Origin of the sequence: Pseudomonas sp. B14(2022) (genome assembly GCF_012030485.1) — a bacterium.
GTDB lineage: Bacteria > Pseudomonadota > Gammaproteobacteria > Pseudomonadales > Pseudomonadaceae > Aquipseudomonas.
Genome location: NZ_JAAUVM010000004.1, coordinates 222,925 through 280,595 on the forward strand (window position 1 = coordinate 222,925; position 57,671 = coordinate 280,595).

The following is a 57,671-nucleotide window of genomic DNA, read 5'->3' on the forward strand; positions in this document are numbered from 1 at the left end:
TCCAGATAGTTGCTGTTGGTGAACCATTCCAAGCCATGGGTGGCATCGAAGCCGATGTGCGGCATGATTTTGTCTTTGGCCATGAAACGCAGGCCTGCGCCCTGAAGGTAATGCGTGGCAAACCCGTGCTTGTGCAACTGTGCCGGCAGGCATGCGCGGTTGCGTTCGTTCTGGGTTAGCATCTCGACGCCCTTGGGGGTGCCGTTGTCGAGCTTGTCGTAATCACCGCAGAGCATTGCGTACAGGCCACGAATGGTTTGATGGCTGTGCAGTACATAGTCCGGCGTATTCATGCCGCGCTCTGCCCAACGACTGAGGTTGGGCATGAGGTTTTCTTGATAGCTGCTGTGCAGGGCTTGGCGGTTGACGCCGAGGTAAGCGCCGGGAATACCTTCCAGCGCGATGATCAACACATTGCGCGCACGCCCTGGTGCCGCGAGCAATTTCTGTCCGTCCAAATCGAGTTGAGTGAGCCCCGCCATTTGCGGTGGGGCATCGACAACATCACCTTCCAACCACTCTTCTGCGCTTGCCTGAACATCGCCAACGCTCGCGGCCATCAACTGATGCGGGAGGTTGAACAAGCGCCACTGGTCTTCCTCTGAGGGGTACAGGTGCTGAGCGCCCCAATGGGCGATCAATAGCAGTAGCGGTGCTCCCCACGCGCTTCGCGGCAAGCCCGGTGCGGCAGTGGAGCGCCCCGGATACTGCGTGATCAGCCAAATCACCAGTCCAAGAAACAGAGTGGCTGCTAGCCAAGGCTGGGCGAAACCACCACCGGTAGAGTTTTCCAAAAACTGAGGGTCGATCAGGTAGTGCAGGTCTGAGGAGTTTGGAAGCCTACCGACCGCGCTGACCAGCTCAGCAGTCGCCAGTGTCATAAGTCCCCATGCCAGCAGCACTGGAAGTGCTAACCACCAAGGACGGCGATGCAGGAGTACGATGAGCAGGCTCGCAATTCCCACATCCGAAAGGTAGCCGAGTGGATTCGACCAGCCCAGTGCCGCACGCATGGACACAGGCACGATCAGAACCAATCCGATCAAAGTGATAAGGCGTGCATAGGGTTGTCGTAACCAGCGACGGATAATGTTCACAGAGTCCTTCCAGACATTAAATCTTCATACAAGTGTGCTGGATGGTATCAAGCGATGGGAAGGCTGAGCGGGTTATTCGAAAAGGGCAGGGCACGGGGTATGGAGCCGATGGGCGGCATGTATATTGTTTCGCATGCCAATAGGTTCTGGTCTAAAACCCCATTCCAGAGCACTGAACAAAAAACATTGATGCCAGGTTATGGTCTTGTACATTAACTGTTTCAGGCTGTTTAACGCCGCCGTTTTCGTGTAGGCCAGATGTTAATCTATTACCTTTTAAGTGATCCCAAGGACGTTGATGACCAAGCATCAAGCTAAAGCCGAAACCCCTCGAGCGGCCGCGATTCTGGCTCGCTTTCTGTCATCGGAATCCGCTGGCGGTCTCGTGTTGATGGGGGCTGCTCTGGCCGCTCTGATTGTTGCTAACTCGCCCCTATCCCAGAATTACTTTGCAGCCTTGCACAGTGTTTGGATGGGCATGTCTGTAGAGCATTGGGTGAATGATGGCCTGATGGCGATCTTCTTCCTGATGGTCGGGCTCGAAATCAAACGAGAAGTGCTGGCTGGTGGGCTTTCCACTTGGGGGCAACGCGCCTTACCTGGATTTGGGGCTTTGGGCGGCATGGTGGTTCCTGCGCTGATCTACATCGCAATCAACTGGGGTAATCCTGAGACCCTGGGGGGGTGGGCGATCCCGGCCGCTACTGACATCGCATTCGCCTTAGGTGTTTTGTCGTTGCTGGGTAAGCGAGTCCCGACTTCGCTGAAAGTGTTTCTGGCTGCCTTAGCGATCATTGACGATCTGGGCGCGGTGGTGATCATCGCCTTTTTCTACACCTCGGGCCTTTCCATGCCGATGTTGCTGGCCTCGCTTGCTACCCTGGTCATTCTGATCGCAATGAATCGATTGGGCGTAAGGCGATTGTTCCCGTATCTCCTGGTCGGTGGTGTGCTGTGGTTCTTCGTGCTGCAATCGGGTGTACATGCCACGCTGGCGGGTGTCGCTGTGGCGCTGTGCATCCCCATGGGCAAGCCAGAAGAGGAAGCCCGATCTCCGCTGCTTTTCCTGGAAGAGAAGCTGCACATGTGGGTAGCGTTCGCAGTGGTGCCGATTTTTGGTTTTGCCAACGCGGGTGTTTCATTGGCCGGTATTTCGATGGAGAACCTGGTCGATCCGGTTCCGCTGGGTGTAGCTCTGGGGCTTTTGGTGGGCAAGCAGGTCGGTATTTTCCTATTGGCTGCTCTGGCCATTCGTATGGGCCTGGCCAAGCTCCCGGAAGGGAGTACCTGGGTTCAACTCTATGGCGTAGCACTGTTGTGCGGCATTGGTTTCACTATGAGCCTATTCATTGGCAATCTGGCGTTCGCCGGATCAGCTCTTTTGATTGATGAAGTCAAAGTCGGTGTATTGATCGGATCGATTCTGGCAGCGTTCGGCGGCGTTATAGTCCTTCGCCGCAGCAGCGTCCTAACGAGTGCTGCCGTAGCCAAATAATCTCTCTTGATATGACCACAGTATTTCTCGAAGCCTAGAAATACTGTGGTTTAGAAGCCTGCGTCGAAAAGCGATTCAGGCCTACAGCGAGAAATGGACGTTGAAATCAAGCTCCGTGCATTGCTCGGAGAGTACATCCCGATTAGGCGCCATTGCAGCGACTGAACGATAACCCCAAAATTATTAGGCTAACTCAGCTTCCCACTCAAGGCGTTGGTTTCGACTACAGTAGAAAGACTCTGCATTAAGCCATAACAAGACGGAGAGTTTTCCATGCGAGTAAACAAACGCTTTAGCCTCTTTGCGGCCACCGCTGCGTTGACAGTCTCGTGCGCAGCTAACGCCGCACCTGTGTTCATAAATATCCTTACAGGTGGTACTAGCGGGGTTTATTACCCCATTGGGGTTGGGCTGTCACAGATATACAGCGATGGGATACCGGGGGCGAAGACTTCTGTCCAAGCGACAAAAGCCTCGGTGGAAAATCTCAACCTTTTACAAGCTGATCGTGGGGAGCTCGCTCTGGCGCTTGGGGACTCTGTGGCGGATGCAAAAAACGGTGTGGAAGATGCAGGGTTCAAGGCCCCGCTGACAAAGTTGCGAGCAATTGCAGGAGCCTATCCGAACTACATTCAAATTGTTGCGAACAAAGAGTCCGGCATCAAAACCTTGGCGGATCTGAAAGGGAAAACCATCTCCGTCGGCGCCCCCAAGTCCGGTACCGAGCTGAACGCGCGTGCGATCTTTAAAGCGGCGGGATTGACGTACGAAGACATGAGCAAAGTCCAATACCTACCCTTTGCGGAGTCGGTCGAGCTGATCAAAAACCGTCAGTTAGATGCCACGCTTCAGTCCTCGGGGTTAGGAATGGCGGCCATCCGCGACCTTTCCTCAACCATGTCATTGAACTACGTCTCCATCCCTCCTGATGTGGTTTCGAAAATCGGCAATGCCGCGTATCAGCCTGCACAAATTCCAGCCAATACCTATGACGGACAGCCTGAGTCAGTGCCTACGGTGGCGATCACCAATATTTTGGTGACGCGCGAGAATGTCTCGGATGACGTTGCCTACCAGATGACCAAGCTGATGTTCGAAAACCTCACTCGTTTAGGTAATTCTCACTCAGCCGCCAAGGACATCAAGTTGCAAAATGCTACCAAGAATCTGCCCATTCCACTTCACCCCGGCGCCGAGCGCTACTACAAGGAAGCTGGAGCGCTGTAATCCAAAAATGCGCCACGGGGATGGTCGCTAGAGCGATAGAGCGGTTCGTACCCTTCTATGTAGTTTTGATGCAGGTACCCAATGAGCGAAGATCATCATGGCATAGCCGCCAACCCACGCGACTGGCCTAAGACGCTGTTCTACGTGGCGTTGTTGTTTTCAGTTTTCCAGATTATCACCGCTGCGTTTGCGCCTGTTTCCAGCCAGGTGCTGCGCGCGGTGCACGTTGGTTTCCTGCTGTGGGTGGTGTTTCTGAGTTACCCGGCGTATGGCAGAACACGACCTTGGCAGCCGTTGGCCTGGATATTGAGTCTCGCCGGGATTACCACTGCCTTGTATCAATGGTTCTTCGAGGCGGATTTGATCCAGCGTTCGGGTGACCTGACATCTGCAGACATGGTCGTTGGGCTGGTATTGATCGCATTGGTGTTTGAGGCGGCTCGTCGGGTGATGGGTATCGCATTGCCCGTCATCTGTGGACTGTTTTTGGCATACGGTTTATTGGGTGAATACCTGCCAGGCGACCTGGCACATCGAGGCTACGGATTTGATCAAATCGTCAACCAGCTGTCATTCGGCACCGAGGGGCTCTACGGCACACCAACCTACGTTTCCGCTACCTATATTTTCCTGTTCATTTTGTTCGGTTCCTTTCTCGAACAGGCGGGAATGATCAAATTGTTTACTGACTTCGCCATGGGATTGTTTGGCCACAAACTCGGAGGACCGGCAAAAGTATCGGTCGCGTCATCGGCTTTGATGGGGACGATCACAGGCTCAGGCATTGCAAACGTTGTCACGACCGGACAGTTCACGATTCCATTGATGAAGCGCTTCGGCTACAAGGCAGCATTTGCTGGCGGCGTAGAGGCAACTTCGAGCATGGGCAGCCAACTGATGCCGCCTGTGATGGGGGCTGTCGCTTTCATTATGGCGGAAACAATTAATGTCCCGTTTGTAGAGATCGCCAAAGCTGCGTTAATTCCAGCCATCCTGTATTTCGGTTCGGTGTTCTGGATGGTTCACCTTGAGGCAAAACGCTCCGACCTTAAAGGGCTACCCAAAGACCAATGTCCCAGCGCATGGGGGGCTGTAAAGGAAAGCTGGTATTTGCTGATTCCGCTTTTTGTCCTGGTCTACCTGCTGTTTTCCGGACGTACCCCACTGTTCTCCGGGATGGTGGGTCTGGCGCTGACAGCCATCGTTATTCTCGGTTCGGCAATCATTCTTCGAGTGTCCAGTTTCGCGTTGCGATGTGCTTTTTGGATCGCTCTGGGTGTCCTCTGCGTCGGTTTTTTCCAGTTGGGTATCAGCGTGATCTTTGCGGTGATCGCCACGTTAGTGGTCATCTGTTGGTTTATTCAGGGAGGCCGAGAAACCCTGAGTATTTGCCTGCATGCGTTGGTCGAAGGTGCTCGTCATGCTGTGCCGGTCGGGATTGCTTGCGCGCTAGTGGGAATCATCATCGGTGTAGTGTCATTGACGGGCATAGCCTCGACCTTCGCCGGTTACATACTGGCCATCGGCAGGGATAACTTGTTGTTGTCACTCATACTGACGATGGTTACCTGCCTGGTCTTGGGTATGGGTATCCCGACGATTCCCAACTACATCATCACCAGTTCGATTGCAGCACCCGCTTTGCTTGAGTTGGGTGTGCCGCTGATCGTGTCGCACATGTTCGTTTTCTATTTCGGAATTCTTGCAGACCTTACCCCTCCGGTTGCCTTGGCATGCTTTGCCGCAGCGCCCATTGCCAAGGAAACAGGATTCAAGATCAGTTTGTGGGCGGTTCGTATTGCACTGGCAGGCTTCGTCATTCCGTTCATGGCGGTCTACAACCCTGCGCTAATGTTGCAAGGCGACAATTTGTGGATGACTGCCTATATGTTAGTCAAGACGATGTTGGCCGTTGGCCTTTGGGGAATGGCGTCCACAGGTTATCTGCAACAGAAGATGCCGGTTTGGGAGCGTTTATTGTGTTTCGCGGCAGGTGCTTTGTTGGTCGTTGCGCTGCCGTTGACCGACGAAATCGGTTTTGTGCTGGGTGTGTTGCTGATCCTTCAGCATGTCTGGCGGTCTCGCCGTGGCGGACTGGCCAGAGCATGATCGGCTTGTGCCTGGGTTTGGCGGGGGTCGCCTGGGCCCAACTCCCAATCTCAAGCTTTACACTGGCTTGGAATCACACAATCGAAAAAATTCGTTGGGAAGAAGACTACCGTGTCTCGGAGCAAGGGCTCGTTCTTATGGAGGCAAGGGTCAAAGGAAATGGCGCGGGTATGGAAATTCCCGCAGAGGCGAGATTGGAAAAAGGCAGCTGGCACTATCAGCGCCACCTACCACCCATGCAGCCGCTGAACCTGGGACGTACTCCGGAAGCAGGTGACTACCAGTTGTGCTTTGATCAGCATTGTCACGAGATGAGTGAGTGGCTGGGGCCACCTGTCAGCAATCCGTCCTCGGTGGAGCTATGGAGTTGCGTGACGGACTCAGAACAACACTAAGTGGCCGGGGTAGCGCAAACGTGAAAGTCCTGTCCGGATACGAACGTCCAGTACCCGGACAGGCAGGTATCAGCTCATGCCCAGCCAGTTTGGCAAAGCCAGGGAGATCCAAGGCACGTAGGTAATCAGAATCAGGAACAGGAGCAGTATCATCAGCCAGGGCATGGCTGCTCTGATGGTTGCAGGCAGCGTCATACCTGTCACAGCAGAGGTCACGAACAGGTTCAGACCCACGGGTGGAGTGATCAAGCCGATTTCCAGATTCACCACCATAATGATGCCAAGGTGAATGGGATCGATACCCAGCTTCATGGCGATGGGAAACAGTATCGGTGCCAGGATCAGGATGATTGCCGAGGGCTCCATAAAGGCCCCTGCAATCAACAGCACAATGTTCACCACAAGCAGGAACATCACCGGTGTCAGCCCCGCTTCAATCACCCACGCGGTGATCTGTTGCGGTAGCTGTTCAGTGGTCAAAACGTGCGCGAAGAGCATGGCGTTGGCAATAATGAACATCAGCATGATGCTCAGCTTGGCCGAGTCCAGCAGGACCTTTGGCGTTTCGCGGAACGTTAAGTCTTTGTAGACGAACAAGGCAATGAAGGCCGAGTATACGGCCGCCACCGCCGCCGCTTCGGTCGGGGTAAACATCCCGGAGTAGATACCTCCCAGGATGATGAACATCAGCAGTAGACCCCAGATCGCCTTGCGTGCCGTGCTAAGCCATTCACGGAACGTCGCGCGCGGCATGGCGGGCAGCTTTTTCTTCACGGCGACGATGTAGATCGCCACCATCAACGCCAGCCCCAGAAGCAGGCCTGGTAACACGCCAGCCATAAACAGTTTGCCGACTGACGTTTCGGTCGCGGCTGCGTAGACCACCATCACGATCGAGGGTGGAATCAGGATACCCAAGGTCCCGGCGTTACAGACGATCCCCGCACCGAAGGCTTGCGGATAACCGGAGCGGACCATGCCGGCAATGGCAATTGAACCCACCGCCGCCACAGTGGCTGGGCTCGATCCGGAAAGGGCAGCGAACAACATGCACGCCAATACGGCAGCGATAGCCAGACCTCCACGTATATGGCCGACACAGGCATTGGCAAAGTCAATCAGCCGCCGAGCGACGCCACCGGTGGTCATGAAGGCACCCGCGAGCAGAAAGAACGGGATGGCCAGCAGCGTGTAGTGCTCCGACGTCTCGAACAGTTTAATCGCCAGAGAGCGCACAGAGTCGGGACTGAAGAAAACGATGGTCAACGAGCCCGCCAACCCCAGGGATATGGCAATGGGAACGCCGATGAACATCAGCACGAACAGCATCACAAACAGGAAGGCAATGGTCATGACTTGTCATCCTCGTGTTCGGTCAGTTTCAACGCGTCTGCGGTTTCATCCGCCAGGCCCAGGCCGGTCTGCCTGTTTTGCAGGATACGCACGAGAATTTCAGCGAATCGGATGAAGACCAAGGCAAAACCTACGGGGACGATCAAGCCGATGTGCCATTGCATGATCCCGTACTGGCCCAAGTCTTCGGCACCTATCTGGGCAATCATCAGGGTCTGGATCCAGCCGAAACTGGCGATGCTGAGCAGTCCGGCATACGTCAGGCAGCAAAGACAAGCAATGATGCCAATGACCCGTTGCACCGGTTTGCTCGCCAGCTTGACCAGAGCGTCAACGCCGATATGACCAGCGGTTCGGACGCCGTACGACAACCCGAAAAAAATCAGCCAGCCAAACAAAGCCTTGGTCAGTGAGGTGCTCCAGGTCATGGCTTGTGCCATACCCATGACGCCGTCGCCGATGGCGAACAGCGATTCCCTGGCGCTTTCCCAGCTCTCGGCGAGGCGGTAGAACAGGGTGTAGAGGTTGTTGAGGACAACGTAGACGAATGTGACCAACGTCATTGCGGCCAAAAGGAAGACGATGAAACCTTCCTCGAAGTGTTCCCAGATGCGCCGAAGGGCATTCATGGATGGCATCTCCTGTAGCGAATGACAGGCAGGTGCTGCCAGGAGGGCAACACCTGTCGTCCACCGATCATTGGGCCTGGTTGGCAGCTTCAGCGGCAGTGATCAGCTCGGCGCCGATATCGCCTTCGAACTTCTTCCACACCGGTTTCATCGCTACACGCCATTGGTCGCGCTGCTCAGGCGTCAGGATGATGATCTCGGTGGTTTTGGCCGCGATGATGCTCTGCTTGGCGTTCTGATTCAGTTGCTCGGCCTCTTTGTTCACATGCGCGGTGACTTCGACGAGGATCTTGTCCAGTTCGCCACGAAGCTCCGGCGATAAACCGCTCCAGAATTTGGTGTTGGTGATCAGCATGTAGTCCAGTACACCGTGGTTGGATTCGGTGATGTACTTCTGTACTTCATGCATTTTCTGGCTGTAGATGTTCGAGTAAGGATTCTCCGCGCCGTTGACGACACCGGTCTGCAAGCCCTGATAAACCTCGGCGAAGCTCATCTTGCGCGGATTGGCGCGTATGACCTTGAACTGCTCCTCGAGCACGGCAGAGGCCTGTACCCGGAACTTCTGGCCACGGGCATCACCCGGCACTCGTAGCGCTTTGTTCGCGGACAGTTGTTTCATCCCGTTGTGCCAATAGGCCAGTCCTGTGATGTTTTTGTCTTCCATGGACTTGAGCAGTGCCTGGCCCTGCGGGCTCAGTTGGAAGCGGTCAACAGCGGTGATGTCATCAAACAGGAAAGGCAGGTCGAACAGTTGAACGGTCTTGGTGTAGTGCTCGAACTTGGCCAGCGACGGTGCAATCATCTGTACGTCCCCGAGCAGTAAGGCCTCCATCTCTTTGCCATCGCCAAACAATGAAGAGTTGGGATAGACCTCGACCTTGACCTTGCCGGGCAAGCGTTCTTCCACCAGTTTCTTGAACATCAGGGCGCCCTGACCTTTGGGAGTCTGCTCTGCAACGACGTGGGAGAATTTTATAATCACCGGATCTGCAGCCATGGCCATGCTCATGGTGCCAAGTGCAAGGGTGCATGCGACTGCTTTCCACATAGGTTTGAACATTGGGGGTTTCCTCTTGTTTTAGTTTTCCGTGCAATTCCATGCTCTGGAAAGCATGTGCACAGCGGACAAGAGCAAGTCTAGGCAGAAAACTGCCGTTTGGAGGGTGATGACCGAATGTAGTTTAAAATCTTGTATGTAATGGGTGAGCTTCTGCGGAAACACACTCTTACAATTTAATGCTTGGGACGATTGCGCCAAGGATTAACGGAGAGTGACTTAAGAGTTATCGACATATTTTTCCCTGGTGAACCAGAGTTGCCGGTGCTGATGCCGTTTTGATTCAGCCTACCGGAAGCAGTTGACCTACCTGAATACATGGTAATCGATGGTCTTATGCGTGTCCTACAGACCGCCCAAGTTCATCTGAAGTCAGCAGCCTGGGTAAAAATGACATCAGCCCCGCAGCCGGTTGGAATAATGGTGTTTTTTTCCGCTCATTGATCCACTTCTCCCTTGATGGCCAAAACGCTGCAGGGCACCTTATACAAAACATGCTCCGTGGTACTGCCGATCAGCTTGTCTACCCCTTTATGATGAGTGTTTCCCATTACGAAGACATCCGCTCGAGTGTGAGTGGCAAACTCGGCCATCGCTTTGGTTGGCGGCCCTGCTATGAAGTGTTGCCGCTCAGGTGGCACGCCGTGGCGCCCAGCCAAGGCAATGAAGCACTTTTCAAGTGACCGGCGCACGTCGTTGCTGAAGCCTGGCATCGTCACGGCACCAGCACCTGCATCAGAGAAATGTGTGTGTGTCAGTTCATAGGCATACAGCATGTGCAATTCAGCATCACATTGCGTCGCCAATTCGTTCGCCGCCTGAATGACGCTGTCGTTGATTCCGCTGATCTGACCCTCTGGATGCGATGGGTCAACCGCTGCCACAATCACCCGAGGAAGCGGACACCTGACTTCGCTGACCAGATGTACGGGGGCGGACATTCGCGCAACAACTGCCAATCCAAAGGCGTGACGAATACGCGTTTGAGCGCTGATTCATGATGTACGTCCTTGATAATCAGGTCCGGCTGCATTTCAGCCACACGCCCAAGGATCTCTTGCAGCGGGTCACGGGTCAATGCAACTTCGGTGGTCACATTGATGCCCTTCCTGCGCATGAGTTCGGCCTCATCCTTCAACCACTGCAGGTTCTCCTGCCGGCAACTCTCACGAAGCTGTTCACTGTTGCTCATTAACCGCATAAGGTCGAAGTCTTCGATGAACACCGCGATATGCAGCGCTGCGCCTGTAGCGTCGGCCAGTGCGATTGCCCGCTCCATCGCCGGCGAGTGACGCATGGTTGGGCCTGCGACCAGAAAGAGTCGTTGATAGGTTTGGCAGTTGGCAAGCATTCGAATGGTCTGCAGATCTTTCCATCTCGATCGAGCATTAAACGAGGCTGCTGGAGCCGTGCGCATCGCCTCTTGCGTTGTCTTCGTTACTTCGTAAAAAACGAACTATTCGCATCGAATAAACGATTTTTATTGATGTGATCGGCTCATTAGCATGATTCCTCAAGTCTATTGCTGCATCACGAGGAGACCTTAGATGACCGCAATCAGCGTTGGCGAACCCTGGATGTGGGCCGCCTTCATCGTGTTCGTCCTTGCCATGCTGGCGCTCGATCTGTTCGTCTTCGGCGGGCGCAAGGCGCATCGTGTTTCGGCGCGCGAAGCGCTGGCCTGGGTCACCGCCTGGATGAGTTTGGCGCTGGTCTTCGCCCTCCTGCTGTGGTGGTATTTGCGCAGCACGTTCGGTGCCGAAGTGGCCCAGCGCACCACGCTCGAATTCCTGACGGGCTACCTGATCGAGCAGTCGCTGTCGATCGACAACATGTTCGTTTTCGTGATGATCTTCGGCTACTTCGCCGTGCCGCCAGAGTTGCAGCGCCGCGTCCTGCTTTACGGCGTGCTCGGTGCGATCATCATGCGCGCCGGTATGATTTTCGCCGGTGTCTGGCTGGTGCAGGAGTTTGCCTGGCTACTCTATGTCTTTGGTGGTTTCCTCGTAATCACCGGCATCAAGATGCTGATTTTCGCCAACCAGCAGCCAGACCTCGAAAAGAACCCTTTGCTGCGCTGGCTGCGCAGGCATCTTCGCATCACCGACGGCTTTCACGGCGAGCGTTTCTTTGTGCGCCAGAACGGCCTGCGCTGGGCGACGCCGATGTTCCTGGTGCTGGTACTGATCGAGGCCAGCGACCTGGTATTCGCTGTTGACAGCATCCCGGCTATCTTCGCCGTTACCACCGACCCCTTCATCGTGTTCACTTCCAACATCTTCGCCATCATGGGCCTGCGGGCACTGTATTTCCTGCTTGCGGACATGGCCGACCGCTTCCACTTGCTCAAGTATGGCCTGGCCATCGTGCTGATGTTCATCGGCGGCAAGATGCTGATCGCGCCGTGGTGGCACGTGCCGATCCAATGGTCGCTGACCACAGTCGGCGGCATCATCTTGATTTCGGTCCTGTTGAGCCTGACTTTGACGAAGAGCAAAACACGGGTTACGGGAGAGCAGTGATGAATCAGAGATGTTCGGGATATCCAACCGTTCGACTGTCGCACGTTTATAGGCATGAGAACCTGGCTGTTTGCTCACGAGGTCAAGCTCACGCATCAAGCTGCGCACTTTGAACCGACCGGTTGCTCACCATCGTCACGCATCAACGAGATAATGCTACGGCTGCCGGCAGCACAGCGACTTTGTGAAAACAACTCGCTCACCCGACTGCACAACCGAAGCCGCTCGACATCAGGCAATCGGCTCATGGACGCTCAGCTGATTGATCAGCGCGTACGCTCGTGATCTTCCGACATCAAGAGCGCGGTAGCCTTTTTTAATATGGATTTCTCTCGCTCAAGGCGAGCGATCCGAGCTTCCAACTCCTGAATTTTTTGCTGTTCCGGGGTTAGCGCTTTGCTTTGCGGGGTGACGCCTTGGCGTTCCTTCTGAACCTGCTCAACCCAGCGGCGTAGCGCTGACTCGCCGACGCCGAGTGAACGACTGGCTTCGATGTAGCTGTAGTTTTGCTTAAGCACGAGGCCGGCAGCTGCGCGTTTGAATTCAGCAGAAAAGGAACGGCGCTGTTTGGTCATCTGACACCTCGATCTGGCGAGCATTCTCGCCTAAATGGGTGTCCGGTTTCATTAGACCACTACAGTCTGACCCACGACAGCCACTTGCTCATGCAGGGCTGTCGGCCGTCATCCGGGGGTGAGCCGGTAGCAACTCCATAACCTCACAGAAAAGCTTGCGTTGCGCCCAGTCATTCCGATCTCCAATCACGTACAAGCGGCGCTTGGCGCGGGTGACAGCGACGTTGAGCAGATTAGGCTTGGAAACGGCCCATTCGCGAGCGCCACCGTTTTCACTGCTTCCGCCCAGGACGAGGATGATCACTGCTGCTTCCTTTCCTTGCATGGTGTGAATCGTGCCGCGTACGATCTTGTCGTGTAATCGATCCTTGAGTTGGTTACGCACGTCCTGAAAGGGTGTGATAACGGCGATGCTATCCAGCGGCACACCGTCGCCATCAAGCATGGCCAACAGCCGTTCTAGCACCTTGCCTTCACTGTCGACCCAATTGCCAGAAGAACGGCCACTCGCGTGCACCCAGCCGGTGGGTAGGCGGGCCGGCGTTTCCTTGACGGGCGAAGGCGCGAGGGTGCCATAGACCATGGCTCCGTCGTAGGCGATGCGATTAGCAAGGTCGAACATCGGTTTGTCACAGCGACGGTGCACCACCAATGGCAGGCCGACCCAGCATTTCTTGCCTTTAGGGCCCGCCATACGACCCCAAGGAGTGGCTTGGTCGGCCAAGGTCTGAGCAGACTGGCGATTGGGCAACCAGTGAGCGTCGACTTGATAGCGGTTGCGCATGTGTTCGAGTACGGCATCGGATACGGTAACGATCGGCTCCAATTGTAGCGGATCACCAACCAGCACAGCCCTGCGAGCACGCCACAGGGCACCCACCGCAGCCTGTGGGGTAGCTTGACCGGCTTCATCCACCAACAACCAGCCAATTTCCCCGCAGCCAAGGCTGCCGAAAGAGCGGGCGAACGAGGCGAAGGTACTGCTAAGCACTGGCACTACCATGAACAGTGATGCCCATGCCGAACGCACCACGGCTGGGGACACTCCGCGGTATCGACTGCCGGTGAGCGTACTAGTGATGAAGTCCAGGTTTGCGCGCAAGCGCGAGGCTTCGATCTGGAAGAACACGCGGTGCAACTTGAGTGCCTCGATGAATACCTTTGCCCGGGCCTGGCGCGAGCCTTCGATTATCCAAGGTTCGAGCAGCTCTATATCGCTGCCTCTACCGATCCGGCCTTGTTCGAGCCAGACCTGCAGGTGCTTGGCCCCGCCAGCCTGCGCAATGTTGCGAGCCTTTTCGATCTGCAGGGAGGCGTGGAGTACGGCTTCGTTGATCTCCTGTTCATCCTTAGCCAATTGTCGATTGAGTTCAGTGAGCTGGCCGACGAGTCGTTGCACTTGACGTTGAACACTGTCGAAGGCGTCCTTGGCCAAGGCGTGGGCGCTATCGAGCAGGCGTTGCCGGGCTGCCCACGTGCGATGAGCCCCCCAGAGGCTGAATAGGTTGGCGAGAAACCCCGGTTTTTTTGCCAGGTGTGCTTCAAGGACCTGAAGCTCGCGTTGCAGTTGCTCGCGGGCGGACGTGAGCTGCCGTCTTTCCAGCTTGGCTTGTTCGTCATTAAGACTGCTGCGTAGGGTCAGACGGATTTGGCGCTCCTGTTCCTTCTGATGTACTCGGGCCTTGGCGCTGATCACTGCCTGAATCCGTTCGAGAATGTCGCTGGCTTGAGCGCGTAACGCTTGTTCGGCGCTCTTGGCGTCCTGGTATTGCTTGACGGCGGCGCGCCAGAGCATGTTTTTATCGGTGGACGAGAGCGACTTCATGTATGCGGCTTGCTCGGCCAGCCATTCGCGCATGCCTTTGGGGGCTGGCTGATCGTCCGTGCTGTTCGCTACGGACGCCTCGGGCGTTGGATCGCCGTCGTACATATCCTCGCCCAAGTCGCTGTTGTCGAGAGATGTTGGTTGGGAGGGCGCGGATTCGTCTCTAGTCTTCGTCGCGTTGGGCGGACGCTTGCCATAAAAGAAGCGGTCGACGAACTGAGTGCGCTTGGCTTTGCTACCCAGTGCCGAAGAGATCATTGCCCATGCTGGCTTGCCGCTGGTGAGCTCGCCCAGTTCACTGAAGTACTCGGCATCTGGCAGCCAGGACGGGTCAACTTTATCCAGTTGGGGCAACTCGAGCGTTACGTTCTCCACGGCGCCATTATTGGAGGAGGCTACCACCATCTCGAAGCCAAACAGGCGTGGATTGAGTTGATAGGCAAAGCGCTCACGTCCGCCATCGTTGGCGGATTCGCGACCGTCCTGGATGAAGGCATCCGAGGCCCTGCCCAGCGAGGCCAACACGTCGGCTCGTTGGGTCACCACCGCCGCAATCAGGTCCCGGAGCAGGGTGGTCTTCCCGGTACCCGGCGGACCGTTGACGCCCATGATGCCGGTGCCGTTGCTGAGGGTCTGGAGCAGGCTGTTGACTGCCAGTTGTTGGGAGTGCACCAACCCCAAATGCCGTTCGGCAGGCCAGCAGCCTGCTGCATAACGCGAGGGCGCAAGGCGGTCGATCAGCGCCAGATCTGCTTCGGGTTTGTCGAGATGCAGGCGCTGGGTTGAGTCGTGGTGGCTCAGGTAACGGGCTAAAGGCTCGCTTGTTTCGCCACGTGCCAGGGCATCGGCCATGTCGGCCAGATCGCTCAGTAGGAAGCTGTTGAGCGGGTCGTCTTCCTGTTCGGGCTTGTTGGGGTTAATCGGTGCTGAACGGAAACGGTGTACGCGCGACTCGTCTGCGAAAAAATCATCGAGCCCCAGGGCCTGACGAATATAGTTTGTCAGGCGCGAAAGGTCGGTCGCCAAGACTACGCCACCGAGTAGACTTTTAGTCTGTTCGCGAAGAAAGTCCTGGGTCTCCTCGAAGCCGCGTGTCCAATCTTTCTGGTTGATGGCGCAGCCGACGAACCATGCCTCGCTGGATAACACCAGGCTGTCGACCAGCATCATTCCCTGATCGTTGAACTTGAGCGCGTACAAGGCGGAGAGCCTATGCTGTGGCTCCTTGTAGCCTTTGTCGGCTCCGTAAAGCGCTTCCAACTGGCGAGAAACGTCTACGTTGCTGTAGAGGTGCGCGTAGAGCGTGTGGCTCCATACGCGCTTGTTGGGCAGGCGCTGCCGGCTCAGTAGGTTGGCTGGCATCCAAGGCAGAATTTGGGCCGAGGTGGGGATGTCTTGGAAAAACGGCTGGTAGTCGCTGTCGCGCTTTTTCAGCTTTGGGACTGCCTGAGGTTGCAGCAGCTCGACGGAGTGCCAGTAGCGAACGATATTTTGCGAATTCATTTACTACGTCCTTGAAAGCGCTGGGGCTTGGATTCCTGACAGGGAAGGATATCAGGCATGCCGCATCGTTTCCTGGCGCCGGGGTGCGGAAGCGATGCTGATCGTGGGCCGGGTCACTTACCTGAGGGATACCAGGTGGCGTAGTTGTGGGTGTAATCCTATTCCAGATCGATGACTTCTTCGCGGATGCCGGATAATACATCCGGTTCTCGGCCCAAAGCTGGGCTCAATTCGCGCTCTGCTAGCTCTTGGACCACGTAGGCCATGCCTTGCCATTTGTGGCGCCAGGCCAGCAGCTGTGGCCGCGTCTCAATGACAGTCGCGAGAAAGCCGTGGGCAGTAATGTCGTACTCTGGCCATGAAGTTCTATTACAAGCTATCCGGGTCCCTGAAGAACATCTGTCCTAAGGGGCAGATGATTAAGATATTGTTTTATATGATGTTTTTTAAACTTGGTACGTTCGTGTCATAACGGCCAAACAATGATATTTTGCTAAGTTCTCATTATAGATGTGTCTAGATGCGTCCGAGGCGCTGAAATCAGAAAACTGAACTAACGTACCAACGATTACTTGACTCTGCCCCATGGGACACCTCGTATGCTTTTTTCAAGCGCACACTCTGGCGCGCTGCCAACAAGGAGTTCCTGTGAAAGGTTTATGTCTGGTGACGGGGGCCAACGGCCATCTGGGCAATACCTTGGTGCGAGCGTTGCTCGGCCAGGGCTATCGGGTTCGAGCCGGCGTTCGTGATATCCATAACCACGCACCCTTTGCCGGGCTGGACTGCGAGTTGGTGTATGCCGAGTTAATGGACAGTGCGGCCTTGGACAAGGCGTTGGAGGGCGTGGAGGTACTGTTTCAAGTGGCGGCCGTGTTCAAGCACTGGGCGCGCAACCCGCAGGCCGAGATTGTCGAGCCGAATATCCAGGGCACACGGCGTGTGCTGCAAGCCGCTTCACGGGCGAGTGTGCAGCGTGTGGTCTACGTCAGTTCGGTGGCCGCCGTCGGTCATGATGGTACGGCGCTGGATGAGGCGCACTGGAATACGGAAAGCGAAAACGCCTACTACAAATCGAAGATTCTCTCCGAGCAGGCAGCCTGGCAGTGCGCTGAGGCGTTGGGGTTGAGCATGGTATCGGTATTGCCTTCGGCCATGGTTGGCCCCAATGCCGGCTACCTCACGGATACCATGGGCTTCCTTCAATCGGTTCGGCGGCGGCAGATGCCCTTTGATCCGGGGTTTCGTTTCAACTTCGTCGATGTTCGTGATGTGGCCGACGGGATGATACTCGCCGCCGAAAAGGGCCGGCCGGGGCAGCGCTATATCCTGGCCAATGAGCGTTCGTCGCCGCTCAGCGATTTGATCGCGGCCGCCAACACCCAGGCGCCTGGGTATCGCCAGCCTGTCTCAGCGCCACGCTGGCTACTGCTGGGCGTGGCCTGGCTGCAGGAACGCTGGGCGCAATTAATGGGCATACCCGCCCAGTTGCTCTTGAGCCAGGTGCGCCTGTTTCACAACGTGGCGCAGGAATACAACATTACCAAGGCGAAAAACGAATTGGGTTTCAACCCACGGCCGCCTGAAGTGGCCTTGAGGCAAGCGTTTGCTTATCTGCACAGACAGGCGCATCAACCTTATTAAGACCCGCCACAGGGCGAGGCGCAAACATTGAGTTCATCTCGCTTTTGAGTTCAATCAAGTGAAGATCAAGCGCCTGCAGTTCGGCGATCCTGTCCTGGACTTGCCGGCGCTTGTCGTCGACGGCCTGGTTGGCCAACGCTAGCGGAAAGGACTTCAACTTGTTTTTTGCGGCAATCAGCGGGTTCATCTCGGCCAGCTTGAACCCGGCCACCTGCGCCTTGCGTATGAGGTGGACGATTTCCAAGTGGTGAGCATTGTAGAGGCGATAGCGCCCCTCACGCTCCGGCTCGTTGATCAGGCCCATTTGCTCGTACAGTCGAATGGCTTTTGGGGTGCAGCCGGTCAGTTCGGCGAGTCGTCCAATGAACATCTGTCAATTCCTTATGTGAGACATCAAATACTCTAGCGTTGTTTGATCGCCAGAGCTGCAAAAGCCGTTACATGAAAATCGAAAAATGTCGAGATTGGGCTCAGTAGCGAATCATCACTGACTTCAGCTCGGCGTAGTCATCAATGAATGCGCTGCCGAACTCCCGGCCTATTCCTGAGGATTTGTTGCCGCCAAATGGCACCGCCGAGTCCAGCATCGTGTGCATGTTAACCCACACCGTGCTGGCTTCGATGGCAGGCACCATGCACAGGGCTTTGCTCAAGTCGTTTGTCCAGAGGCTGGCGCTCAAGCCGTAGGGTTCATCAAAGCCAGCAGTTTTTCTTCGCTGTCGGACGGTAAGAGCGTGGCGATGGGCCCGAAGGTTTCCTCGTTGAGCAGGGTGTCGCAGACACTGTTGGCGAGGATGATCGTCGGCTCGACGTTACAGCCTGGGCGGTCGATCAGGTTGCCTCCGTGAATGATGGTGTTGTTTTCGGCGCGGGTCTTGGCGAAAAACTCGCCGAGTTTGAGTTGATGCTGGCGGTAGTTGACCGGGCCAAATTTAGTGCGCTCATCCAGGGGCGAGCCGATATTCAGCGTGCTCAGGCGCTGGGCCAGTTTGTCCATGACCGCTTCGATCTGTGAACGATGCACGAAGAAGCGTTCGGCTGCGGCGCAGATTGGCCCGGAGTGCAAAAAGCCCGCTTCGATGATGCCGTTGACGGCCTTGTCCAGGTCCACATCGCGCATGAACCCGGCCGAGTTTTCCCCAGCCGCTGGTGCTTCACTCGGACAACGGCGCACCAATGAAATCGGTGACGTTACTGACAAAGATGTACGACCTGGGCATCACGCCATCGAGAGGAAGACCTCGGGTAAGCAACGACAATCCCGGAAAACGAGTCTGTACGGAGGTGGTGTTGTTCGCTCGTCGATTCCAGTGTCCACCGTTCCGCTGAAAGCTTCAGGCCGGTCTATCGAATCGCAGAGTGTCCGGTCGGAGCTATCCTCATCAATAGCCCACTTGGCCTTAGGCTGGGGGCATCCTTTTCAGACCATCCAAAGTATGCCCTCAGATATGCCCCCAATGTAGCAATCGTCTGGAAGTGAATGGATCTCCGTGGCCTATGAAAAGCCAGAAATGCTCAGCTAAACAGCCTGCCCGACAACGCCTAAAGACTCTCAGGGTCGCCGAAGAACATTTTGACTGGGCTCTAGGAAGGCGTTTTTCGGTCGATAATGCTGTTATTTTTTCCTACTTTTGCCCCCAATCGCATCGAGTGTGCGAGTGATCTTGAACGGCGACCTGCGACTGGCTCCAGTATGGTAGTAGCGGGTATTCGGTGCGCCTTCGCGTTCTTTTGGCAGGCACGCTAAAGCGGTGCTCCCTAGCAACGCAATAAGCGTGAGCGGGAATCTTTTTGATCAGAAGCATCCCGGTATTTATGCTCGCGTCTCAGTCAATCTTGGTTGTTTCGTGAAATATTTCTGCATAAAGCCGAGCGACGGTCGGTGTGAGGTTGTGTACTGAAGGAATCAGAAAACTTGAGTGGGGGGCGAGTCGTTTTGCGTAGATAACTTCGTACACCCTGCGCACGACTCCTGGCTCTGTTTCCTCTTGGTCTAAGCCAGGCATTATTCCTACGGCTTTGTAACCCGCATGCTCCAATGCTTGTTGCATATACGGAGCGCTGGTTGTCGCCATACCATAGATCAAGCCCGCGCCCATGGACCTTCCCATTTTTTCTCCGAGGTCTTGGGCAGCTACGGCCAGTTTGGTTTGTCTATGATGTTTGGCTACCGCGCCCACTCGCCCGAAGATGACATCAGCGTCGTCAATTTTTTCCCACGTTGCTATAGCGACGATTTCATGGTTCTGGCGGACCACGATAGCGAACATTCCCCGCTCCAGATCGTCTTCGAGCACCACGTTGTCTTCATAAAATCGCTGGTTCAGAAAAGGGCTCCCTAACCCCACCCTAATGGAGGGGAACCACGTCTGGAAAAAAATTATCGCTGCATTGATCTCCTCGCGTTTCAGGTAATCCCATGTGTAGCCAGAGGGTAAAACAGTGAAACTGCGAATTTGATCGATCGTTGGCCATCTCATGCGGTTCTGCTCGTCTTGATTGTCTAATTGCCTTGCAGGAATCGGTCGGAGGAAGGGGCTTATTCAGTCGCTCTCTATCGAATTGTTTGCGATCTATCAGCAACTCCCGGGCGTCTATTGGGGGAGGCCGCGGGTTAGCCGGTGGTGTGTTCAGTCCTGAGGACAGCGCCCTTGCAGAATCTTGGGTCATGCCCGGCCGCAAATTGTCTGTGACGGTCGACCACTTCACCGATGACAAACTGCATCAGCTTCTGGACGAAGGCCGTATCGAGGTTGGCCTCCTGGGCGAGGGCTGTCAGACGTTCGTATTGATGCTGCTCTCTCTTCTTGTCCACCGCAGGCAATTGATGTCGGGCTTTGAGCAAGCCGACCTCATCAGTACAGCGGAACCGTTCAGCAAGCATGTGGATGAGTGCAGCGTCGATATTGTCGATGGTTTGTCTGATTGCCGAGAGTTGACGCGTGATGTCGGAATTTTCCATGGATAACCTCGTGGCAGTTGTTCTAAGGGGCTTGTCTGTAACCTTCCTTGGTCCTTTCATGATTGGACGGAGAACCTGAGCAGGCGCTTTACGCGGGATCGGGCATGTTCAACGATTTCTCCAACCACTGCGTGACTACCTTGAAAGCCGAGTCTGAATTGCGTTCATAGATCAATCCGTGGCCATTGCCGTGAATACCCAGTGCCGGTAGATCAAGGTGGTGAATGTTGGCACCGGCATTTCGCAGGAAAGGGACAATGCTGGAGGCGTAAGAAGCAAATGCAGATGTCTCACCTGTCACCAGCGCTACCGGAACGCCCTGCAATCCGGGAATTTTCAGGGTTGAAGGTTCTGCTGTGCGGACTTGCTCCGCCGTTGCGCGAGGCGGATCAAAGGTTAAAGGGGCGGCGGTCAGTCCCCATTCGAGGCTGCCTATACCCGGCGTATGGCCAAACACCGGCCCCATAGGCTCCACTGCCACAATCCCTGCGATCAGGTCGGGTCGACGATCGGCGACCAACCAGCCACTCGGCCCGGAAGCGGAATGCGTAACGATGATGGCCTTACCGATTCTGTCGAGCAGTTCGGCCAGTCGATCCGCGTCTAGGGTCTGCGATGCCGCAAGGTCGGCCGGCATGGGGCCGTAAGCTGCAATGAAGGCGTCAAAAGCCGCTTCATCGTCCAGCTCAAACGGCCACTGTGTTTCTCCTCCTCCTTCTGGAAAGTAGACTTCGCGGGCGCGCTCATAGGAAAACGCGGGTCCCATCGGCCCCATGATGTCGGGATGATAGGGCGATCGTCCGTGACCCGGTCGGTCGACGCGAAAGACTACAAAGCCCGCTTCGAGGAACCGCTGTGCCCATCCCGGACGACCATCGGGGGTATCCAGCCATTCAGTGCCTTGCAGCGTGCCACCGTGCACCAGCACCACGGGATAGGGTTGAGTGATGTGCTCGGGGGATTCCCAGGCTACGTACATCGGACCTTTCTGAAAGTTTTTACCGTTCTGGGTAACGCGGGCTCCCGTCCCCCAGAAGTTGCCACGCCGCGTACGTTTTATCGGTGCGCTTCGCCAGGGTTGCTGGGCATGATCGGTTGATTGGGTAACTGTCTGCGCAGCGAAAACCGACCAGTCCTTGTGTCCATCTCCTCGGGCTACTGCGGATGTCATTTTCGATCGCACGGCATCGGCTGCCGGCAGTTCCAGGTCCTTGAGACGGCCCGCATCAATAGCCAGATTTATATCCTTGAGGCCAAGAGACAGTTTGAAACCCGGTTCAAAGCTGCTGTTGACGATGTTCTGCCCATACCGGTGATAACTAGGGCAGGCGAACAGGGTCTGGGTCATGAGGTTGACGAAAATAGAAGGGCTCAGTCCGTGACGTTGAACGAGTCCGGTTGCTTCGCCCAGCGACTGGATGGCTTGGGTGATCATCATGTTGCCGGCGATTTTCGCGATACACGCGTGTTCAGGCTGATCGCCCAGATACCAGGTGTTTTTCCCGAGCAGGTCAAACAGCGGTTGAACCGTCGAGACCGCTTGCTGCGATCCGGCCGCCAGGATATTCAACTCGCCGTTCGCGGCTACGGCGGGCACGCCGAAAACCGGCGCCGCGACCAGTGCCATGCCGATCGCATCATGCATGCCCTGCAACTCGACCATGAGCGAAGGCGACAAAGTCGACATCACGACATGCACGCAGGTCTTATCTGCATTTTCCAGAGCCGCGCTGGACAGCAGCACTTCCCTGACGGCGGCATCATCGGCCAGCAGGCTGATGACGACCTCTTGCTCAAAGGCCGAGGTCGGCGATTCGAGAATACTTACGCCTTCAAGATCCATGATCGCCGCGTGACTACGGTTCCATGCCGAGACGTGATGGCCTGCCCGGACGAGCAGTGGAATGATTGCTCTGCCCATGCTTCCCACACCGATAAAACCTATCTTCATTTGCAGTCCCCGGTTGGTATTCGACGAAGGAGAATGCGGACAAGTATGTCCGGCGTGGGATTGCTACGGCAGTGCCATTGCTGCACTCTCACTGTTCATTTTTGTACGGGGTAGAGCATGGACTGGAGTGATGTGCGGGTCTTTCTCGCGATTGCCCGCAGCGGGTCATTGGGCGCTGCCGCCAAGCTGTTGGGCGTAAGCCATCCGACCGTGGGGCGGCGCTTGCAGGTGCTTGAGCAGTCCAGTGGCCAGCCCATTTTTCTTCGTACCGCCCAAGGTCTGGTACTGACCGACAGCGGCGAAAAGCTACTCAGCCTGGCGCAAGAAATGGAGCAAAGTGCATTGGCAATCGAAAGGCGCCTTGCGGGGGACAGCGCACAGCCCGAAGGCGTGTTGCGCATTTCTTGCGCTGACTGGTTCGCCTGTTATGTGCTCGCCCCGGTCCTGAACGAACTGGGACGACGTTATCCGCTGATCGTGCCCGAGGTCATCGCCGGGCATCGATTGTTTGACTTGGCTCGCCGCGACGCCGACATCGCGTTTCGAATCGTTCCTTTCACCGAACCCGATATTGTTCACCGCAAGCTGACTACCCTGAGCTATGGGTTGTATGCCGCCGTCGGATCTGCTGACCCCGAGCCACAGGGCGACGGGCTTGGTTTGATCACCATGAGTGTTGCCCAGTCTCATTATCCCGATGTGCAGTGGCTGCAGCAGCGTTACCCTCTGGCCCGTACCGTGTTCACCAGTAGCAGCCGCACAGTCCAGGCGCAAATGTGCGCGCAAGGGCAGGGCGTCGCCGTATTGCCCCGCGCCCTGGGTGACCAGTTAACGGCGCTGCGGCTGATTGATCCGCATGAACCGCCCCCGGGCCGCGACATATGGATGGGTTACCACCAGGACATGCGCCAGATGGACAGCCTTCGTGCTCTTGCCGACCTTGCTTCCATCATGGTCGGCAATCAGGCAGCCGGTTGACTCACTCTGCTGCGCGCATGGTCGCTGTTTGCAACTCTGCAGCAGGTTGGCGCGCCAGGGTAAGACTTAGTCCCGCGCCTACCGCCAGGCACGCCGCAATGCAGAGTATGGAGACGGTGAAGGCGTGGGTGATGGCAGCCGCGTCCGTATCCGTGCCGAGAAGGGTGTAGAAAATGCCGCCTATTATTGCGACGCTCAGTGATGTGCTGATTTGCAGGGTGGAGCTGGTAATGCCCGCAATCATGCCGGAGTACGCGGGCGCCACACGTCCTGTGATCATGCGCATCAATGTCGGAAGGGCCAATCCTTGTCCGAAACCGATCAGAAAGAGAATGATGGCAAGGGGCAGCGCCGCGGGACTGACGGTCATTGGCGTCTTTGCTACGAGCCTGGCCATTAGCACAAACCCCAGCACTTCCAGCCCCATTCCGAAGGGGTTCACGTAATCCCCGAGAAAACGCCGGAACTGATGGGTGGCGAGCGGTCCCAGCAGAAATCCCGCGCCGAAAGGAAGAAAGACCAGACCTGCACTGAGTGGGCTCGTATGCAATGCTCCCTGTAAATAAATGGAAAACAGCAGGAAAAACACGCCGATCGCGTAAAAGGTCAGGGCGACGAGCAACGCCCGGCCCAGCCCAGGCGCGCGCAGTGCGGCAGGATTAAGCAACGGTGCGCCTTGCGCTTGATGCAAACGGGCTTCGTAGTGCCAGAACAGCCAGGCCAGCAGCGGCACCGCCGCCAGCGACAGCCAGGCCCACAAAGGCCAGCCCGCTTCACGCCCCTCGATCAGTGGAACGATCAGAGCCCCAAGCGTCACCATGGACAATAGCGTTCCGCCCAGATCCAGCTTGCTGGTCTGTTTCGCGCGGGTTTCCTTGACCACGGGAATGGCAATCAGAACGACCAGCAACGCAATCGGTAAATTCACCAGAAATATCGCCCGCCACCCTAAGTTCATCAGGTTGAGCGATATCAATATCCCGCCAAGTGCCTGGCCGATGACGGACGCCAGGCCAAAGACCGCGCCATAAAGGCTCAGTGCCAAGGGCTTTTCGGACTCGGGGAATATAGCCTGCACAGAGGCGAGTGCCTGGGGCGCCATGACCGCTGCCGTCACGCCTTGCAGCGAACGTCCGGCAATCAACACCCAGGATGACTCGGAAACACCGCAGATCAGTGAGGCGACGGCAAAGCCAATCAGGCCAACGAAGAACATTCTCATGCGGCCAAAGATGTCTCCAAGCCGTCCACCGGTGATCAGTGTCACGGCATAAAGCGCCGCATATGAAGAGATGATCAGCTGTTCGGCAGAGGAGGCTGTGCCCAGCGAATCCTGAATTGAGGGCAGCGCTACGTTGACGATGAAAAAATCCAGCGGTGGTAAAAACGCACCGACCAACAAGATGGCGAACATCAACCAGCGCCGCGGTTCCGGGGGGGCGATTTTTGTCTGAGGCATAAGATCTCCTTCCTGAAACCCTTCGGTTCCAGAATATTCTCGATTGCGGGTCATGTTCTGAATCAACTGGTTCCAATCTAAGCGATCAGGCCTTCGCTTACGCCTCACATAATTGAACGGCCAATGTTCATTTATGGCAGTGCCGCTCAGCGCCTGACTCCTCTCAAAATGGCCGCATTGTGGTTCCAGTCGATCCACACAACCAAGGCTGAGGAGTCAGATATGTCAGGTAAATTCGCTAATCAGGTTGCAGTCGTCACCGGCGCATCCACCGGGATCGGGTTTGCGATTGCGCAGGGTTTGATTGCCGAGGGAGCCAAGCGTGTTTACATCACTGGGCGTTCTGCAGCCACGCTGGAGGCGGCGGTGGCCAAGCTTGGCGATAGAGCGGTCGCGGTCATTTCCGATGTCGCCCGCCAGGCTGATCTCGATAAGCTCAAGGCAATAATCGAAGCCCGCAACGATCAGTTGAACTCTGTGTTCGCCAATGCGGGTATTTGTGAAAAAAATCCGCTGGGCGAGACCACCGAGGCGGCTTATTTCAACATGTTCGACATCAACGTGAAGGGCGTTTTTTTTACCGTCCAGACGTTGATGCCGTTGTTGAAAAATGGCGCTTCGATCGTGTTGACGGCATCTATTTGCTCCAGCAATGGGATGGAAGGGTTGAGTCTCTACAACGCTTCCAAGGCTGCAGTGCGGTCCTTCGCAAGGACTTGGGCCAACGAACTCAAAGATCGCAAGATTCGAGCGAATGTTCTGAGCCCTGGCTTCACTCGCACCCCTCTGATGGATAACGGCTTGAAGATGAGCGAAAGCGACATTGTCGCGCTGCGCCAACATGTCGAGCAGATCACTCCGCTGGGGTATATGGCCCAGCCTGAAGAAATCGCCTCCTCAGCGCTGTTCCTTGCATCCGCCGATGCGAAATATGTCAACGGTGTGGAGCTGATGGTCGATGGCGGCCTGTCGCAGATCTGAGCACTTGCTCAACCGTAGTGCAGCCCTCGCAGAGGGTTGCTTTGTCGCTTTTGCGAAGCCTCAGCAGGAAACCTCCTCATGAACATTGAAGAATTGACCACCCGACTGGACGCCCTGGAAAGTCGCGCCGCCATCGAGTCGCTGATCAGCGCCTACGCCAATGCCTTCGACCGCATCGACGTGTCGCTCCTGAGCGGTATCTGGCACGAGGAATCGACACTGGATTTACCAGGTTTCGGCAATGCCCAAAGTCGTGATGAAATCCTCGCGATGGCGCAAAACAGCTGGCGCCAGATGCCACATATGCACCACTGGATGGCCAACCCGTTGATCGAAATCAAAGGTGACAGCGCGATGGGTACGGTGGCTGCGGATTGCCTGTTCCATGACATTGAAAAAGGCCCGGTTCAAGTCAGCGGGCTGTACTACGACAGGTTTGAACGTCGGGACGGAAAATGGGCGTTCCTGTCACGTCGTTTTGAACTGCACTTCCTGACACCGTTAAATGATTGGGTACCCATAGCCGGCGAAGAAACGTATGCGCCGATCGAGCATCGGAGCCTGAGCAAGCCCTCAGAAAGTTGACCTGCTCGCATGACTTTCAGTGAGGGCAGCGAACGACAAGTGCTGCCCGTTGATATCGTTCAAGCTCCAGGGAATGACAGCGAAAAACGGATAATCCCAGGCTTTGGCTGTTCGACACGCACGTGACCTCCATGCAGTTGCATGATTGCCACGACGATGGCGAGGCCAAGGCCGTAGGAGTCGGAGTTCTGCTGGCGAGACGCATCGCCGCGGTAAAAACGGTCGAAGAGTTTGCCCAGGGTTTCGTCGCTCAGTACAGGACCTTGGTTCTCCACTTCAATCCGCGCACCGCTGTGGGAGTCCGTCACCCGCATCACAATCTCGGTGCCCTCGTAGGCGTAGCGAATCGCGTTCGCCACCAGGTTGCTCAAGGCTCTGCGCAGCAGCAATGGATCCGCGAGCACGTTGCCATCGCCTGTTATCTGGAAGCTCATTCGCCGCTCTTCAGCCAAGCCTTCAAAATATTCAGCAATGCGCTGAGATTCGTCATGCAACGATAGTTGTTGGCGCTCCACCACCGCTTGCGCTTCATCGGCGCGCGCAAGGAACAGAATGCTTTCGACGATGCGCGAGATCCGTTCGAGCTCTTCAAGGTTTGAAGCGATCAGTGCCTGATAGTCGTCCTCGCTGCGCCGCTGGCGAAGGGCGACCTGACAATGCCCCATAAGCGACCCCACCGGCGTGCGGATTTCATGGGCAAGGTCAGCGGAAAATTGCGTCAATCGCTGATAACCCTGGGCAAGGCGATCAAGCATTGCGTTATAGGCGTCACTCAGCTGTTGCAGTTCAACCGGCGTATCGGCGCTGTCCATGCGGCTGTGGAGACGCTCGGGTGTGATGGCTGCCGCATGGGCGGCCATTTCGCGCAACGGACGCAGCCCTCGGCGCAGTACCAGGTAGCCCAGCAAGGCTGTCGCCAGAAAGGCAAGAGCAACGGCCAGGTAGATGCGTTCGCGATACGCCGCGAGCATAGCCATTTCCTTGCCCATGAGGTGTGCGGCTGTCAGTCGGACTTCACGTCCACCAGACGTCGTGACGACGGTAGCGGCGCGCAGCATTGTTCCCGAGTCGGTCACGCCGCTGCGCAGATCACTGACGCTCAGCTTTGTATTCTGGCCGATCACAGGCAGTTCAGGCAGCGTGACGTTGAGTGGATTTACCTGGATTACCGGTTGCTGCCCGGGTTCTTCAATGATGAAGATGTCGTCTTCGCTGTCGAGCATGTTCTTGAAAATCTGTGGGCTGTCGCGCAGCTTCTCGATGGCGAGCTCGTAGTGCAGCAGCTTGCGAAAGTGCTCCAGACGGCCCATGACCGCATGATCGCTGTACACCAAAACCGAGGCTTTCATCGTCTGATACAGGTAAACGCCCGCACCGGCCACGGCGAGCATCGCTACCATGGAAAACGCCACGGTCGACCGCAGGGTCAGAGAGGGTTGACGTCGGGTCCGCATGGCCTCACCTCGCAGACATAGCCGATACCGCGAATGGTATGGATCAACTTGATCGGGTAGGGCTGGTCGACCTTGTTGCGCAGGCGCTTCACCGCAACGTCCACCACGTTAGTATCGCTGTCGAAATTCATGTCCCAGACTTCCGAAGCGATCTGTGTCCTGGACAGCACATCGCCTGCCCGACGCAGAAACAGATGCAGCAGGGCGAACTCCTTGTTGGTCAACACGATTACCTGCTGTTGGCGTGTAACGCGACGCCGCACCAGATCCAGCTCCAGGTCGGCGAGGTGAAAATGGTCGGCTTCGCGAACTACACCGCGACGCAAAATGGTGCGGATGCGTAACAGCAGTTCGGTAAACGAAAAAGGTTTGACCAGGTAATCATCGGCGCCCAGTTCCAAGCCGCGAATGCGGTCATGCAATTGGTCGCGCGCGGTGAGGAACAGTACGGGAACGTCTTGTCTGGCGCGCAACAGCTCAATGATCTGAAACCCGTCAATCCCAGGCAACATCACATCCAGTACGATCAGGTCGTAGGTTGTATGCAGGGCCATGTGCAGGCCGTCGGCACCGTGCTGGGTCCAGTCGACGTTGTAACCGGACTCGCCGAGCCCCTTTTTGAGGTACTCACCTGTTTTGGTGTCATCTTCAATCAGCAGGATATGCATCGTGAGGTGCGCTCGGGTCTCTTCATGACGGGATTCAGCCCGCGACATCGGTATTTCGGTTGTGCAGTGTAACGGGATGAGCGGGCGCAGTCGGTTACATTTCTGTCATTCATGGGCAGGGGCTGGCGAATGACAAAAATGTCATTCGGCGGTCATCGTGACGTCCCGGTCTGCGGACGAGGATGGCGGCACATCAACCCATGAGGAATTGTCGCCATGCAACTCAAACACGCCCTGTCTACCACGTTCGGTTTGTTGATGCTCAGTGCCGCCGTCATTGCCACCGCGGCCGACATGCCGGTAATCAAACCACTGCGTGGCACGGTGGAAAGTGTCAGCAACAATACGCTGACATTCACTGTCCGCTCGGGCGCTAAGCAGACTATCGGACTGACTGACAAGACCAGTATCAACCGGGTATCGAAGGCCAATATCGACTCGATCAAATCCGACAGCTTCATTGGCTCGGCGGCCATTCCGCAGACCAACGGAACATTGAAGGCGCTGGAGGTCACGGTATTCGACGCCAGCCTCAAGGGCAGTGGCGAAGGTCATTACGGCTGGCAGAACGCGGATGGCAGCACAGGCACCATGACCAACGGTACCGTGGGGAAGCTGTCCAAAGCTGACGGTCGCACATTGACCGTCAACTACAAGGGCGGCGAGAAACAAATCGTCGTACCGGATGATGTGCCAATCGCCTACGTCGAGTCAGGCAAAACCGATGAACTGGTCAAAGGCGCGAAAATTGTCGTGTTCCCGGCTGCGGATGGAACCACCGCGCGTGGCATTGCGGTTGGCAAGGATGGCTTCCAACCACCGATGTAATCACCTGAAAAGGCAGGGGCGCTGCCGTCTGGCAACGCTCCGCTACATGGATGGTTTGCAAGGGGAACCACGTGAGACAGAAAAAGCTTCATCCCTGGCCGGTTCGCCTCACCCACTGGCTCAACGCCGTTTGCATGGTCTGCATGTTCATGAGCGGTTGGGCCATTTACAACGCCTCGCCACTGTTCAGCTTCAGGTTTCCGGTGGCGGTGACTGTGGGCGGATGGCTGGGCGGGTCGCTGGCCTGGCATTTCGCATTCATGTGGCTGCTGCTGATCAACGGCGCAATCTATGTGCTGTACGGGTTGGTCAGTCGCCATTTCAAACGCGAGCTGCTGCCCGTCGGGCTTGCCGCCTTGAAGCATGATTTTACGGACGCTTTGCGCTTACGGCTGGTGCATGAACAGGGTGTCTACAACACAGTGCAGCGCCTGATGTACTGGATCGTGCTGGCGGCAGGCGCACTCGTCGTCATCTCGGGCGTAGCGATCTGGAAACCCATTCAACTTCAAGAGTTGGTCGCGCTACTGGGCGGCTATGACATTGCACGTTATGTACATTTCGGGGCGATGGCGATGATTGCTGCATTCGTTGTGGTTCATCTGATCTTGGTGATTTTGGTACCGAAAACCCTGCTGCCAATGATTACGGGTGGAGTGCGGTCTCTTGATGCCGGGGAAAATGGCCGTGACTGAACTTAGAAAAACTGTTCAGCGCGTCAGGCTTGAACCTGCGCAACAGCTTGAACTGGAAAACATTCAGCGCCGGCATTTTCTTCGGGCCGGCCTGACGGTGGGCGCGATGTCGATGCTGACCGGTTGCAACCTGCAGGACGGCGATCAGGTCGACAAAGTACTTTGGGCGATGTCGCGCTGGAACGACCGGGTCCAGGCGTGGCTGTTCAGCGGACAGAAACTGGCACCGACCTTCACCCGCGCCCAGATCACTACGCCGTTTCCGTTCAACGCATTCTATGGTCAGGACGATATCCCTGAGGTGGACCTCGCCAGTTACTCGCTCGCCGTCTCCGGCCGGGTCAGGGACAAGGCCCCCTGGACACTCGAAAGCTTACGCAAACTGCCGCAACGTAGCGATATCACCCGTTTGATCTGTGTTGAAGGCTGGAGCGCCATCGGGCAATGGGGAGGTGTACCGCTGAAAACCTTCCTGGAACACATCGGCGCCGACACCACAGCGAAATTTGTCGGTTTCAAATGTGCTGATCGTTACTACTCCAGTCTGGACATGCCGACGGCCTTGCACCCACAGACACTGCTGGCGCTGGATTACACCGATGTCGCGTTGCCGCCCGAGTACGGCTATCCGCTGCGGGTTCGAGTACCCACCAAATTGGGATTCAAAAACCCCAAGCATGTTGTCGAGATTTTCGTGAGCAACGACAACCCGGGTGGGTATTGGGAAGACCAGGGATACAACTGGTTCAGCGGGATCTGATGGCGCAAAAACTGAACAGCCACGCCAGGAATGCTGGCGAGACTCATGACACCAGACCTGATATGAGGCGTCCCCATGACCGATATATCTGCGGTACCGCCAGCTTCATCAGTGTTGCCGACTTCGGGAAATAAGAAGTCGGCAACGGCCCATGGAGCAGATTTCCAATCCCAATTGCAGGCCCAGTCCAGATCATCTGTGCAGGAGCCGGATACAACCCGGGCTCATCTGTTATCGGAATCGACCACAAACCTGTCATGCCGGCCGGAGATACGAGCACTGCTTCAATCGTTGGCACGGCGCGGGAACGCCGACGGTGCTTTCAGCAGACCAGGCCGATCATTGCCATGTACGCGAGCCAGCGGCCTGGATATCGCGGACTTCAACTTCCCTGATCGAAACGTTCTGGAGAGCAGTGAGGTTATTAAACACATCTGCGGAAGTGAGGAGGGTAGACGGCCCTACTCAAAGTCCTTTGATGAGCGAATCGTGTGTACTTTCAATGGCGAGGAAAGCGAATTCTCTTCTGACGTGATCTGCAAAGAGGGATTGAATGCGTTCGCTACCGCAGTGGCTCTTTCCCCAATAACCCTCACCTGGTTACCGATTGAGATTGTTAGAGCACCGCTACGGTCGACTGGCATACGAATTTTCCGCCGTCGCAAGTCCTCTTCAGTCGACAGCCACCTTCTCGACAAGTCAATTTCAGAGTAAAGGCGTTAAACGGGCGGATCTCGATAGCTCTTTCGCCGCGTGGCTAGTATTTCTATGGATACAGCAGCTAAGCCAATGCTCGCCTTTATTTATTAGTGGTCTGTCGTTCGCTTACTGGCCCGGATTGCTAGAGTGGCGAATGCGGTTTTATGAGGCTGGGTTGACCCGTGGCCCGAGTGGGCGCTGTTCTGGCACGTGAGTTAGCTTTCGTATCCGTTTATATTTTGGGCTCCACAACCATGACTGATCGTCAGCTCATTGTTCCAGAAGGCATGAAATTGCTCTGCGAACATGCTGGTTATGCACCAGCTGTAAAGGTAGGAAAGACTCTATACTGCGCTGGCCAGGTAGGCCGGACGCCGGAATTATCAGTTATCGAAGACCCAGAGCAGCAGTTTTTGGCAGCATGGGACAATCTTCGGCTCGTCTTGGAGGCCGGCGGCTGCGAATTTGAAGATGTCGTCGAAATGACAACTTATCACGTCGATATGCACCGCCACATGCCAATTTTTAGACACGTGAAGGATAAAGTCTTTCCTCGGAGTACTTGTGCATGGACATGCATAGGTGTCGGTGAACTGGCTCGCCCCGGCCTTCTCGTGGAGATCAAATGCATCGCCGTAGAGCGATAACTTTTCTGATAGGCACCTGAATATACAAGTCCTGGATGGGTGTTCATCTATGCGGCAGCAGATGTGAAACTTCACTCGCCCGCTGTGTCGGCAGGCACGCCATCCGCACGTTCCCAAGCCTACTGGCGACGGGCAAGGCAGGATTGTTTGAAGCTCAGTGTGATGACACGAAGGGCGAAGGGGTTGTCGGTGCCGGCAACGCATAAGCCTGCTTCATCCACGCCACCTCCGCTATTGGCGTGCGTCCGAAGAGGCGCTTGAAATCGCGGCTAAATTGCGAAGCACTTTCATAACCCACCAGAAATGCCGACTTGGCCGCTGTCAGGTCGTTACGCAGCATCAGTAATCGCGCTTGATGCAACCGCGTCGACTTGAGGTACTGCATAGGCGAGGAATCGGTCACCTTGCGAAAATGTAGATGAAAGTTAGGCACGCTCATCTGCGCTTCCTGAGCGAGGATTTCTACATCCAGACGCTCTTGGTAACAGCGGTGGATTTTGTGAATGGCGCGCGTCACCTTGCCGAACTGACCCTGCTGTGCGATAGCCGCGCGTAGGGTGCCGCCTTGTTCGCCAGTGAGGATGCGGTAGTAGAGTTCGCGCAACATCGCTGGTCCGAGGATTTGCGCGTCGGTGCAGTCGCCCATGACTTCCAGAAAACGCAGGGTTGACTGGCGCAGCGGTTCGTCCATGGGCGAGGCGTACATGCCCATAGGCTGAGCCACGCCGATGTTCCATACCTCATCTACCTGCTGAATCAGCTCGCCGGCCAGATTGAAATCCAGACGTATGTACACCGCCAGCATTGGCTCCGCCTCGCTAGCGTCGGTCTCCATTGTAAAAGGCACTGGCACTGACACCACCAGATAATGCTGGGCGTCATAGATGTAAACTTCATCACCCAGATAGCCGCGTTTCTGCCCCTGACAGAGGATGACGATGCCCGGTTCATATAAAACCGGCGTGCGCGTCAGCGGCCGGTTGGAACGCAGAAAACGCACATCATCCAGCGGACTCAGGTTGTAACCCTCCAGCGGTGCAAGCTGGCCCATCAACTGCACCATACGCGCAGTGCTAGGGTTCTTGGGCTTCGGCATCGATTGCACGTTCTCCACTGTTATGCTCAGCCGTCCGTGGAACAGCTCAGCGCTTCCCATTGCTCAATACTCTCCGCCGTCCGGTGCAACTTGTCACGCACCAGAGCCAGGGCGTCGCTGCCCAGCAGCAGTTGAGCCGGCGGGTTAGGGCTGGTGATAATAGTCATCATGGCGCGTGCGGCTTTCTGCGGGTCGCCCAGTTGAAGGCCGCTTTTTTCCTCACGGGCTTTTCGCACCGGGTCGAAGGTCGCATCGTAGTCACTGATGCTGCGCGGCGTACGCTGCATCGAACGACCTGCCCAGTCCGTTCGGAAAGACCCCGGCGCCACGGCCGTTACAAAAATATTGAAGGGTGCAAGCTCCTTGTTCAACGTATCAGAGATGCCCTCCAGGGCAAATTTGCTGCCGCAGTAGTAAGCAATACCTGGCATGGTGATATAGCCACCCATGGATGTGATATTGAGGATATGCCCCGCCCGTCGCTGGCGAAAAAAGGGCACAAACGCCTTGGTCATCGCCACCGCGCCGAATACATTGACGTCGAACTGACGGCGCATTTCCTCCAACGACGACTCCTCGAAAACCCCTTCGTGGCCATAACCCGCGTTGTTAACCAGCACGTCCACCGGGCCATACTGATCCTCAACAGCGGCGACGACGGCGTCGATGGCATTAAAGTGGGTAACGTCCAGCACCACGCCATGGGCTCTCTCAGGCAAGAGCGTTTGGAACGTTGCCAGAGAGGATTCGCTGCGAACAGTGCCGATCACTCGATGGCCCTGAGCGAGAGCTTCCTTAGCCAGGGCCTGGCCAAAGCCGCTACTAACGCCCGTGATAAAAATGGTTTTTTCTGCACGCATGGGGCGCACTCCTGAATATATAAGGTCAGGCTATGCTAGGGCGCAGAGTGGTTGGGAACTATGCCTGATTCGATTTTAGTATTGCCTGATTCTATCGGAGTGCTCGGCGAGCAACCTCAAATCTAGTGGAAAAAAACGAGGCCAAAGGAAGAAAAGCGACGGGCTTATTTACCTGCACTAATGTCTGCTTCGTGTCGCAAGTCGTTTTTCGGTAACGTTGATGTGCATGCGGTCTGGCCGAGGGTGTCGCACCTGCGCTCCAAGGTTTTCGCATTGGCAGTAAAGGCTATGCGCGCAGTTAATCGCTGAACGGATCGAACATCAGGTGTCGGAACCATTTATTGACGGGGCCCATTTGCATTTGCTGGGCCAAAATAAGTTGATGGCGATTTCGGTGAGGCAGCGGGACTGGCGGACTTGGAAATAAAGGATCTCCATGCCCATGAAAAGCCAGAAATGCTCAGCTAAACAGCCTGCCCGACAACGCCTAAAGACTCTCAGAATCGCCAAAAAACATTTCGACTGGGCTCTAACTCGGTAGTTTCAGTTTGAAAAAATCTTAATATGCCCCCAATTTTGCCCCCACTCAGACGCCGTACATAAGCGATCACGAATGGCGATTCCTGACGAAATCCAGTATGGCTCTGGATGGCTTTCGGTGTACGCCCAAACTGGGTACCGGCGGCAGTCCTGTCAACGCAAACTCATCAATACCGATTTGCTCTGTGCTGCTCAAGTCGACCCGTTCAGCGAGCGGTCGGGTCGCCAAGTTGTAAACAAACTCACCGGTCGCCTCATCCCGTCAGAGCATGCGGCGCAACACGTCGTTGCACGGGTCGCGGTCGTAGAAGCGGTGCTTGAGGGCGCCTGCGACATGCAGCGCGATCAGGACCAGCAATGTGTAGGCGAGGACTTTGTGCAGCCATTGGAACACCGCGAACCAATCGTCATTCTTTGGCAAAAGCTCCGGCAGGTTAACCCCAAAAAAGAACACCCCGTCGCTCATCGTGTAGGTGCTCGACATCGAGTAGCCCATCAACGGCACGATCACCAGCAGCACGTACATCATGCGCTGCGTCAGGCGTGACAGGAACCGTTCATACCTCGCCAGGGTTTCCAGTGGCTGCGGCAGCTTGGGGGTGCGAAAACGCACGGCGAGCTGAGTCAGGACCACCAGGAACGTCAACACCCCGAAGGACTTGTGCCACGGGTAATAGAGCTCGAATTTGCTCGCCACTTCATCATTCATGCCGGTCATGTGCCAGCCGACCCACAGCAGGCCCAGGACCAGCACCGCACGCACCCAGTGCAGCATGCGCAAGGAAGTCGGGTACCGATCGATTGTCGGTTGATCTATTGGGTTCATATCAGGCTCTCCACGGAGCGATGCACGGTTCAATGGCCACCCTCAACGTTGGAGGGTGGCTCGGTCAGGTCAAGGCGTGTGCTCAGGCCGGCAGCAGCACGGTGATGACTTTCTCCTCGGTGTAGGCCAGTGCGCCGCTGAACCCACCTTCACGCCCGATACCGCTGGTCTTGACGCCGCCCCAGGGTAGGTTGGCGTCCAATGGGCTCCAGCAGTTGATGCCCACGGCGCCGGCTTTCACCGCTGCCGCGACGCGGTGCGCTTTGACCAGGTCGCTGGTCCAGACCGTGGCCGCGAGGCCGTAGCTGCTGTCGTTGGCCAGGGCTATCGCTTCGTCTTCGCTGTCGAACGAGATCAGCGTGCCGACAGGACCGAAGATCTCGTTGCGGGCGATTTCCATGTCGTTGCGGGCGTTGGCGAAGATCGTCGGACGCACGAACCAGCCCTGCTTAGGGGCCGAAACGCCACCGGCCAGCAGCGTTGCGCCTTGGTCGATACCCAGCTGTATGTAGCGGTTTACGCGATCGAATTGCGCCTTCTTGGCCACTGGGCCCATCTGTACGCCGGGCTCGCGAGGGTCGCCCACGGTTACCGCCTGTGCGGCCTCGGCCAGTGCGGCACCGAAACGTTCGGCGAGGCTGCGCTGCACCAGGATCCGCGAACCGGCCGCACACACCTGGCCCTGGTTGGCAAACAGACCGAGCGTACAACCGCGCAGGGCGTCGTCGAAGGAGGCATCGTCGAACACAATCTGCGGGCTCTTGCCGCCCAATTCCAAGGCCACGCGCTTGAACAACACACCGGCGGTGCGCTGGATTTCACGCCCGGCCTCGGGACTGCCGGTGAAGCTGATCTTGGCGACATCCGGGTGTTCGCACAGGGCGCGACCGACCTCGTTGCCGTAGCCGGTGACCACGTTGATCACGCCGTCCGGGAAGCCCGCTTCTTGCGCCAGCAGCGCCAGGTGCAGGGCCGACTGCGGGGTTTCTTCCGATGGTTTGATTACGACGGTGCAGCCAGCCGCCAGCAATGCAGCGAGCTTCCACACGGTGATCATCAGCGGCGAGTTCCAGGGCACGATGGCACCGACTACGCCGACGGGCTCGCGTACCGTGTACGACAAGGTCTTGGTGCCAAAGTAGCCACCAGTGGGAATGGTGCGGCCTTCAAGCTGGTTGGCCCAGCCGGCGGCGGCGCGCAGGTTGGCAATCGCGTTGGGCAGGTCCATCCGGCGCGGTTCGATCGGCGAGCGTCCAATGGCGTCGGCATCCATATCGGCCAGCAGCTCGGTGTCGCGCTCCACCAGGTCGGCCAGTTTCGACAGCAGTCGGCCACGTTGGGCACCGTCGAGTTGGCTCCACTCACCGTCTTCAAGTTGCTGGCGCGCAGCCGACACGGCACGGTCCACGTCCTCACTGGTGCCACGCGCGGAGCTGCAGTACACCTGTTCAGTCACGGGGTTGACCAGGTTTATACGACGACGGTCGAAGGCTTCGCACGACGCACCTTCGATGAAATGATTCAAGTGCTCAGTCATGTTGCGGTCCTCCAGTAATGGACAAGATCATGCTTTGAGGGAAGCCAGGGCGTCGCCGAAGATGTCCAGTGCCTTGAAGAACAGTTCGCGGGATATCGTCAGCGACGGCATCACACGCATCACGTTGCTGTAGCGGCCACAGGGAATCATCAGCACGCCGTGGTTGAGCAGATAGCCCATCAGTTGGCCGATCTTCTCGCCCGCCAGGGGCGCCTTGGTGAGCGGGTCTTCGACCAGTTCGATGCCGATCATCAGGCCGCGCCCGCGCACTTCACCGACCAACGGGCTGTTGAAGCCACGAATATGCGCCTGTGCCTCCAGCCCCAGCGTGTGGGCGCGGTTGAGCAGGTCGAGTTCAGGATCCTGCAGGATACTGATGTTGGTCAGAGCCACGGCGGCCGACAACGAGTTGGCGGCGAACGTGTTGGGCATGGAACCGTCGGGGATTTTCGCTGCCAGGTCCGAGCGCATGATCAGGCCGGCCATGGGCAGGTCGCTGCCGATGCCTTTGCCGAAGGTGAGCATGTCGGGCTTCACGCCGGAGTGTTCGACCGCCCACATTTTGCCGGTGCGGCCGGCGCCGGACTGCACTTCATCGACGATCAGCAATGTGCCGCTGCGGTCGCAGGCCTTGCGCAGCAATTGCAGGAATTCCGGCGATGGGGGCACGTAGCCGCCTTCGCCCTGTACCGGTTCCACGATCACCGCTGCCACGTCATCGGCGGCGGTGTAGGGAGTGTTCAACAGGTAGTCGATGTACTCGCCGGCGATCTGCTCGGCGCTTTTGTGGGTGGTGTCGAAAGGGAAACGGTAGGCGTAAGGGTAGGGGGCGTGAATCACGCCACCCATTTGCGCGCCAAAACCTTTGCGGTAGGCTGTGCCAGTGGTCAGCGAACCCGAAGCGTTCCACACGCCATGGTATCCGCCGTGAAAGGCGATGATCTGGTGCCGCCCGGTGATGCGCTTGGCAAACTTGATCGCCGCTTCCAGTGCATCACTGCCGCTTTGTGTGAAGAAGGTGATGCAGTCGCCACGCAAACCCTCGGGCGCGATTTCGGACAGCTTGGCGGCCAGCTCGGTACGCCGGGTGCTGTTGATTTCCAGGGCATGCATCAGCACTTCGGACTGTTCGCGAATCGCCTGCACCACTTTGGGGTGGCAGCGGCCTACGCTGCTGACACCGACGCCGGCGGACAGGTCGATGTAGGTGTTGCCGTCCGGGTCCTTGAAGGTTGCGCCGAAGGCTCTGTCCATGGCGATCGGCATGCGTCCACCGCCGCGCGCCATCGACTCGGTACGCGCCGAAAGCGCCAGGGCCTCGCACGTTTTGGGGCCGGGGAGCGTGCTGGAGGTGATGTGCGGTGCATCGGCGAAATGCAGGGCTGCAAGCTTGGCTTCACTCATGACGGATTCTCTGCGATGTTGATTGATGTGGCCTGATCATCTACGCGACGCGGGTAAGGCTGGTAGCCCGAATCGGCACATGTGGGGCGCCGACGCAGGTGAGGCGGCGTGAACTGAAGCTTTCACGAAATTTGCATTAATTGCGCTATGTGAGAATATCTATAAATAAATCGACCTTAAAATAAAAAATATCCGAGGGTATCGCTCATTATGAGAAATAACAGCGTCGGTCATTTTAAGGATGTTCACGTTCATGCGGCCAACGTGCAGCAGTGGAACCAGGACTACAGCCAGTTAACCGCCGGTTCGACCGAGAGTTCGCTGATGCAGTTGACCACCGGCGGTTGCCACGTTTTCCTTGAGCAGATCAACCAGCGTGTCGTGCAGCACGGTGTCGCGCCGCGGGGCAAGATGTGCTTCGCGGTGCCGATCAACGTGCCCGGCTCGATGCGAATGCAGGGGCGCGAGGTGGACGACAGCAGCCTGTTCTTTCTGCGCGGTGGCGAGGAGTTCATGTTTCATATGCCGATGGGCATGCAGCTGCTGTCCATCACGTTCGAGCGTGAATTGTTCGAGCAGGCGCTGGCGCAAACCGCGTCGGCCAAGGATGTGAGCCTGTTGCTGCGTCAGCCGGTGATCAGGGTTTCCAGCCAACGTTTCGCCGATGCCCGTCGGCGCTTGCTGGCGGTGTTCGCCCAGGCGATGGCCAGCGATGCTCACGACAGCGCACAAGAGCGGCAACACGACGAGGCGCTGGAGCAGGCCATGCTCAGCGAGTTGATGCAGCTCATGACCGATCCGGCCTGCGATAAGCAGCAGCGCACGAGCAGTTCCACGCGCAGTTTTATCGTCGAGAAATGCCACCGCATGGCGACCACCGGGCTGTTCGACGTGCCCAGTGTGTTCGAGCTGTGCGAACGCCTCCAGATCAGCCGGCGCACGGTGCAGAACAGCTTTCGCGCCGTGGCCGAGACCACGCCGCTGAACTACCTTCGCTGTGTGCGGCTCAATGGCGTACGCCGCACCTTGATGTCCACCCAGGCCGCGCATCTCTCGATTGGCGATGCCGCGGCCCAGTGGGGGTTCTACCACCTCAGCCATTTTGCGGCTGAGTACCATGCGCTGTTCGCCGAATTACCGTCCCAGACATCACGCGCCGCCATACCGCCGTGTGTTACACGCGGAACTGATCCATCAGCTTCATCTGTTGATTGGCCCGCGCGTTGAGCTGACTGCTGATCTGCGCCGACTCGGCGGCCTGTTCCGTCAGGGTCTCGGTCACGCCACGGATGGTCGAGACGTTGCGATTGACCTCTTCGGCCACCGCACTTTGCTCCTCCGCCGCGCTTGCAATCTGCAGGTTCATGTCGCTGATCACCGTTACCGCGTCGCTGATCTTGCCAAGCGCCTGCACGGCCTGATGAATCTGCCCGGCGTTGTCCTGGGCGAGCGTCTGGCTGGAATGCATGGTCGCCACCACGCCCCGCGTGCCGGTTTGGATGCGTTCGATGACCATGCGGATTTCCTCGACGGAATCCTGGGTGCGCTTGGCCAGGTTGCGGACTTCATCGGCCACCACCGCAAAACCCCGGCCGCTTTCCCCGGCACGCGCCGCTTCGATCGCAGCGTTGAGTGCCAGCAGGTTGGTTTGCTCGGCAATGCTGCGGATCACTTCCAGCACCGAACCGATCTGCTCGCTGTTGACCGCCAGGGCTTCGACTTCCGTCACGGCCTTGCTGACCTCGCGGGCCAACGCATTGATGTCCTGGGTGCTGCGCTCGATAAGGGTGATGCCATCCCTGGACGCCTGGTCGGCACCGCGTGCTGCCTGGGCGGCATTCGAGGCGCTGTGGGCGACTTCATGGGCGGTGGCGCTCATTTCGTTGGAGGCGGTTGCCAGTTGATCGATCTCGCGAAATTGCACCTGCATCCCCTCACTGGTCAGCCGCGCAATTTCCGAAGACTGGTCGGCGGTGCCGCGCGCATCGGTAATGCTCTGCTTGATCTGCGCCACAGTCGGCTGCAGTTTGTCGAGGAAACGGTTGAACCCGTTCACCAGTTCGCCCAGTTCATCTTTCTTGCGGTAGTGCAGGCGTTGGGTCAGGTCGCCGTCGCCACTGGCAATTGCCTTGAGCATCTGCGCGACACTGTTGATCGGGCGCGTCACCCCGGAGGCAGTGAACCAAATGAGCAGCAGGCCCAACAGCCCGGAGCCGATGGCCACCAGCAATGACTCCAGCGTGTCGCGGGTTTGGGTCTGGTCAAGCACGGTCTGAAGCGCTACCGAGTCGGCCAGCAAGACTTGTTTGGGTAAATCAATGACCACCCCCCAAGCTGGCGCGTCGGGGATTGGTGCGACGGGGTAGACAGCGCGGATCAAATCATTCTGGGCCAGTACCAGCGGTTTTTTTTGCATCAATGCCGCAAGTATCGCCTTGCTTTCCTCGCCCAATGCGACGTTGAGCGGCTTGGCAACCTGGGCGACATCCTTACTGTAGGCCGCGAGCACGCCGCTGTCGGACACGATCAGCATGCTTCCCGAGCCGTTGAACAGCATGCGCTGGGCATCGTTTGCGGCCGCTTGCAGGGCGCCGAGTGCGAGATCCACGCCGAGGGCGCCGATCACCTTGCCATCGGCAATCAACGGTATCGACAGCGTGGTCATCAGTTGTACCTGCCCGGCCTGGGTGTCGGCATAGGGCGCCATCAGGCAGGTGCGCCGTGTGTCTCGCGGGCAGGTGTACCAACTGTTGTAGGGGGTGCCGCTGATGCTGAGCTCGGTCTTCTGCAAATCGCTTTCGGGAATCAGTATGTTCACCGACTCGCCGGCGCCACGATTCCAGGCACTGGCAAAGCGGCCGGTTTCGTTGGAGGCGCGCTCGGCGTCGTTGGCGAATGCGCTGTCTTGACCCTCCAGCGCATTCGGCTCGAAAACCAGCCACAGCCCGAGTATCTGCGGATTGCGCTCGAAGGTTGCCTTGAGACTCTGGTTCAGCTCCTCACGCAACGTCGCGGCCGGCAAGCCGCGCTGCGCGGCCATGTTACGCAAATGTGCTGCCTGGTCGGACAGGGCGGTAATGAGCAGCAGGCTGTTGCCGAAAATCCGCTGCAGGTTACCCGTCTGCTCGGCGGCCTTGGCCAGCAGCAGGGTCTCGCCGCTCTCGGTGAGCATCTTGCTGCTGGACGTACTGATCAACCGGTTGTTCTGGTTACTCTGATAGAGGTTCAGGCTGACGATCAGACCGATTACGCCCAGAAGGCACAGGCCGGAAAGCAGGATGATTTTCAAACGGATGGAGAGGGCGTCGAGCATCGGAGTATCTCGCAGGTGAACAGCATGCTTGTTGACCATCAGTTGGCCCGGGCCACTGACTTCTTATTGGGTATGTCGTATATCGGCCGGTCTCGGGTGTTAGGGAGGCCGGTTCGGTAATTCTCTCGTTATCGCGCTATGACGGCCGTCTGCCCGCTGAACTTGACCAGCAGCGCCGCAACCAACAACAGGGCTGTCAGCACCGCGAGCACCGCCACGAAGCCGGCATCGAACGCCGAACGTGCCAGCCCCGTCAGCAGCGCCGCGTCATCGGTCGATAACGTTGCAGAGACCAGCAGCGCGTCGTCCAGGCTCTCGAACGTCAAGGGGTTCAGGCCCAGCCGCGGCGGGATCGTCAGGCTGACACACCCGGCATAAATCGCCGACAACAGGCTGCCTGCCAGCGTCACCCCGGCGGCACCGCCCAGCTCGAAGGAAACCTCCTCGATAGACGCGGCCATGCCGGCCTTATCGGTGGGGACGCTGAGCATGATGGTGCTGGAAGCTGCCGTCAGCGCCGCGCCCATGGCCATGCCCAGTAGCGCAAGGCTGGCAACCTGCAGCGGTACCGCCGCGTTGCACAGCAACACGTACGCCAGCATGCCGGTGGCCGAGAGCAGCAGGGTCCAGAACAACATGCGTCGATTGCCCAGGCGTGACAGGTAGTAGCCGGCCAGTGGCCCGCCAACGAAGGAACCCAGTGGCAGCGGCAGGATAAACAGGGCCGCCTGCAGGGGGGACATCCCCAACACCAATTGCAGGCGCTGGCTGAACACTAGCTCCATGCCGATAAACGCGGCGGCTGAGGCGAGCGCCGCAATCACGGCATTTCTGAACAGCGGCATGCCGAACAGCGACAACTCCAGCATTGGCTGCGCGACGCGGCGCTGACGTCGAATGAACAGTGTCATGAACAACGCCCCCAGCAGTAGCGCCACCAGTATGGCCGCGAAGGAGGGCGACCGTTTGCCGAGTTCCTTGACGGCATAGGCCAGGCTGATCAACGCGATCATGACCTGCAGCGACCCCAGCCAATCCCAGTGCCGCTGGGCATTGCCCGGATGAGCATGGATCAGCATCGCCCCGAGCAGCAGCGCCGCCAGCACAATCGGAACGTTGATCAGAAACACCGAGCCCCACCAGAAATGCTCCAGCAGCAAGCCGCCCACGACCGGGCCGAGCGCCGCACCGCCGGAGGCCACCGATGCCCAGATACCAAATGCCATGGCCTGTTCGCGCTCGTCGCTGAACGTCAGCCGGATCACTGCCAGGGTGGCGGGCATCATCATTGCCGCGCCGACGGCCAGGCCACCACGGGCGCCGATCAATACATTGGCCGAGGGCGAGAATGCAGCGATGAGCGAGAACAGGCCGAACACACTCAACCCGCCGAGGAACAGCCGTTTGTGCCCCAGGCGATCACCGAGCGTGCCCATGCCCAGCAGCAGGCCGGCGGCGATCAGCGCGTAGATATTGATAATCCAGAGCTTTTGCGAGGCCGTGGCGCCGAGCTCACGGGTCAGGGTGGGCAAGGCGGTGTACAGCACGGTCATATCAATGACGATGAGCAGCAATGCGCTGGAAATAATGGCAAGGATCAGCCAGCGGTGCTTGGAGGGCATAGTGTGGGCTCGATAATTGAATGGCCAACGCCGGCAACTTCAGGTCAGCCAGGCATAGGACGGGTGAACCTAGCATGCACGAGCGCGCACCCGCGCCGTTATCCCAAATCGGCGGGAGAATAAGTCGGCCCCGACCTGTTTTGGGGCGCTGGCCGCGATGTTACCGATTTGGGATAGCGAGGGTTACGTGGCGGGCATAGGATCGAATCCAGCGTGCAACCTCAAGAATAAAAGCGCTACCCGGCACCGATAGCGCCTGGATCGGGGCCACCCCACAGCGACTGCCTCATACAATAAGGTCAATAACATGAGTGTAACTCTCCCGGTCAACAGCTCTACGGAGCTCAAGCGTGGCGCCCTGGGTGTCGGCTTCATCATCTTCTTTGTGATTTCGGCGGCAAGTCCGCTCAGTGTGATTGCCGGTGGGTTCCCGATCGGCATCATGCTGGGCAACGGTGCCGGCACCCCAGCGTTACTGCTGCTGGCATTGCTTGTGCTGTTGGCATTCTCGGTGGGTTACACCACCATGTCCCGCCACGTCACCAACGCCGGCGGTTTCTACGCCTTCACCTCCCGTGGCCTGGGCGGCCTGGCCGGCGGCTCGGCGGCAGTGCTGGCGATGTTCGCCTACAACATCTTGCAGATCGCCCTGTATGGCATGTTCGGTGGTGTGGTCGCCGGTACCATGGAGAGCATGGCGGGCGTGATATTGCCTTGGTGGTCCTATTCGCTGATGGCGATGGCCAGCATTGCATTTCTCGGCTATCGCAATATCGACCTCTCGGCGCGGGTATTGTCGTTGGTGGTGATCGCCGAATACCTGGCGATCCTGATCCTCGACTTTGCCATTCTGAAAACCGGGGGTGACAGCGGAGTCAATCTTGACTCATTTACCAGTCAGCATGTGTTCAGCGGCACTCCGTCCATTGGTCTGCTGTTCTGTTTCGCCGCCTTCATCGGCTTCGAGGCCACCACTATCTACGGTGAAGAAGCGAAAGACCCGAAGCGCACCATCCCAATCGCGACCTACAGTTCGGTGTTGCTGATCGGTGGGTTCTATGCGCTGTCGGTATGGTCGATGGTCGTGGGAGTGGGCGCAGACAAGATCGTGCCGATGCTGCAAGCCATGCAAGACCCCACCACCTTTATCTACGGCATGTCCGATCACTTCGTCGGCCCGCACCTGACCCTGGTCATCCGCGTGCTATTCATGGTCAGCATCTACGCCGGGCTGTTGGCGTTCCATAACGCCGCAGCGCGCTACTTCTACGCCATCGGCCGTGACGGCTTGCTGCACAGCGTGCTGGGCACCACCCACCGCGTGCACCAGAGCCCGCACATGGGGTCTGCTTTGCAGAGCCTGATCGCGGCCGTGGTGGTATTGATCTTCGCCGCGATGGACGCCGACCCGATCCTGCAACTGTTCGCCTGGTTCTCCAACCTGGCAACCCTTTGCGTGATCCTGCTGATGGCGATGACCTCGATCGCAATCTGCGTGTATTTCCATCGGCACCCCGAACTCAAAGTCGGCCTGCTGCGAGGGCGCATTCTGCCGGTGGTGTCGTGCCTGGCATTGCTGAGCGTGCTCGTACTGGCGGTGGCGCATTTCGATGTGCTGACGGGGGCCAGCCAGCTCTTGTCCTACAGCTTGTGCGCGGTGATTCCCGCAGCCCTGCTGGGCGGCCTGTATCTCGCCGCGCGCCTGCGCAAGGTGTCGCCGCAGCGGTTCCTGGCCCTGGGCAGTCACAAACTCTAAGGCCTGGTTCGAAACCTCTCTCCTGTGAATTGTTCACTGCCGTTGTGCGGCAGGGCTCGTCTGCGTTAAAGGAAATTGCATATGCACCATTACAAGATGCTCATCAACGGCGTTTCGGTTGCCGGTGAAAACGGCCAGTTTGACGTGATCAATCCGGCCACCGGCGCCGCATTCGCCCAATGCCCGGCCGGCTCGCTGTCCCAGTTGGACGAGGCGGTGGCCGCCGCTCAGGCCGCTTTCAAGACCTGGCGCCACAGTACCCATGGGCAGCGCTGTGAGCACCTCAATGCGATTGCCGATGCGATCGAAAAGGACGCTGATGCACTGGCCCGGCTGATCGTGCAGGAGCAAGGAAAACCGCTTGAGCTGGCGTTTTCCGAAGTCATGGGCGCCGCCGCCTGGACCCGCTACGCCGCCGGGCAGGAGATCGCCGTGGAACTGGTGGAAGAAACCCCGACCCAGCGCATCGAACTGCACCGCAAGCCCTTGGGGGTGGTGGCGTCCATCACGCCGTGGAACTGGCCTTTCATGATCGCCGTGTGGCACATCATGCCGGCGCTGCGCGCGGGTAACTGCGTGATCAGCAAGCCATCGAGCCTGACGCCGCTTAGCACGTTGCGCCTGGTCGAAATTATCGGGCGCCATGTGCCACACGGTGTGATCAACTGCGTGACCGGCGAGCAGGGTTTCGGCAGCGCGATCACGTCGCACCCGGGGATCCAGAAGATTGTGTTCACCGGCTCCACCGCCACCGGCCAAAGCGTGATGCGCGGGGCCGCCACCAACCTCAAGCGCCTTACCCTGGAACTGGGCGGCAACGACGCGGCGATTGTATTGCCGGGTACGTCGGTGGAGGAGGTGGCCGAAGAGATCTTCCAGGCCGCCTTCCTCAACATGGGCCAGACCTGCGCCGCACTCAAGCGCTTGTACATTCACGAATCCCAGTACCAGGCGTTTGCCGAGGCCCTGACGCGGATTGCCGAGCGCCAGGTGGTCGGTGATGGCCTGGAGCCCGGCGTCAACTTCGGCCCGGTGCAGAACCTTGATCAACTGCAACTGGTGGACGCCCTGATTGCCGACGCGCGGGCACACGGTGCGCGGGTGCTGTGTGGCGGCGCACGCCTGGATCGCCCTGGGTTCTTCTACCCGCCCACGCTGGTGGCGGATGTGACCGATGGCCAGCGTCTGGTCGATGAGGAACAGTTCGGGCCGGTATTGCCTCTGATCGCTTATCAGGATGTCGAGGATGTGCTGCGCCGCGCCAATGCCGGCGACATGGGCCTGGGCGGTTCTGTCTGGGGCCCGGACGTTGAGCAGGCGCAGGCATTGGCCAGCCGTCTGGAGAGTGGCGTGGCCTGGGTCAACTGCCACGCGCGCATTCAGCCGAACACGCCGTTCGGCGGCAGCAAGATGTCCGGCTTCGGCGTCGAGTTCGGCCTGGAAGGGTTGCTGGAATTTACCGGCCAACAGTTGCTGTTCGTCAACAAGCGCGCAGCCGAATAACGCCTCAACAACTAAGACAGCCTCTCAAAAGGCGCACCCAAGGAGCTTCGATCATGCGGTATCCCTCCACGTCATTTCTCAGCGGTACGTTGGCCTGTACGTTGACGCTTTGCGCCATCAGCCAGGCCCAGGCCTATGAGTTGTACAGCGATGAGAGCCGGCATCTGAATGCCGACATGACCGCCGTGTTCGGCATGTTCAACAGCCGCAAGAACTATGACGGCACGCCGGGCGGTTCGACCTGGCGCGAAGGTTTCATCAAGTATGGCTTGAGCGGCGACCAGTCCCTGGCCGGCAATGGCACCGCCTATGGCGCCTTCGCGCTGGTCAGTTCCGCGACCTGGGGTGACGGCGACCCGGCCGGCAATACCCTGGGCAGCGAACGCACCACCAAAATCGAAGATGCGTACCTGGGCTGGCGCTCCGGCGACCTGTTTCCGGCCTTGGGCAAGGACGGCGTGGACATTTCCGGCGGTCGCCAGGTGGTCAAGCTCGGCAGTGGCTTCCTGATCAACGACGACGGTCCGAACCTGGGCAAGGGGCCGGCCAATGGCACGATGAATCGTGGCGGTGCGTATTACCTGGCCGCGCGGCACGCCTTCGATCAAACCGCGTTCCTGCGGCTGGGCGGCAAGGATGGTCTGCACGGCAGCCTGTTGTGGCTCAAGTCCGATAACCGCGCCCAGGCTGAAACCGAAGTGGCCGCCGGTACCCTGGATTACACCACCAAGCCGGGCACACTGGGCTTGACCTGGGTGCACGGCATCGATGTGAACGAACGCTGGGCCAGTGATTTTCAGCGCCAGCGCAAGGGCATGAATGTCTACAGCGTGCGCGGCGAAGGCGACGCAGGCCTGCCGAATGTCAGCCTGGCGTTCGAATATGCCTGGCAGGACAAGGACACCGGTCCCGAAAAAGCCTGGTACGGCGAAGCCGGCTACACCTTTGCCGATGTCGCTTGGACGCCAAAGGTCAGCTACCGCTACACCCGCTACTCACAGCAGTGGGATTCGCTGTTCACCGGCTTGAGCACTGGCTATGGCACCTGGCTGCAGGGCGAAGTCGCGGGCAACTATGCCGGGCCGTTCAACAGCAACACCAGCATCCAGCACGTGGCCCTCAAGGCCACGCCTCTGGAAAACCTGACCCTGGGTGCGCTGTACTTCGACTTCGACACCGTGCGCAAGAGCAATGCGCTGAACCTCAATGCTCGGGAGCTGGATGTATACGCCGAGTGGGCCGTCAACCCGCACCTGATCGTCACGCCGCTGATCGGCCTCTACAAGCCCAAGCAGGACGCCACCACGGGCGGCAACCAGGTCGCCGGCAACGGCACCAACGTTTACAGCCAGTTGACCATCGCCGTGCCGTTCTAGCCCACCGCAGCCGCCGCGCCTGAACCTCAGGATGCGGCGGCGCCCGGCGGATTGCGCAGGTTCTCGGCAATCCGGCGGGTGGTGTCCATGACCATTTCAATCACGGTTTCCTGGCGCAGCAGCTTGAAGCTCTGGGTGCTGCCGACGGCGGACAGGCTGCCGATCACCTCGTCGATATCCGGCTGGATGATGGGCGCGGCGATGCCGGTCAGGCCGAGGTTGAGTTCATCATGGGTCATGCAGTACCCATCCTTGCGAATCTTCTTTGTGGCCTTGGCAAAGCTGGCCCAGTCGTACGGGCTTTCCGGGTCGCTGGCCATATGCTCTTCGAACAGACGCTGCAGGCGTCGACCTTTCTGGAAAGCGATCAATACCTTGGACTGCGCGCCGCGAAAAAAGGGCAGCGGATGCCCGCGCCCGAAGGAGAAGTGATACGTGTCGGTGGGTTCGGCAATGTAGGTGTTGATGATGCGTCCGTCGTAGAAGACGCTGGCGAACACCGCCAGGCCGGTCTGCGCCGACAGCTCGTGCATCAGCTCGCGCCCCGCCAGAAGGATGGGGTCGTACTGGCGCATCATCCAGTCCAGCTCGATCACGCGCGGCCCCAGGCCGTAGTGGCCGGCGTCCACGCGGGTCAGCAGGCCGGCGTCGCACAATTCCTTGACATAGCGATACGCGGTGGCGCGCGACAGGCCCATGCGCTCGGCGATGGTGTCCGGGTCGATCTTCAACGTCGCCGGACCGAACAGGTCCAGGACATTCAGCAATTTACTCAGGCTGCTCATTTCGTTCCTAGAGAAGGGATGGCATGCGGGTAAGCACTATAGGCGAAAACAGCGCAGATCCAATGTGGGAGCGGTCTTGCTCGTGAAAGCGGTGGGCCAGTGATGGAAGTTACTGACAAACCGCATTCTCGAGCAAACCCGACCCTGCAGGTCGACAGGCTAAGCTTTTCAGATTATAAATTCACTTAAATCTCAAATAAAGAGATTTCATTCATAAAATGCTTGTCTGACTCTCTATATTGTGTGATAAATCTCAGCAAAGAAAACGCTCAAGCGAGAGGGCTGACAATGAATGGCGCGCAACTGATAGTGAATGCGGCAGCGGCAAGCGGTATCGAGTACTGCTTTGCCAACCCGGGCACCACCGAGATTCCGCTGGTGGCGGCCATGGCCAGCGCACCTGCTCTCAAGCCGGTGTTGTCGCTGTTCGAAGGGGTCTGCACCGGCGCCGCTGACGGCTATGGCCGCATCGCCGGCAAGCCGGCAATGACCCTGACTCACTTGGGCCCGGGCTTTGCCAATGGCATCGCCAACCTGCATAACGCGCGTCGGGCCAATACGCCGATCGTCAACGTCATCGGCGATCACGCCTCCTGGCATGTCAACTACGATCCGCCCTTGGCCAGCGACATCCAGGCCTTAGCCGGCACCGTTTCTGGTTGGGTGCGTACCTCGCGCACGGCGGCGGGTATCGGTGAAGACTTGCAGGAAGCCGTGCGTGCGGCGTGGCAGGCCAAAGGCCAGATCGCCAGTTTGATCCTGCCTATGGACCTGCAAGCCCACGCGGTGACGCACAACGGTGTATTCGCCCCGTTGCGCGCGCCGGTTCGCCGGTTTGCCGGTGACCGGGTAGAAACCGTGGCGCAGGCACTGCGTGATGGTCAGCGGCTGGTGTTTATCGTCGGCGATGAGGGCTTGTCGGTCGCGGGCCTGGAAGCGGCGGGGCGCCTGGCACAACTACCCGGCGTGCGCCTGTTTGCCGAGACCTTTCCGCGCCTGAGCTACCGTGGCGGTGGCTTGCCGGACCTGGATCGCCTGCCGTATTTCCCGGAGGTGGCGATTGAAATTCTGGAGCAGTACGACCTGGTCATTTGTGCAGGCGTCCCCGAGCCCATCAGTTACTTTGGCTACGAAGGCATCCCGTCGCGCCTCGCCGAACGTGAACGCCTGCTGACGCTGGCCGAAGTCGGTGACGATGTTTCCGCCGCACTGACGGCGTTGGCCGATGCCCTGAATGCACCGGCCTATGTGCCGACCCCGGAGGGTATCGAACTGCCGCCCGGCCACGCCGAGCTGACGCCACAATCCATCGGCCAAGTGCTGGCCGCGTCACTGCCCGAAGACAGCATCGTCTCGGTTGAGGGCGGCACCTGCGGCTATCCGTTCTTTACCGCTTCCGCCCGCGCCGCTCGGCATCGGGTATTGACCAATACCGGTGGCGCGATTGGTCAGGGGATTCCGGTGGGGTTCGGTGCCGCCTTGGCGGAACGCGGCAATAGCGTGTTCTGCCTGCAATCGGACGGCAGCGCCCAGTACACCATTCAAACCCTGTGGAGCATCGCCCGCGAGCAGTTGCCGGTGGTGATCCTGATTGCCGCCAACCATCGCTACGCGATTTTGCAGAACGAGCTGCGCCGTTTCGGCATGACCGAAATGGACCCGCAAGCCCTGCGCCTGACCGTGCTCGACAGCCCGCGTATTGACTGGAAGGCCCTGGCCAAAGGCTACGGGGTACCGGCCTGCACGGTACAGACCAATGCCGAACTGCAACGGGCGCTGGCCAATGCCAAGGCCGACCGTGGTCCTTGCCTGATCGAAATGGCGCTGTGAAGGAGTCGACTATGTATCAGCCCGAATTATTACCTGCCGTCCAGGCGTTCCTGGCGCAGCCCGGTCGCCTGTTCATCGGCGGTACGTGGCAGGACGCCGCCAGCGGTCGCCGCTTTGCCGTGGAAAACCCGGCCACTGAACAGACTCTGGCCGAAGTCGCCCAAGGCGATGAGCGTGATGTGAATGCGGCCGTTGCGGCCGCGCGCGCAGCCTTTACCGGCACGTGGGCCTTGCAGTCACCGGCGCAGCGCGGCCTGTTGCTGTTTCGCCTGGCTGATCTGTTGGACCAGCACCGCGAGGAACTCGCGCAACTGATCACGCTGGAGAACGGCAAGCCTATCGCCAACGCGCGCGGTGAAGCGGCCAGCGCGGCGAACATCATTCGCTACTTTGCCGGCTGGCCCACCAAGATCGAAGGCAGCACGCTGCCCGTATCGCCGGCCAGCGGCGCGCCGATGCTCAACTACACGTTGCGTGAACCGGTGGGGGTCTGCGCGCTGATCGTGCCGTGGAACTTCCCGTTGACCATGTGCGTTTGGAAGCTCGGCCCCGCGTTGGCCACCGGTTGCGTGGCGGTGCTTAAGCCCGCCGAACAAACGCCGCTGATCGCTATCCGCCTGGTGCAACTGATCGAGGCTGCAGGCTTTCCCGCCGGCGTCGTCAACCTGATCACGGGTCTTGGCGCCGACACTGGTGCACCGCTGGCACAGCACCCCGATGTGGACAAGATCGCCTTTACCGGCTCGACCCAAGTCGGGCGGCTGATCGCCCAGGCGGCCACCAGCAACATGAAAAAGGTCTCGCTGGAGCTGGGCGGCAAGTCGCCGAACATCATCCTGCCCGATGCCGACATTGCGCGCGCCGCCAAGGGGGCCGCCGATGGGATTTTCTACAACCAGGGCCAGGTATGCACGGCGGGCTCACGCCTGTATGTCCACGCTAGTGTGCTCGACCAGGTGCTCGAAGAACTGCAGCGCCACGCCGCCGCCTATGTCCTGGGCAATGGCCTGGACCCGGCCAACAGCATGGGGCCGTTGGTGTCCGCGCGGCAGTTGAAGACCGTCAAGGGTTACCTGCAGCGGGGCCAGGAGGAGGGCGCCGAACTGATCTGCGGCGGCGGCCGTCCCGAACACCTCGAGCATGGGCATTTCATTCAACCGAGCGTGTTCCTCGACCGTGCCGAGCGCGCCTGTGTGGTCCGAGAAGAAATCTTCGGCCCGGTACTGACCGTCATGAGCTGGACCGAAATCGATGAACTGGTGCTGCGCGCCAACGATTCGCCGTATGGCCTCGCTGCTGGCCTGTGGACCCGCGACTTGCGCTCGGCGCACCGCGTGGCTGCACAGCTCAAGGCTGGCTCGGTCTGGATCAACTGCTGGAACGTGGTCGATCCCTCTTCACCGTTCGGTGGCTACAAACAATCCGGCTGGGGCCGGGAGATGGGTAAAAACGTGATCGATGCCTACACCGAGACCAAAAGCGTGTTTGTCGATCTGGCCTGAACTGAATAATCACAAGAGGTAATTGCTATGGATCTGGAATTGAAAGGCCGCGTGGCCATTGTCACCGGTGGCGGTATGGGCATCGGTAAGGAAGTCGCACGTTTTCTCTCCGAGGAAGGCTGCAAGGTGGTGATCTGCGCGCGGCGCATGGCGTTCCTGCAACTGGCGGCCGAAGAGATCAGTGCCCAGACCGGCAATGAAGTACTGCCGCTGTTCTGTGACACCAATGACATGAAGGCCGTGTCGGAGATGGTCGAGGCGGCGCACAAGCACTTCGGCCGTATCGACATCCTGGTCAACGGTGCCGCAGCACCGTCGGGTGTGGTGCGCAATGACATCGAACACGCCGGCGACGATGAACTGCTCTCCGACCTCAACACTAAGGTGATCGGCTACTTCCGGTGCGCCAAGGCCGTGACCCCGCACATGAAGGCGGGCGGCTTCGGTCGCATCATCAACATCGGCGGCCTCACCGGGCGCAGCAGCAAAGTGCTCTCGGGCATGCGCAACCTGGCCATCGCCCACATGACCAAGACCCTGTCCGACCAGCTCGGCCCTTCGGGCATCACGGTCAACCTGATTCACCCCGGCGTCGTCGATACCCCGCATATCCAGGAGTTGTACGAGCGCGAAGCAGTCAAGCAGGGCAAGACCGCCGAGCAGGTCGAGCAGGCCTACATCGACGCGACGCCGATTCGCCGCACCCTCGCACCGATTGAAATGGGCTGGCTGATTGGCTTCCTGGCGTCGCCGAAAGCTGCTGCGGTGACCGGTGAATCCATCGGCATCGACGGCGGTTTGACCCGTGGCATCTATATCTGAGGAGTATCACAGATGAGTAATGGAACCCTTCTGGTCGCCACCGTCGGGCAAGCGGTGATCCGCAGCGCCGACGATGGCAAGACCTGGCATCGCCTGGGCCTGGGGCAGGACCTGGAGTTCGATGCAATCACCCGATCCCTGAGCGTGCATCCCGACGCACCCGAAGTGATCTACGCCGGCACGGACGTGGGCTTGTGCATCAGCCGCGACACCGGTGGCCATTGGCAGCGCGTCGATTCGCCGTTCAACGGCGAGACAGTGTGGAAAGTCGCCGTCGACCCGCAGGACGCCAAACGGATTTTTGTTGGCACCGGTGCGCCATCGCGCGCCGTGTTATGGCGCACCCTCGACGCCGGCCTGAGTTGGGATCGCGCCCCGGTGGAAATCCCCGAGTTCTGCGATGGTGTCAGTCGTCCGCGCCTGCTTGCCTTCGCCTATGACCCCACCGACCGCAATCAGCTGTGGTTTGGCCTGGAAGAGGGTGGCCTGTTCCATTCGCGCGATGGCGGCGACAGTTGGACCCGCGTCGATGACCGACTGCTGTGGGACTACAACTCGGACATCCACAACATTGTGGTACTGCCCAATCACGGCAAGAAAGTCATCGTGGTGGTTTGCGTGAATGCGGTCTACCGCAGCCTGGACGAGGGTCTGACCTGGACCGGCATTATCGGTCGCGAAGCCTTCGGCCTGTACTACCTGCGTGCCATGAATGCGCCGCTGGGCACTCAAGACGAGCTGTACCTGAGCATTTCCGATGGTACGCCGGGCACCACCAGCAAGATCCTCGTCTCCCATGATGCCGCCCTCAGCTGGAACGTGCTGCCGTTACCGCAGCAGCCCAATTCCTGCGTCTGGGCCATTGCCTTCAACCCGGCCAACCCGCGCCAGATGGCGGCGGGCACCAAGTATGGGCACTTGTTTACGTCCGACAACGGCGGTGATGGCTGGCAGAAGCACTGGCGCGAATTCAGCGAGATCGCCGACGTGCTATGGACGCCTGCCGTGGCGCAAATCAAGGCCGGGCATCAATCCATCGTCAAGAAAAACTGAGGTAAACAGTGATGAAAGTCGAAATCCTTCGAACTCACTTATCGCTCTGGGTGAGTGATCCTGATGTGTCGGCGCGCTGGTATGCCGACATTCTGGGCATGCACGAAAGTGCCCGTGGCGAGAGCTGGGTGATGATGGCGTTTGGCACCAAGCATCACGACATCGCGTTGATTCGCGCAGAACCCGGCGCCCACCAGGGCGGGCTGGGGCTGCAGCACTACGGATTGGAAATCGCCGGCGACATGACCACCTTGCGCCAGCTCTACGGCATGTTGCTGAAGAAGGGAGTGGAGGTGGTGAAAATTACCGATCATGAAATCGGCAACGGCCTGTATTTCAACGATCCCGATTGCAATCGCATGGAGTTTTTTCTCGAAACCGAGCATGACGATGCGTGCGGTAAGGCCCGCTTCAAGGCCGCCGGTGCGCCGAGTCGCAACATCACGCTTGACCCACTCGACCCCCTTTGAACAGAGGCAGCCCCGATGAAAACCGCAAATTTCGCCAGCTATCACATCCGCAAATGGTACAGCTTCGTTGAAGAGACCCTGGCCAATGAAACCGGCCAGTTGGCCGATGGCGAGCCGGTGTTCAAATACGCCGTCGCTGCAGTGATCGCCAACCCGTATGCCGGCCGTTACAGTGAAGACCTTTCGCAATTGATCGAGCCGTCGCCACTGCTGGGTGAAGAGTTCGGCCGGCGCATCCAGGCCCTGGCCGGTTCGCGTCAGATTGAAAGTTACGGCAAGGCCATCCTGGTGGGCAGCGCAGGCGAGTACGAGCACGGCAATGCGTTCCTGACCAACCCGGCCGCCGATCCGATCCGCGTCGCCCTGGGCGGTGGCAAGTCGTGGGTGCCCTCCACCGGCAAGCGGGGTGGCCCAGGCTCGACCATCGACGTGCCGCTGGCGCACAAGGACGCCCTGTACGTGCGCTCGCACTACGACAGTTTCTCGGTGACCTTCGGCGACGGCCCTTCGCCGGATGAGATCGTCGTGATCTGGGCCTTCGCCACGCGCGGACGCCTGCATGCGCGGTTGGGCGGGCTCAAAGCCGAAGACGTAAATGGCCTTGACGGTCTGCACTGATAAGCGCGCAGGATCAAGCGGTGCTGGACCCAAACCACAACAAGAAAAGCGGTGAATAGCGATGAAGCAGGAGAAGACCCAAGTTGTCATTGTGGGCGGTGGCCCCAACGGCATTACGGCCGCGCACTATATGGGAATGTACGGTGTCGACTGCGTCGTCCTTGAGCTGGCCGACGGCATCCTGCCTTATCCTCGTGCAGTGGGCATGGACGATGAAGCGTTGCGTGTGCTGCAGGGAATCGGCATCGCCGAGCTGGCGGTGCGCGACATGATCTGTGACGTGCCGCTGCGCTATTACAACGCACGCGGTGTGTGTTTCGCCGAGGTCAAGCCGAGTGCCGCGCAGTACGGCTGGCCGATGCGCAATATCTTCATGCAGCAGTTGCTCGAAGGTACCCTGCGTGAACACCTCGGCCAGCATGCCAGCGTTGAGCTGCGTCAGGGCCACGAATTGCTGGAACTCGAGCAGGATTCCGAGGGTGTGACCCTGCAGGTGCGCGATGCCGAAGGCGAGATCTACCAGCTTCAGGCCGACTATGTGATCGGTGCCGACGGCGGACGCTCCACCGTGCGCAAAAAGCTCGGCATCGAACTGCTTGGGCTGACCCATCCGCGCAAATGGGTGGTGGTCGACACCGCCAACGACACACTTGATGCGCCCTACACAGCGCTGCATGCCGACCCGCAGCGGCCCTTCGTGTGCATCTACCTGCCTTACCAGCAGCGACGCTGGGAATTCATGCTGATGGAGGGCGAGGACGAAGCGAAAATGTGCGAAGAGGCGACGATTCGCAAACTGATCCACGGGCATATCGGCGATGCCGTGAACAACCTCAACATCATCCGTATTCGTGCCTATACCCACCACTCGCGGGTCGCGGCGCGCTTTGTCGAAGGGCGTGTGGCACTGGTGGGCGACGCCGCGCATATCTCCCCGCCGTGGGCCGGGCAGGGTCTCAACTCGGGCCTGCGCGACGTGGCCAACGTGGCCTGGAAACTGGCAGCGATCATCCAGGGCCGCGCGGCGCCGTCGATCCTCGCTACCTACGACCAGGAGCGGCGTGGTCACGCGACCGAACTGGTGGCTCTGGCCGACAACATGGGGGCGGTACTCGGCTTGACTAACCCGCTGATGGCTGGCGTGCGCGACTGGCTGTTCCAGGCGGTGAACAGCGTGGATAACCTGCGCTCGCACTTGCTGGAATTCAAGTTCAAACCCAAGGCCACCATCACCAAGGGCTTGGTTTATCACGAGCGGGCCGAGTTGCGTGAGGACGATCTGGTCGGGCAGTTGTTCATCCAGCCGAACATCGAAGACGACCAGGGCCAGCGGCGGCGCCTGGACGAGGTGCTCGGCAATGGTTATGCCGTGCTGGGGTATCGCGTGAACCCGCGTGAGCATCTCAGTGAGGCGATGGCCGAGTATTGGACGCGCTGGGATACACGTTTCATCCAGGTCAATCGTTCGCGCAGCGGCGTCGGGCGGAACCAGCCGTTGAAAGCCAATGATGCCTTGAGTGTGGAGGATGTGGATAACCGCCTGGGCGAATGGTTCTCCAAGGTGCGCGACTGCATCGTCGTGGTGCGTCCGGACCGCTTCGTCGCCGCCATCACCACGCCTGAGCGGCTTGACGGCGTGCTGCGCAAGCTGGCGGAGCAACTGTCATGAGTGGCGCTGACGAGTTGCTCGACCAACTGCACGAGGCCGGGCATAGCGCCCGGGCCATCGCACCGTTGCCGCCCGAGGCACTGGACAAGCAGCAAGGTTACTCGCTGTTGCGCCAGGGCTTGGCCCAGCGTCTGGCAGGTGGCGAGCGCCTGAGTGGTTGGAAGGTGGCCTTTGCCGGCCGGGCGGCGCAGGCGCGTTTTGGCCTCGACGAACCGGTGTATGGCGCGCTCACGTCGGCCATGGCGGTCGAGCCGGGCAGCGCGGTGTCGTTCGAGCGGCTGATCCAGCCCAAGCTTGAGGTTGAACTGGCGCTGGTGTTCGGGCGGCCCCTGGCGCCAGGCGATTACCCTGACGAGGAGATTCTGGCGGCAATTGCCGAGGTGGCCCCGGCCTTCGAAATCGCCGACTGCCGCTGGCAGGGCTGGGCTTTCGGGCTGGGTGCGTTCCTGGCCGATAACGCCGCCGCAGGGCTTTACTGTGTCGGGCCGCGCGTGTCGTTTGATGCGGTGCGGCATGCGTGCGTGGAGTATCGCCTGGAGCATGACGGCGCATTGCTCGGCAGCGGTGATACCCAGACGCGCGAAGACAACCCTCTGTTCAACCTGTGCTGGCTGGTGCGGCGTCTGTTGGCGGACGGTTATCCCGTGGACGCCGGGCAGGTCGTGTTGTCCGGTGCATTGCTGGCACCGCTGGATATACGACCGGGCGCTTATCGTTTGCGCATGCTTGGCACGGAACTGGCTTTAGATTTCCACCCAGGCCTCGTGCCTGCGCAATCGCCAGCGACTGTTATGGATGACTGAGCCCGCCTTCAGGCCAAAAACAACAATCTGGCCGCCGAGGAATGACGCATATGCTCGCCGAAGTCCGTACCTTCAATGACTCTCAACAGCACGCCGGCTCGATCCAGGGCTGGCAGCAGGTGTATGACCAACTCGGTCGTGGTTGCCTGACCAGCGAACTGTGGCAGTTGTCCGGCGATCGTTTC

Annotated in this window: 46 protein-coding genes and 3 pseudogenes (2 of these 49 only partly in view); 26 read left to right on the forward strand and 23 right to left on the reverse strand. The window is 58.5% G+C overall.

Translation table 11 applies throughout. The annotated features are described in order from the left end of the window. Positions 1–1,097 carry the start of a sulfatase-like hydrolase/transferase gene (locus tag HCF10_RS08925; RefSeq protein ID WP_167655317.1) on the reverse strand. It extends 1,114 nt beyond the left edge of the window, so only the first 1,097 of its 2,211 coding nucleotides appear in the window; it begins with the start codon at positions 1,095–1,097; its stop codon lies off the left edge, out of view. Between the two features lie 298 nt (positions 1,098–1,395). Between HCF10_RS08925 and nhaA the strand changes: the two genes are divergently transcribed. The 4 genes from nhaA to HCF10_RS08945 all read left to right on the forward strand — a co-directional run bounded on the left by nhaA (position 1,396) and on the right by HCF10_RS08945 (position 6,323). Next, complete coding sequence (nhaA, locus tag HCF10_RS08930; RefSeq protein ID WP_131696403.1) at positions 1,396–2,592, forward strand: Na+/H+ antiporter NhaA; 1,197 nt, start codon at positions 1,396–1,398, stop codon at positions 2,590–2,592. A gap of 273 nt (positions 2,593–2,865) precedes the next feature. Beyond that, positions 2,866–3,819, forward strand: coding sequence for a TAXI family TRAP transporter solute-binding subunit (locus tag HCF10_RS08935; RefSeq protein ID WP_131696402.1), 954 nt, complete (start codon positions 2,866–2,868; stop codon positions 3,817–3,819). 81 nt (positions 3,820–3,900) lie between these two features. Continuing rightward, on the forward strand, positions 3,901–5,928 hold the full coding sequence (locus tag HCF10_RS08940; protein WP_131696401.1) for a TRAP transporter permease: 2,028 nt from the start codon (positions 3,901–3,903) through the stop codon (positions 5,926–5,928). Beyond that, on the forward strand, positions 5,925–6,323 hold the full coding sequence (locus tag HCF10_RS08945) for a DUF1850 domain-containing protein (RefSeq protein WP_131696400.1): 399 nt from the start codon (positions 5,925–5,927) through the stop codon (positions 6,321–6,323). The genes HCF10_RS08940 and HCF10_RS08945 overlap by 4 nt, the downstream gene beginning before the upstream one ends. 69 nt (positions 6,324–6,392) lie before the next feature. Here HCF10_RS08945 and dctM read toward each other — a convergent pair whose 3' ends face one another. The 4 genes and pseudogenes from dctM to HCF10_RS08965 form a co-directional block, all read right to left on the reverse strand. Beyond that, positions 6,393–7,676, reverse strand: a complete 1,284-nt coding sequence (gene dctM / locus HCF10_RS08950; RefSeq protein ID WP_167655318.1) for a C4-dicarboxylate TRAP transporter large permease protein DctM — start codon at positions 7,674–7,676, stop codon at positions 6,393–6,395. Continuing rightward, positions 7,673–8,305, reverse strand: a complete 633-nt coding sequence (locus HCF10_RS08955) for a TRAP transporter small permease (RefSeq protein ID WP_145338180.1) — start codon at positions 8,303–8,305, stop codon at positions 7,673–7,675. The genes dctM and HCF10_RS08955 overlap by 4 nt, the downstream gene beginning before the upstream one ends. Before the next feature lie 67 nt (positions 8,306–8,372). Beyond that, entirely contained in the window at positions 8,373–9,368 is a 996-nt protein-coding gene (locus HCF10_RS08960; protein WP_131696397.1) for a TRAP transporter substrate-binding protein, read from the reverse strand. Between the two features lie 434 nt (positions 9,369–9,802). After that, a pseudogene (locus HCF10_RS08965) lies at positions 9,803–10,716 on the reverse strand (universal stress protein). Positions 10,717–10,912: 196 nt separating this feature from the next. Between HCF10_RS08965 and HCF10_RS08970 the strand changes: the two are divergent. Beyond that, positions 10,913–11,887, forward strand: a complete 975-nt coding sequence (locus HCF10_RS08970) for a TerC family protein (RefSeq protein ID WP_131696396.1) — start codon at positions 10,913–10,915, stop codon at positions 11,885–11,887. A 9-nt stretch (positions 11,888–11,896) separates the two neighbouring features. Here HCF10_RS08970 and HCF10_RS08975 read toward each other — a convergent pair. Beyond that, positions 11,897–12,462: pseudogene (locus tag HCF10_RS08975) on the reverse strand (transposase); the annotation flags it as partial. An 88-nt stretch (positions 12,463–12,550) separates the two neighbouring features. Further along, positions 12,551–15,790 carry a DEAD/DEAH box helicase gene (locus tag HCF10_RS08980; RefSeq protein WP_167655319.1) on the reverse strand — a complete coding sequence of 1,080 codons (3,240 nt, stop codon included), beginning with the start codon at positions 15,788–15,790 and terminating at the stop codon, positions 12,551–12,553. Between the two features lie 648 nt (positions 15,791–16,438). Between HCF10_RS08980 and HCF10_RS08985 the strand changes: the two genes are divergently transcribed. Continuing rightward, positions 16,439–17,434, forward strand: coding sequence for an NAD-dependent epimerase/dehydratase family protein (locus HCF10_RS08985; protein WP_145338178.1), 996 nt, complete (start codon positions 16,439–16,441; stop codon positions 17,432–17,434). Here the strand turns inward: HCF10_RS08985 and HCF10_RS08990 are convergent. The 5 genes and pseudogenes from HCF10_RS08990 to HCF10_RS31345 all read right to left on the reverse strand — a co-directional run bounded on the left by HCF10_RS08990 (position 17,358) and on the right by HCF10_RS31345 (position 22,347). Further along, positions 17,358–17,804 carry a MerR family transcriptional regulator gene (locus HCF10_RS08990; RefSeq protein ID WP_145338177.1) on the reverse strand — a complete coding sequence of 149 codons (447 nt, stop codon included), beginning with the start codon at positions 17,802–17,804 and terminating at the stop codon, positions 17,358–17,360. The genes HCF10_RS08985 and HCF10_RS08990 overlap by 77 nt on opposite strands. Positions 17,805–17,904: 100 nt before the next feature. Continuing rightward, positions 17,905–18,575, reverse strand: a pseudogene (locus HCF10_RS08995) (aldehyde dehydrogenase family protein); the annotation flags it as partial. A 685-nt stretch (positions 18,576–19,260) separates the two neighbouring features. Beyond that, complete coding sequence (locus HCF10_RS09005; protein ID WP_145338176.1) at positions 19,261–19,914, reverse strand: hypothetical protein; 654 nt, start codon at positions 19,912–19,914, stop codon at positions 19,261–19,263. A gap of 134 nt (positions 19,915–20,048) precedes the next feature. Further along, entirely contained in the window at positions 20,049–20,396 is a 348-nt protein-coding gene (locus tag HCF10_RS09010; protein ID WP_145338175.1) for a chorismate mutase, read from the reverse strand. 88 nt (positions 20,397–20,484) lie between these two features. After that, positions 20,485–22,347, reverse strand: coding sequence for an NAD(P)-binding domain-containing protein (locus tag HCF10_RS31345; protein ID WP_237683082.1), 1,863 nt, complete (start codon positions 22,345–22,347; stop codon positions 20,485–20,487). Positions 22,348–22,464: 117 nt separating this feature from the next. On the opposite strand from HCF10_RS31345, the gene HCF10_RS09025 reads away from it, so the two are divergent. Further along, a complete protein-coding gene (locus HCF10_RS09025) occupies positions 22,465–23,325 on the forward strand; it encodes a LysR family transcriptional regulator (RefSeq protein WP_145338174.1) in 861 nt (286 codons plus the stop codon). 1 nt (position 23,326) lies between these two features. Here the strand turns inward: HCF10_RS09025 and HCF10_RS09030 are convergent, their stop codons facing one another. Continuing rightward, positions 23,327–24,838 carry an MFS transporter gene (locus HCF10_RS09030; protein WP_237683083.1) on the reverse strand — a complete coding sequence of 504 codons (1,512 nt, stop codon included), beginning with the start codon at positions 24,836–24,838 and terminating at the stop codon, positions 23,327–23,329. Positions 24,839–24,907: 69 nt separating this feature from the next. Here HCF10_RS09030 and HCF10_RS09035 point away from each other — a divergent pair, with 69 nt between their 5' ends. Beyond that, positions 24,908–25,765: an SDR family oxidoreductase gene (locus HCF10_RS09035; RefSeq protein WP_237683084.1), complete on the forward strand. Its 858-nt coding sequence runs from the start codon at positions 24,908–24,910 to the stop codon at positions 25,763–25,765. 78 nt (positions 25,766–25,843) lie between these two features. Next, entirely contained in the window at positions 25,844–26,350 is a 507-nt protein-coding gene (locus tag HCF10_RS09040; protein WP_145338173.1) for a nuclear transport factor 2 family protein, read from the forward strand. 59 nt (positions 26,351–26,409) lie between these two features. Here the strand turns inward: HCF10_RS09040 and HCF10_RS09045 are convergent, their stop codons facing one another. Continuing rightward, complete coding sequence (locus tag HCF10_RS09045) at positions 26,410–27,804, reverse strand: heavy metal sensor histidine kinase (RefSeq protein WP_145338172.1); 1,395 nt, start codon at positions 27,802–27,804, stop codon at positions 26,410–26,412. Continuing rightward, complete coding sequence (locus tag HCF10_RS09050) at positions 27,777–28,472, reverse strand: heavy metal response regulator transcription factor (protein WP_092398187.1); 696 nt, start codon at positions 28,470–28,472, stop codon at positions 27,777–27,779. The genes HCF10_RS09045 and HCF10_RS09050 overlap by 28 nt, the downstream gene beginning before the upstream one ends. A 216-nt stretch (positions 28,473–28,688) precedes the next feature. On the opposite strand from HCF10_RS09050, the gene HCF10_RS09055 reads away from it, so the two are divergent. From HCF10_RS09055 to HCF10_RS09070, 4 genes are all read left to right on the forward strand, one after another. Continuing rightward, on the forward strand, positions 28,689–29,300 hold the full coding sequence (locus HCF10_RS09055) for a hypothetical protein (RefSeq protein ID WP_167655320.1): 612 nt from the start codon (positions 28,689–28,691) through the stop codon (positions 29,298–29,300). Between the two features lie 71 nt (positions 29,301–29,371). Further along, positions 29,372–29,995 (forward strand): cytochrome b/b6 domain-containing protein, encoded by a 624-nt coding sequence (locus tag HCF10_RS09060; RefSeq protein WP_167655321.1) that lies wholly within the window; start codon positions 29,372–29,374, stop codon positions 29,993–29,995. Beyond that, positions 29,988–30,755: a molybdopterin-dependent oxidoreductase gene (locus HCF10_RS09065; RefSeq protein WP_145338169.1), complete on the forward strand. Its 768-nt coding sequence runs from the start codon at positions 29,988–29,990 to the stop codon at positions 30,753–30,755. The genes HCF10_RS09060 and HCF10_RS09065 overlap by 8 nt, the downstream gene beginning before the upstream one ends. Before the next feature lie 953 nt (positions 30,756–31,708). After that, a complete protein-coding gene (locus HCF10_RS09070) occupies positions 31,709–32,101 on the forward strand; it encodes a RidA family protein (RefSeq protein ID WP_145338168.1) in 393 nt (130 codons plus the stop codon). A 154-nt stretch (positions 32,102–32,255) separates the two neighbouring features. Here HCF10_RS09070 and HCF10_RS09075 read toward each other — a convergent pair whose 3' ends face one another. The 5 genes from HCF10_RS09075 to HCF10_RS09095 form a co-directional block, all read right to left on the reverse strand. Then, positions 32,256–33,197 carry an AraC family transcriptional regulator gene (locus tag HCF10_RS09075; protein WP_167655323.1) on the reverse strand — a complete coding sequence of 314 codons (942 nt, stop codon included), beginning with the start codon at positions 33,195–33,197 and terminating at the stop codon, positions 32,256–32,258. A gap of 26 nt (positions 33,198–33,223) precedes the next feature. After that, entirely contained in the window at positions 33,224–34,057 is an 834-nt protein-coding gene (locus HCF10_RS09080; protein ID WP_145338166.1) for an oxidoreductase, read from the reverse strand. Between the two features lie 802 nt (positions 34,058–34,859). After that, entirely contained in the window at positions 34,860–35,423 is a 564-nt protein-coding gene (locus HCF10_RS09085) for a cytochrome b (RefSeq protein WP_078833273.1), read from the reverse strand. Positions 35,424–35,505: 82 nt separating this feature from the next. Continuing rightward, entirely contained in the window at positions 35,506–36,960 is a 1,455-nt protein-coding gene (locus tag HCF10_RS09090; RefSeq protein ID WP_167655324.1) for an aldehyde dehydrogenase family protein, read from the reverse strand. 27 nt (positions 36,961–36,987) lie between these two features. Beyond that, positions 36,988–38,364 (reverse strand): aspartate aminotransferase family protein, encoded by a 1,377-nt coding sequence (locus tag HCF10_RS09095; protein WP_167655325.1) that lies wholly within the window; start codon positions 38,362–38,364, stop codon positions 36,988–36,990. Positions 38,365–38,574: 210 nt separating this feature from the next. Here HCF10_RS09095 and HCF10_RS09100 point away from each other — a divergent pair, with 210 nt between their 5' ends. Then, a complete protein-coding gene (locus tag HCF10_RS09100) occupies positions 38,575–39,591 on the forward strand; it encodes a helix-turn-helix domain-containing protein (protein ID WP_099491959.1) in 1,017 nt (338 codons plus the stop codon). On the opposite strand, the gene HCF10_RS09105 is transcribed toward HCF10_RS09100, so the two are convergent. Then, positions 39,539–41,677: a methyl-accepting chemotaxis protein gene (locus HCF10_RS09105; protein WP_167655326.1), complete on the reverse strand. Its 2,139-nt coding sequence runs from the start codon at positions 41,675–41,677 to the stop codon at positions 39,539–39,541. The genes HCF10_RS09100 and HCF10_RS09105 overlap by 53 nt on opposite strands. Positions 41,678–41,805: 128 nt before the next feature. Beyond that, positions 41,806–43,299 (reverse strand): MFS transporter, encoded by a 1,494-nt coding sequence (locus HCF10_RS09110; protein ID WP_167655327.1) that lies wholly within the window; start codon positions 43,297–43,299, stop codon positions 41,806–41,808. A gap of 307 nt (positions 43,300–43,606) precedes the next feature. Here HCF10_RS09110 and HCF10_RS09115 point away from each other — a divergent pair, with 307 nt between their 5' ends. The 3 genes from HCF10_RS09115 (at position 43,607) to HCF10_RS09125 (ending at position 47,934) form a co-directional block, all read left to right on the forward strand. After that, the gene (locus HCF10_RS09115; RefSeq protein ID WP_099491962.1) at positions 43,607–45,055 is read left to right on the forward strand and encodes an APC family permease; all 1,449 of its coding nucleotides are present in this window, start codon (positions 43,607–43,609) and stop codon (positions 45,053–45,055) included. An 81-nt stretch (positions 45,056–45,136) separates the two neighbouring features. Continuing rightward, the gene (locus HCF10_RS09120) at positions 45,137–46,558 is read left to right on the forward strand and encodes an aldehyde dehydrogenase family protein (protein WP_167655328.1); all 1,422 of its coding nucleotides are present in this window, start codon (positions 45,137–45,139) and stop codon (positions 46,556–46,558) included. Positions 46,559–46,611: 53 nt separating this feature from the next. Beyond that, the gene (locus tag HCF10_RS09125; RefSeq protein WP_178116791.1) at positions 46,612–47,934 is read left to right on the forward strand and encodes a hypothetical protein; all 1,323 of its coding nucleotides are present in this window, start codon (positions 46,612–46,614) and stop codon (positions 47,932–47,934) included. Between the two features lie 26 nt (positions 47,935–47,960). Here HCF10_RS09125 and HCF10_RS09130 read toward each other — a convergent pair whose 3' ends face one another. Next, positions 47,961–48,719 carry an IclR family transcriptional regulator gene (locus HCF10_RS09130; protein WP_065930139.1) on the reverse strand — a complete coding sequence of 253 codons (759 nt, stop codon included), beginning with the start codon at positions 48,717–48,719 and terminating at the stop codon, positions 47,961–47,963. Positions 48,720–49,007: 288 nt separating this feature from the next. Between HCF10_RS09130 and HCF10_RS09135 the strand changes: the two genes are divergently transcribed. The 9 genes from HCF10_RS09135 to HCF10_RS09175 form a co-directional block, all read left to right on the forward strand. Then, positions 49,008–50,549 (forward strand): acetolactate synthase large subunit, encoded by a 1,542-nt coding sequence (locus HCF10_RS09135; protein ID WP_167655329.1) that lies wholly within the window; start codon positions 49,008–49,010, stop codon positions 50,547–50,549. An 11-nt stretch (positions 50,550–50,560) separates the two neighbouring features. Next, positions 50,561–52,051: an aldehyde dehydrogenase family protein gene (locus tag HCF10_RS09140; protein WP_167655330.1), complete on the forward strand. Its 1,491-nt coding sequence runs from the start codon at positions 50,561–50,563 to the stop codon at positions 52,049–52,051. A gap of 27 nt (positions 52,052–52,078) precedes the next feature. After that, entirely contained in the window at positions 52,079–52,873 is a 795-nt protein-coding gene (locus HCF10_RS09145) for an SDR family NAD(P)-dependent oxidoreductase (protein ID WP_167655331.1), read from the forward strand. A 12-nt stretch (positions 52,874–52,885) separates the two neighbouring features. Beyond that, on the forward strand, positions 52,886–53,926 hold the full coding sequence (locus HCF10_RS09150) for a VPS10 domain-containing protein (RefSeq protein ID WP_167655332.1): 1,041 nt from the start codon (positions 52,886–52,888) through the stop codon (positions 53,924–53,926). An 11-nt stretch (positions 53,927–53,937) separates the two neighbouring features. Next, positions 53,938–54,396, forward strand: coding sequence for a VOC family protein (locus tag HCF10_RS09155; protein ID WP_065930135.1), 459 nt, complete (start codon positions 53,938–53,940; stop codon positions 54,394–54,396). Between the two features lie 15 nt (positions 54,397–54,411). Next, positions 54,412–55,014 (forward strand): amino acid synthesis family protein, encoded by a 603-nt coding sequence (locus HCF10_RS09160; RefSeq protein ID WP_145338156.1) that lies wholly within the window; start codon positions 54,412–54,414, stop codon positions 55,012–55,014. Between the two features lie 61 nt (positions 55,015–55,075). Then, positions 55,076–56,683: a bifunctional 3-(3-hydroxy-phenyl)propionate/3-hydroxycinnamic acid hydroxylase gene (locus HCF10_RS09165; protein ID WP_099491966.1), complete on the forward strand. Its 1,608-nt coding sequence runs from the start codon at positions 55,076–55,078 to the stop codon at positions 56,681–56,683. Beyond that, complete coding sequence (locus HCF10_RS09170; protein WP_167655333.1) at positions 56,680–57,486, forward strand: 2-keto-4-pentenoate hydratase; 807 nt, start codon at positions 56,680–56,682, stop codon at positions 57,484–57,486. The genes HCF10_RS09165 and HCF10_RS09170 overlap by 4 nt, the downstream gene beginning before the upstream one ends. Before the next feature lie 50 nt (positions 57,487–57,536). Beyond that, positions 57,537–57,671: the start of a helix-turn-helix domain-containing protein gene (locus tag HCF10_RS09175; RefSeq protein ID WP_065930131.1), read on the forward strand. Its footprint extends 807 nt past the window's final position; only the first 135 of its 942 coding nucleotides appear in the window; it begins with the start codon at positions 57,537–57,539; its stop codon lies off the right edge, out of view.

What these genes read in the sequence shown, in the direction of transcription:
- HCF10_RS08990 (WP_145338177.1), bottom strand. Translation starts at nt 17,804, where the DNA reads ATGTTCATTGGACGACTCGCCGAACTGACCGGCTGCACCCCAAAAGCC.
- HCF10_RS09165 (WP_099491966.1), top strand. Translation starts at nt 55,076, where the DNA reads ATGAAGCAGGAGAAGACCCAAGTTGTCATTGTGGGCGGTGGCCCCAAC.
- HCF10_RS09155 (WP_065930135.1), top strand. Translation starts at nt 53,938, where the DNA reads ATGAAAGTCGAAATCCTTCGAACTCACTTATCGCTCTGGGTGAGTGAT.
- HCF10_RS08980 (WP_167655319.1), bottom strand. Translation starts at nt 15,790, where the DNA reads ATGAATTCGCAAAATATCGTTCGCTACTGGCACTCCGTCGAGCTGCTG.
- HCF10_RS09135 (WP_167655329.1), top strand. Translation starts at nt 49,008, where the DNA reads ATGAATGGCGCGCAACTGATAGTGAATGCGGCAGCGGCAAGCGGTATC.
- HCF10_RS09055 (WP_167655320.1), top strand. Translation starts at nt 28,689, where the DNA reads ATGCAACTCAAACACGCCCTGTCTACCACGTTCGGTTTGTTGATGCTC.
- HCF10_RS09120 (WP_167655328.1), top strand. Translation starts at nt 45,137, where the DNA reads ATGCACCATTACAAGATGCTCATCAACGGCGTTTCGGTTGCCGGTGAA.
- HCF10_RS09150 (WP_167655332.1), top strand. Translation starts at nt 52,886, where the DNA reads ATGAGTAATGGAACCCTTCTGGTCGCCACCGTCGGGCAAGCGGTGATC.
- HCF10_RS09130 (WP_065930139.1), bottom strand. Translation starts at nt 48,719, where the DNA reads ATGAGCAGCCTGAGTAAATTGCTGAATGTCCTGGACCTGTTCGGTCCG.
- HCF10_RS08945 (WP_131696400.1), top strand. Translation starts at nt 5,925, where the DNA reads ATGATCGGCTTGTGCCTGGGTTTGGCGGGGGTCGCCTGGGCCCAACTC.
- HCF10_RS09050 (WP_092398187.1), bottom strand. Translation starts at nt 28,472, where the DNA reads ATGCATATCCTGCTGATTGAAGATGACACCAAAACAGGTGAGTACCTC.
- HCF10_RS09160 (WP_145338156.1), top strand. Translation starts at nt 54,412, where the DNA reads ATGAAAACCGCAAATTTCGCCAGCTATCACATCCGCAAATGGTACAGC.
- HCF10_RS09090 (WP_167655324.1), bottom strand. Translation starts at nt 36,960, where the DNA reads ATGACTGAGCACTTGAATCATTTCATCGAAGGTGCGTCGTGCGAAGCC.
- HCF10_RS09035 (WP_237683084.1), top strand. Translation starts at nt 24,908, where the DNA reads ATGTTCATTTATGGCAGTGCCGCTCAGCGCCTGACTCCTCTCAAAATG.
- HCF10_RS09005 (WP_145338176.1), bottom strand. Translation starts at nt 19,914, where the DNA reads ATGAGATGGCCAACGATCGATCAAATTCGCAGTTTCACTGTTTTACCC.
- HCF10_RS09070 (WP_145338168.1), top strand. Translation starts at nt 31,709, where the DNA reads ATGACTGATCGTCAGCTCATTGTTCCAGAAGGCATGAAATTGCTCTGC.
- HCF10_RS08935 (WP_131696402.1), top strand. Translation starts at nt 2,866, where the DNA reads ATGCGAGTAAACAAACGCTTTAGCCTCTTTGCGGCCACCGCTGCGTTG.
- nhaA (WP_131696403.1), top strand. Translation starts at nt 1,396, where the DNA reads ATGACCAAGCATCAAGCTAAAGCCGAAACCCCTCGAGCGGCCGCGATT.
- HCF10_RS09030 (WP_237683083.1), bottom strand. Translation starts at nt 24,838, where the DNA reads ATGACCCGCAATCGAGAATATTCTGGAACCGAAGGGTTTCAGGAAGGA.
- HCF10_RS09010 (WP_145338175.1), bottom strand. Translation starts at nt 20,396, where the DNA reads ATGGAAAATTCCGACATCACGCGTCAACTCTCGGCAATCAGACAAACC.
- HCF10_RS09095 (WP_167655325.1), bottom strand. Translation starts at nt 38,364, where the DNA reads ATGAGTGAAGCCAAGCTTGCAGCCCTGCATTTCGCCGATGCACCGCAC.
- HCF10_RS09105 (WP_167655326.1), bottom strand. Translation starts at nt 41,677, where the DNA reads ATGCTCGACGCCCTCTCCATCCGTTTGAAAATCATCCTGCTTTCCGGC.
- HCF10_RS09025 (WP_145338174.1), top strand. Translation starts at nt 22,465, where the DNA reads ATGGACTGGAGTGATGTGCGGGTCTTTCTCGCGATTGCCCGCAGCGGG.
- HCF10_RS09125 (WP_178116791.1), top strand. Translation starts at nt 46,612, where the DNA reads ATGCGGTATCCCTCCACGTCATTTCTCAGCGGTACGTTGGCCTGTACG.
- HCF10_RS09145 (WP_167655331.1), top strand. Translation starts at nt 52,079, where the DNA reads ATGGATCTGGAATTGAAAGGCCGCGTGGCCATTGTCACCGGTGGCGGT.
- HCF10_RS08955 (WP_145338180.1), bottom strand. Translation starts at nt 8,305, where the DNA reads ATGAATGCCCTTCGGCGCATCTGGGAACACTTCGAGGAAGGTTTCATC.
- HCF10_RS31345 (WP_237683082.1), bottom strand. Translation starts at nt 22,347, where the DNA reads ATGAAGATAGGTTTTATCGGTGTGGGAAGCATGGGCAGAGCAATCATT.
- HCF10_RS08940 (WP_131696401.1), top strand. Translation starts at nt 3,901, where the DNA reads ATGAGCGAAGATCATCATGGCATAGCCGCCAACCCACGCGACTGGCCT.
- HCF10_RS09080 (WP_145338166.1), bottom strand. Translation starts at nt 34,057, where the DNA reads ATGCGTGCAGAAAAAACCATTTTTATCACGGGCGTTAGTAGCGGCTTT.
- HCF10_RS09100 (WP_099491959.1), top strand. Translation starts at nt 38,575, where the DNA reads ATGAGAAATAACAGCGTCGGTCATTTTAAGGATGTTCACGTTCATGCG.
- HCF10_RS09045 (WP_145338172.1), bottom strand. Translation starts at nt 27,804, where the DNA reads ATGCGGACCCGACGTCAACCCTCTCTGACCCTGCGGTCGACCGTGGCG.
- HCF10_RS09040 (WP_145338173.1), top strand. Translation starts at nt 25,844, where the DNA reads ATGAACATTGAAGAATTGACCACCCGACTGGACGCCCTGGAAAGTCGC.
- HCF10_RS09140 (WP_167655330.1), top strand. Translation starts at nt 50,561, where the DNA reads ATGTATCAGCCCGAATTATTACCTGCCGTCCAGGCGTTCCTGGCGCAG.
- HCF10_RS09170 (WP_167655333.1), top strand. Translation starts at nt 56,680, where the DNA reads ATGAGTGGCGCTGACGAGTTGCTCGACCAACTGCACGAGGCCGGGCAT.
- HCF10_RS09075 (WP_167655323.1), bottom strand. Translation starts at nt 33,197, where the DNA reads ATGCCGAAGCCCAAGAACCCTAGCACTGCGCGTATGGTGCAGTTGATG.
- HCF10_RS09110 (WP_167655327.1), bottom strand. Translation starts at nt 43,299, where the DNA reads ATGCCCTCCAAGCACCGCTGGCTGATCCTTGCCATTATTTCCAGCGCA.
- HCF10_RS09085 (WP_078833273.1), bottom strand. Translation starts at nt 35,423, where the DNA reads ATGAACCCAATAGATCAACCGACAATCGATCGGTACCCGACTTCCTTG.
- dctM (WP_167655318.1), bottom strand. Translation starts at nt 7,676, where the DNA reads ATGACCATTGCCTTCCTGTTTGTGATGCTGTTCGTGCTGATGTTCATC.
- HCF10_RS08970 (WP_131696396.1), top strand. Translation starts at nt 10,913, where the DNA reads ATGACCGCAATCAGCGTTGGCGAACCCTGGATGTGGGCCGCCTTCATC.
- HCF10_RS08960 (WP_131696397.1), bottom strand. Translation starts at nt 9,368, where the DNA reads ATGTTCAAACCTATGTGGAAAGCAGTCGCATGCACCCTTGCACTTGGC.
- HCF10_RS09115 (WP_099491962.1), top strand. Translation starts at nt 43,607, where the DNA reads ATGAGTGTAACTCTCCCGGTCAACAGCTCTACGGAGCTCAAGCGTGGC.